Origin of the sequence: Siccirubricoccus phaeus, from assembly GCF_008360935.1 — a bacterium.
Classification (GTDB): domain Bacteria; phylum Pseudomonadota; class Alphaproteobacteria; order Acetobacterales; family Acetobacteraceae; genus Siccirubricoccus; species Siccirubricoccus phaeus.
Genome location: NZ_SRXO01000031.1, coordinates 1 through 57428 on the forward strand (window position 1 = coordinate 1; position 57428 = coordinate 57428).

The window sequence follows — 57428 nt, forward strand, 5'->3', positions numbered from 1 at the left end:
CGCCCGCCGCGCGGCCGCGGCGGCCGTGGGCGGGACGCCGCGCGCGGCCGCGGCGGGCGCGACGCGCCGCGCGAGCGCGGTGGGCGGGAGCGGGACCGGGACCGCGGCCGGCCGGAGCGGGGCGAGCGCGACCGCGCCCGCCCGGAGCGCGGCGACCGGCCGGAACGGCCCGAGCGCGCGGACCATGGCGACCGCCCCGAGCGGGGCGACACCCCCGCGCGCGCCGAGCGCCCGGAGCGCGGTGCCCGCGCCGACCGCCCGGACCGCGGCGACCGCCGCGAGCGCGACCGCGCCGCCGCCGCCCCGCGCGAGGATATGGAGCGCGATGCCCGCCCGCCGCGCGAGCGCGACCGCCGGGAGGACCGGCGCGACGACCGCCGCCGCGACCGGGACCGCGACGATCTGGGCCCCAGCGTCCGCGGCTTCGGCGATGCGGTGCCGGCCTTCATGCTGATCCCGATCCCCCGCCCGAAGCGCGACGCCGCGCCGGAGCCGGAGGCCGAAGCCGAGGCCGCCTGAGGCCGCCGCCCTTCCCCGCTTGCGGGGGAGGGTCGGGGTGGGGGCTGCGCCGCGGCGGGAGTCCGCCGGGCGCCGATCCCCTGCCTCATCTTCCTGGAACCTCACCCCCACCCAGCCCTCCCCCGCCAGCGGGGGAGGGTTCATATTCATACTCCTACCCGTCCGTCAGCCGAGGAGATCGCCATGTCCGCCGCCAGCGCCGCGAAGCCGAGCTTCGTCTGGGAAGACCCGCTGCTGCTGGAGGAACAACTGACGGAAGATGAGCGGCTGATCCGCGATTCCGCCCGCGAATTCTGCCAGGGCAAGCTCTTCCCCCGCGTTCAGGAGGCGTTCCGCAAGGAGCATTTCCACCGGGAGATCATGAACGAGTTCGGCGAGATGGGCTTCCTCGGCGCAACGCTGGAGGGCTATGGCTGCGCCGGCGTGTCCTATGTCGCCTACGGGCTGATGGCGCGGGAGGTGGAGCGGGTGGACAGCGGCTACCGCTCCGCCTTCTCCGTGCAGTCCAGCCTGGTCATGTACCCGATCTACGCCTTCGGCTCCGAGGCGCAGAAGGAGAAGTACCTGCCGAAGCTGCGCAGCGGCGAATGGGTCGGCTGCTTCGGCCTGACCGAGCCCGATGCCGGCTCCGACCCCAACTCCATGCGCACCCGCGCGAAGAAGGTGGCGGGCGGCTATCTCCTCTCCGGCTCCAAGACCTGGATCACCAACGCCCCCATCGCCGATGTCGCCGTGGTCTGGGCCAAGGATGATGAGGGCATCCTGCGCGGCTTCGTGCTGGAGCGCGGGATGAAGGGCCTCGCCTTCCCGAAGATCGAGGGCAAGTTCTCGCTGCGCGCCAGCGTCACCGGCATGATCATGATGGACGAGGTCTTCGTCCCGGAAGAGAACCGCCTGCCCGGGGTGAAATCGCTCGCCGGCCCCTTCTCCTGCCTCAACCGCGCCCGCTACGGCATCGCCTGGGGCTCGCTCGGCGCCGCCGAGGATTGCTGGCACCGCGCCCGCGACTACACGCTGAACCGGAAAATGTTCGGCCGGCCGCTCGCCAACACCCAGCTCATCCAGAAGAAGCTCGCCGACATGCAGACCGAGATCACCCTCGGCCTGCACGCCGTGCTGCGCGTCGGCCGGCTGTTCGACGAGCACAAGGCCGCGCCGGAGATGATCTCCCTGGTCAAGCGCAACAATTGCGGCAAGGCGCTGGATATCGCCCGCATGGCGCGGGACATGCACGGCGGCAACGGCATCGTGGACGAGTACCACGTGATCCGCCACGTCATGAACCTGGAGACGGTGAACACCTACGAAGGCACGCATGACGTCCATGCGCTGATCCTCGGCCGGGCCATCACCGGCCTGAACGCCTTCGGGGGCTGACCATCGGCGGCTTCGGCGCCGAGGATGTCGCGGAGATCGAGCGGGCGATCCAATTGGCCATCGCCCCCGCCTTCCTCCTCACCGGCATCTTCAGCCTGCTCAACGTGCTGGCCGGGCGGCTCGGCCGGCTGATCGACCGGGAGAGGGCGATCCGCCAGGGCACCGCCAGGCCCCTGCCGGGGGAGGCGCGGCGCCTGGCCCAGCGCGCCTGGCGCATCCATCGGGCGATCGGCGGCTCGGTGCTGGCGGCGATTCTGCTGTGCGGCCTGATCGTCACCGCCTTTGCCGGCATCTTCCTTGGCCTGCGGGTCGCCTGGCTGCTGGCGGCGCTGCTGGTCGGCGCCATGCTGGCGATGATGGCGGCGCTGGCCCTGTTCCTCGGCGAGGTCCGGCTTGCCGCGCAGCATCTGCCCCTCGATGGCGAGTGAGGTGCTGGAGATCGCGGCCATGGGCGCCGCCGGGGATGGCATCGCCCGCCACGCCGGCGGCACCGTCTTCGTGCCCGGCGCGCTGCCGGGGGAAATCGTGCGGGCGGAAATCGCCGGCCAGCGCGCGAAGCCGGAAGCCTGGCTGCGCGAAAGCCCGGACCGCATCGCCCCGCTTTGCCGACACTTCGGAAGCTGCGGCGGCTGCACGCTGCAGCATTGGGCCGCCGCGCCCTATGCCGCGTGGAAACGGGAGAAGCTGGTGGCGGCGCTGGCAGCCGCCGGCTTCCGCGACGCGCCGGTGGCGGAGCTGGTCCGCGTGCCTGCCGCCAGCCGCCGCCGCGCGGATCTGGCGCTGCGCCGTGCCGCCGGCAGCATCACGCTGGGGCTGCACGCCACCGGCCAGGGCGCGGTGGTGGACCTCGCCGAATGCCATGTGCTGGACCCCCGCCTGGTCGCGCTGTTCGAGCCGCTGCGCGCCCTGCTCCGCCGCCTGCCGGCGCTGAAGCGGGAGGGCTCGGCGGTGCTGAACCTGCTGGATACCGGCCCGGATCTGCTGCTGCGCACCGATGGCGTGCTGGACGCCGCCGGCCGCGCCCTGCTGGCCGGCTTCGCCCAGGCGCATGGCCTGCCCCGCATCGCCTGGGCCCAGGGGAGGGCCCAGGGGAGCGGCCAGGGGAACCGCCCGGCGGAGAATGCCGTGCAGCTCGGCCCCGTCGCACTGCGCTTCGGCAGCGCCAGCGTGGCGCCGCCGCCCGGCGCCTTCCTGCAGGCCAGCCCGGGGGGCGAGGCTGCCATCATCGCCGCCGTGCTGGCCGGGCTGCCGCCGAAGCTGCCGGCCAGGGCGCGCATCGTCGAGCTGCATGCCGGCCTCGGCACGCTGAGCTTCGCCCTCGCCACCCGCGCCCGGGTGGAGGCCTATGAGGGGGCGGCCGAAGCCGTCGCCGCCCTTGCCGCCGCCGCCGGGGCATCCGGCGCCCGCATCCGCGCCACGCGGCGGGATCTGGACCGCCAGCCCCTGGCCCCGGCCGAGCTGCACGGTGTCGCGAGCCTGGTGCTGGACCCGCCCTATGCCGGCGCCGCGGCGCAGATGCCGCTGCTGGCCCGGGCCCGGCCGCCGCGCATCCTCTACGTCTCCTGCAACCCGGCGGCGCTGGCGCGGGACGCCAAGCCCCTGGCCCAGGCCGGCTACCGGGTGGTGGCGGCGACGCCGATCGACCAATTCCCCTGGTCGGCGCATCTGGAAGCGGTGGTGGCCTTCAGCCTCGGAACGACTTGATCCGCGGCGCTTCCACCCCATCCTACAGCCCGACCCGCTCCGGGGAGAGAAAGCCATGTCGAGCATCGCCAGCCGCCGTCTGATCCTCGGGGGGGCCGCCGCGGCGCTGGCCGCCCCTGCCCTGCTGCCGGCCGCCCCCGCCGGCGCGCAAGCCGCCGCCGCCCCGGCCCAGGCGCCGGGCTTCTACCGCTTCAAGGTCGGCGGCTTCACCGTCACCATGGTGCATGACGGCTTCGCCACGCGGCCGGTGGAGAATTTCGTCCGCAACGCGTCCCTGGCGGAGGTGCAGGCCGTGCTGGCGGACAGCTTCCTGCCGACCGACAGCTACCGCATCCCCTTCACGATCACCTTCGTCGAGACGCCGAACGCCTTCGTCATCTTCGATACCGGCAATGGGGTGACGCCGGCCGGCGCGACGGCCGGGCGGATGATCGAGAACATGCGTGCCGCCGGCATCGACCCTGCGCGCATCACCCATGTGGTCCAGAGCCATTTCCATGGCGACCACATCAACGGGCTGCTGACCGGCAGCGGCGCCCCCGCCTTCCCCAATGCGGAAATCGTGGTGCCCGCCACCGAATGGGCCTGGTGGACGGACAGCGGCAACGAGACCCGCAGCCCGGAAGGCCAGCGCGGGAACTTCGCCAATGCCGCCCGGCGCTTCGCCCCCTACCAGGGCAAGATCCGGCAGATCGCGGACGGGGCGGAGGCGGTGCCGGGCATCCGCGCCATCGCCGCCTATGGCCATACGCCGGGACACACCATGTACCGGATTGCGGATGGCGCGGCGCAGGCGATCTTCGTGGCGGACATCACCAACCGGCCGGAGCTCGGCTTCCCGCGGCCGGATTTCCATATCGTCTTCGACTTCGACCCGGCGATGGCGGAGGCGAGCCGGCGGCGGGTGCTGGACATGGCGGCGACGGACCGTATCCGCATCACCGGCTACCATTTCCCGTTTCCGGCGAATGGCTATGTGGCGAAGCAGGGCAGCGGCTACCGCTTCGTGCCCGCCGATTGGTCGAGCGCCGTCTGACTTGCGGGAGGGCTCTGCCCTCCCGCGAACTCCCACCCGCAAAGGGCCGAAGGGTCCTTTGCATCCTTGAGTTTGGCGTCTCGACCGTCGCGCCTAAGACTCATGGTTTCCAAAGGCCCTTTCGGCCTTTGGCGGATCGGACGCACTGCGTCCGATGCCCGGGGGAGGCAGAGCCTCCCTCGGAGTCACAGCCCGAAGCCGATCCGCAAGCCGAGGCTGTTCAGCCCTTCATTCGCCCGCGCGCTGCCGGCATTGCTCTCATGGTCGAGGAAGAGCGAGACCGACCAGCGCGGGTCGATCTGGTAGCCGATCTCGCCGCCGACGCGGAACAGCAGGTTCCCGCCCAGGCTCTTCCGGTCCGGCTCATTCGTCACATGCTTGCCGTTATTCAGCGAGCCGCCGAAGAAGAAGTCGAAGCGGATGCCGTCGCCGCGCCGGAACACGTCCCGCGCCAGCATCGTGGTCCAGGTCAGGCCGGCATAGCCGTAGCTGGTATAGCCCTCGGTATTTGCCGCGAAGCCGAGATGCACCCGCGGCTGGAACACCCAGCGATAGAGCGGCGGCATGTCCGTGGTGAGCCGTGCCGGCACCGGGCTGGCGAAGAGCACCTCCCCCAGCACATTGGCGCCGCGCTCCTTGGCACCGATATCATGCCAGGCGCCGCCCAGCCGCACCTCGCTGAAGATCCCCGCCAGGCCCTCGCCCGCATGGATCCGCGGCAACCCTTCCTCCGCCCGGGCGGCCACCGGCGCCAGCGCCGCCGCCAGAACCACGCCCCAAACCCCACAGCGCACCGCGGCCCCTCCGAATTTCTCTCAGAGAGATTATTGGGGGCGGCGCGCGATTTCGCCAGGGGCTGGCGTGCGGCCCGGCCTCAGACGTGGAAGCTCTCGCCGCAGCCGCAGCGGCCCTTTTCGTTGGGGTTGGTGAAGGTGAAGCCGGCGGACATCGCCTTCACCTCATAATCCATCACCGTACCGATGAGGAACAGGCTGGCCTTGCGGTCCACCAGCACCGTCACCCCCTTGTCGGTCACCTTCTCATCCGTTGGCTCGGCGGCCGCCACCCAGGTGAGGTCGTAGGCCAGGCCGGAACAGCCCTTGGTCTTCACCCCGATGCGCAGCAGCTTGCCCGCTTCGCCCTGCGCGTAAAGGCCGCGCAGCCGCTCGGCGGCGGCCTCCGTCAGGGACATCAGCGGCGGCAGGGCGCGGCGGGCGCGGGGCGGGGCGGTGGTCGTGCTCATCTCCGGCACCTCAATACATGTTCAGGGCGAGGCGGGCATCCTCGCTCATCCGCGTCTGGTCCCAGGGCGGGTCCCAGACCACCTCGACCTCGACATCGGTGACGCCGGGGACCAGGCGGACGCTCTCCTCCACCTGCCCCGGCAGCTCCTGCGCCGAGGGGCAGGACGGTGTGGTGAGGGTCATCTCCACCTTCACCTTGCCGTCATCCGCGATCTCGACGGCGTAGATCAGGCCGAGCTCATAGATATCGACCGGGATCTCCGGGTCGAACACCGTCTTCAGGACGGCAATCACCGCCTCCTCGCTGACACGGGGCGTGGGCGGCGGGGTCTCGCCCTCCGGCGTCCAGGCGCCATGGGTCGGCGTGGCGGTGCTGGCCTCGTCACTCACTGCTCGCCTCCTTCGCGCCGTCCAGGGCGGCGTTCAGCGTGTGCCAGGCCAGGGTGGCGCATTTCACGCGGGAGGGGAATTCATGCACGCCGGAGAGGGGCTGCAACCGCTCCATCTCCTCCTCCAGCGCCGCCTGGCAGTGCGGGCAGGTGCCGGTCATCGCCAGTTCCCGGAAGCTGTCGGAGAGGGCATGCGCCTCCGCCGCCGTCTTGCCCTTCACCGTCTCCGTCAGCAGGGAGGCGCTGGCGGTGGAGATGGCGCAGCCACGGCCCTGGAAGGCGGCGTCGGCGATGCGGCCATCCGGCGCCAGCTTGAGGAACAGCTCCAGCCGGTCGCCGCACATCGGGTTGTCGCCGCGGGCGCTGCGGTCGGCATCCTCCAGCCGGCGGAAATTCCGCGGCTTGCGGCCATGGTCCAGGATCACTTCCTGATAAAGGTCGCGCAGATCGTCGAACATCACTAGGTCTCCGACGGCCGATGCACGGCGCCGGGCCATGCGGCCTTCTGCCGATCGGACGTCATGCGAAGAACTCCCGCGCCTTGGTCAGCGCCTCGGCCAGGTAATCCACCTCCGCCTCCGTGGTGTAGAGGCCGAAGCTGGCCCGGACCGTGCCGCCTTCCACCCCAAATCGGGTGTGCAGCGGCTCCGCGCAATGCCGGCCGGCGCGCACCGCGATGCCGGCGCGGTCCAGCAATGTCGCCAGGTCATGGGCATGGGCGTAGTCGGTGGCCATGGCGAAGACGCCGCCGCGATCCTGCGCCCGGCCGAGCAGGGTGACGCCCTCGATATCCGTCAGCCGGCGCATGGCGCGGTCCACCAGGTGCCGCTCATGCGCCTCGATCGCTTCCATGCCGATCGCCGTGACGTAGTCGATGGCGGCATGCAGCCCGACGGCTTCGACGATGGGCGGCGTCCCCGCCTCGAATTTCGCCGGCGGCGGGGCCCATTCGCTGCGCTCCAGCGTGACGGAGGAAATCATGTCGCCGCCGCCGAGGAAGGGCGGCATACGCTCCAGATGCTCCAGCTTCGCCGCCAGCACGCCGATGCCGGTGGGGCCGTAGAGCTTGTGGCCGGTGAAGACGTAGAAATCCGCATCCAGCGCCTGGAGGTCCACCCGCCGGTGCACCGCCGCCTGGCTGCCATCGAACAGCACCTTGGCGCCGGCCGCATGCGCCATGCGGGCGATGCGCTCCGCCGGCGCGACGGTGCCGAGCACGTTCGACATATGCGCGATGGCGACCAGCCCGACCTTGCCGTCTTCCAGCTTGGCGGCGAGGTCCTCGAGATCGATCTCGCCGCTGTCGGTCACCCGCACCACCCGCAGCTCGACGCCCTTGTCTTCCTTCAGCAGGTGCCAGGGGACGATGTTGGCGTGGTGCTCCAGCTCGCTGAACAGCACCGCCTGGCCCGGACGCAGCATATGGCGGCCCCAGCTATGGGCGACGAGGTTGATCGCTTCCGTGCTGTTCTTGGCGAAGACGATGCCGCGCGGGTCGGGCGCGTTCAGGAAGCGGGCGGTGGCGAGGCGTGCCGCCTCATAGGCCTCGGTCGCCGCCTCGGAGAGGAAATAGGCGCCGCGATGGACGTTTGCGTAGCGTTCCTCCATGCAGCGGACCATGGCGTCGATGACGGCGCGCGGCTTCTGGGCGCTGGCGCCGCTGTCCAGGAACACCAGGTCCTTGCCACGGATCTTCTGCGACAGGATGGGGAAGTCGCGCCTTACGCGCTCCACATCGAAGCTCACGCCGCCTTCTCCCACCAGCCGGCCACTGCCGCCTGCAGCGCGTCCCGCGCCACCGGATCCTGCACGCCCTCCACCGCCTCGGTCAGGAAGGCCTCCACCAGCATCGCGCGCGCCTTCGCTTCGGGAATGCCGCGGGCGCGCAGGTAGAAGAGCTGGTCGGCATCGATCTCGCCCACCGTCGCGCCATGGCTGCACTTCACGTCGTCGGCGTAGATTTCAAGCTGCGGCTTGCTGTCGATCTCGGCTTCCGGCGAGAGCAGCAGCGCCTGGTTCATCTGGTAGCCATCGGTGCGCTGCGCCACCTGGTGGACATGGATCTTGCCCTGGAAGACGCCGCGGGACCGGCCGGACAGCACGGTCTTGTAGGTCTGCCGGCTGGCGCAATCGGGCGCCGCATGGTCCAGCACCGTGGTGGTATCGGCATGCTGGCCGTCGCGGAGGAGCTGCGCGCCGTTCATGTGGCAGGCGGCCTTGGGGCCCTCCAGCACCACATGGATTTCGTTGCGCACCAGCTTGCCGCCGGCATTCAGGGTGAAATTGTCGTAGGTGGCGCCGGAAGCCACGCGGGCATAGGCGGTGCCGAGCTGGAAGGCAGCGAGGCCCTCCTGCTGCAGCCGCGCATGGGTCAGCGTCGCGCCCTCCGCCAGCTCGATCTCATAGACCGGGTTGTGCAGGTAGCGCGCCTTGGCCGGGCCGGTGGCGGTCTCGATCAAGGTCAGGCTGGCGCCCGCCTCCAGCCGGATCAGGTGGCGCGGGTGGAAGGCGGCCGGGCGCTCGCCGGCGGAGGCGAAGCTCAGCAGTTCCAGCACCCCGCCTGCCACGCCGGCCGGCACCGTCACCACGAGCCCATCCTCGAAGAGGGCGGTGTTCAGGGCGACCAGCGCCGCCTCCGCCGGCCGCGCCAGGGCGCCGAGGCGGGCTTCCAGCGCCGGCAGGGCGGCGGCGAGGCTGGCGGCGGCGAAGGGCGCTTCCTCCAGCGTCGAGAGATCCTCGCGGAAGCGGCCATCCTGGAAGACGGCGCGGTACGGGCCGCGCGGCGCCGGCAGCGCCGGGTCATCGTCGATCGCGCTCAGCGGCTCCTCGAAGCCGGCCTCCGCCACCAGCCGCAGATCGGTGTATTTCCAGGCCTCCGCCCGGCGAGTGGGGAAGCCCTGAATACGGAAGGCCTCGGCCGCCGCCTCGCGCAGGGCCCGCAGCCAGGGCAGGCGGGCGCCGGGCAGGCGCTGCCGCAACCCGTCGAAGCGGTGCAGGAAGCCTTCGACGCCGGCGGGAATCGCGCTCATGCCGCCTTCACCGACGCATAGCCGCTGGCCTCGAGCTGCTTCGCCAGCTCCGGCCCGCCGGATTGCACGATGCGGCCGCCCATCAGCACATGCACCCGGTCCGGCACGATATAGTCCAGCAGCCGCTGGTAATGGGTGATGACCAGGGCGGAGAAATCCGGCGCCCGCAGCGCATTCACGCCATCGGCGACGATCTTCAGCGCATCGATGTCGAGGCCGCTATCGGTCTCGTCGAGGATCGCCAGCCGCGGGCGCAGCAGCGCCATCTGCAGCACCTCGTTGCGCTTCTTCTCGCCGCCGGAGAAGCCGACATTGACGCCGCGCTTCAGCATGTCCTCCGGCATGGAGAGCGCCTTCATCCGCTCCCGCGCCAGCTTGAGGAATTGCATGGCGTCCAGCTCCGCCTCGCCGCGGTGGCGGCGCAGCGCGTTCAGCGCGGTGCGCAGGAACAGGGCGTTGCCTACCCCCGGCAGCTCCACCGGGTACTGGAAGGCGAGGAAAAGGCCGGCGGCGGCCCGTTCCTCCGGCTCCAGCGCCAGCAGGTCGATGCCGTCGAAGGTGACGGAGCCGCCGGTGATCTCATAGCCCTCCCGCCCCGAGAGGACGTAGGAGAGGGTGGATTTGCCGGAGCCGTTCGGGCCCATGATGGCGTGGATCTCGCCGGCGGGCAGTTCCAGGTCGATCCCCTGCAGGATCGGCTTGCCCTCGACCTCGGCGGTCAGTCCTTCGATCTTCAGCATCTATCTTTCCTTCGGAAGCGCGGCCGATTCAGACTTCCGCGCCATTCGGCGCTCCAGCCATCGGACGCGACCTAACCCACCGAGCCTTCGAGGCTGATCTGCAGCAGCTTCTGCGCTTCCACCGCGAATTCCATCGGCAGCTCCTTCAGCACCTCGCGGCAGAAGCCGTTGACGATGAGGCCGACCGCGTCCTCCTCGGAAAGGCCACGCTGGCGGCAGTAGAAGAGCTGGTCCTCGGCGATGCGGCTGGTGGTCGCCTCATGCTCCACCTTCGCCGTCATGCAGCGATTCTCGATATAGGGCACGGTGTGCGCGCCGCAGCGGTCGCCGATCAGCAGGCTGTCGCACTGGGTGAAGTTGCGCGCCGCGCTCGCCGTCGGCGCCACCCGCACCAGGCCGCGATAGGTGTTCTGCCCCTGCCCGGCGGAGATGCCCTTGGAGATGATGGTGGAGCTGGTCCGCTTGCCGACATGGATCATCTTGGTGCCGGTGTCGGCCTGCTGGTGGTTGTTGGTGATCGCCACCGAATAGAACTCGCCCACCGAGTCATCGCCGAGCAGCACGCAGGACGGGTATTTCCAGGTGATGGCGGAGCCGGTCTCCACCTGGGTCCAGCTCACCTTGCTCCGCCTGCCGCGGCACTGGGCGCGCTTGGTGACGAAGTTGTAGATGCCGCCGCGGCCTTCCGCGTCGCCCGGATACCAATTCTGCACCGTGCTGTACTTGATGGTCGCATCGTCCAGCGCCACCAGCTCCACCACCGCGGCGTGAAGCTGGTTCTCGTCCCGCATCGGCGCGGTGCAGCCCTCCAGATAGCTGACCGTGCTGCCCTCATCGGCGATGATCAGCGTCCGCTCGAACTGGCCGGTGCTCTTCGCATTGATGCGGAAATAGGTGGAGAGCTCCATCGGGCAGCGCACCCCCTTCGGGATGTAGACGAAGCTGCCATCGGTGAAGACCGCGCTGTTCAGCGCGGCGTAGAAATTGTCGCCCTGCGGCACCACCGTGCCGAGATACTGCCGCACCAGCTCCGGATGGGTCTGCACCGCCTCGGAGATCGAGCAGAAGACGATGCCCTCCTTCTCCAGCCTTGCCTTGAAGGTGGTGGCGACGGAGACGCTGTCGAACACCGCATCCACGGCGACCGGCAGGCGCCCGGCATCGGCCGGGGCCTCGCCGGCACCCTCGACGCCGGCCAGGATCGCCTGTTCCTTCAGCGGGATGCCGAGCTTCTCATAGGTGCGCAGCAGCTCCGGATCGACCTCCTCCAGGCTCTTCGGCTTCGCCTTCTGCACCGGCGCCGCATAGTAATAGGCATCCTGGTAGTCGATCGCCGGGTACTTCACCGCGGACCAGCGCGGCTCCGCCATCTTCTGCCAGAGCGCATAGGCCTTCAGCCGCCATTCCAGCAGCCATTCCGGCTCGTTCTTCTTTTTCGAGATGAAGCGGACGATCTCCTCGCTCAGCCCTTTGGGGGCGAATTCCATCTCGATATCCGTCTCGAAGCCCCACTTATAGGTGCCCTCAGTGACGGACTGGACAGTCTCGATGGTCTCGGTGACAGCGGGCATGCTGGTCCTATTCGGCAAGGAGAACGGCTTCGGGGGCGGCCGAGGGGCCGGCGGCAGGCAGGCGGCGGGGCAGCGGCCCCGCGAGATCGGCCAGGGTGATGCCGGAGAGCGCGTCGCGGATGGCCTGGTTCACCGGGTCCCAGCGGCCGCGGACGGGGCAGATGCCTTCCGCCTCGCAGCCGCCGCTGCCGCCATCGACGCAGGCGGTCAGCGCGATCGGGCCATCCACCGCGACGATGACCTCGGAGAGCGGCACCTCGCGCAGCGTCCGGGTCAGCCGGTAGCCGCCGCGGGCGCCGCGCAGCCCCTCCACCAGCCCGGCCTGGCCGAGCAGCTTCAGCACCTTGGCGACGGTCGGCTCGGCAACGCCGGTGGTGACGGCGAGGCCCGGGGCGGTCTGCACCTGGCCCTCCGGCCCGGCGCCGTCCCGCGCCAGCCCGGCCATGACGACCACGGCATAATCGGTGAGTTTCGACAGCCTCAGCACGGCCCTGCCCTTTTCATGCAGCCCAAATAGGACCAAACGGGTCCGCTTTGAAGGGGGGAGCCATGCGGTTGTTGCCTGCCAGGGTCGCGGCTAGCCTCCGGCGCGGCCAGTGCCCTGCCCCTGAAGGTCCCTGGGCCGTGTCCAGGACCGGGAAGGGATCGGCAGCACTGCAAGGCGAAATTCCATGTCCCGGCCGCGCCTGCGAGGCTGGGACAGCAGAGGGACCGACATGCCGAGCATCACCACCGAGGATGGCGTCGAGCTGGCCTATGAGGAGGCGGGGAGCGGCATTCCGTTGCTCTTCGTCCATGAATTCGCCGGCGACATGCGGAGCTGGGAGCCGCAGCTGCGGTTCTTCGCCCGGCGCTACCGCTGCATCGCCTTCAACGCCCGGGGCTATCCGCCGAGCGGGGTGCCGCATGACCAGGCCGCCTATTCCCAGGATCGGGCAACCGACGACATCGCCGCGGTCATCAAGGCGCTGGGCCTGGCGCCGGCGCATGTGGTGGGGCTTTCCATGGGCGCCTTCGCCACGCTGCATCTCGGCCTGCGCTACCCGCATCTGGCCCGCAGCCTGACCGCCGCCGGGGTCGGCTACGGCGCGCAGCCGGGCAAGCGGGACCAGTTCCGCGGGGAGGTGAATGCCACGGCGGACAAGATCGCCGAGGAGGGGATGTGGAAGATGTCCCGGGTCTATGGCAGCGGCCCGACAAGGCTGGTCTTCGAGGAGAAGGACCCCCGGGGCTACGCCGAATTCCTCTCCCAGCTTTCGGAGCACGATACCGACGGCGCCGTGCTGACGATGCGCGGGGTGCAGCGGGAACGGCCGAGCTTGTTCGAGCTGGAGGCCGAATTCCGCAAGCTGAAGCTGCCCACCTTCATCGTCTGTGGCGATGAGGACGACCCGACGCTGGAGCCGGGCCTCTTCCTCAAGCGCACCATCTCGACCTCCTCGCTCCTCGTCATGCCGCGCTGCGGCCATACGATGAATATCGAGGATCCGGACGCCTTCAACCGCGCCGTGCTGGACTTCATCACCTGGGTCGACGCCGGCCGCTGGTGGGAACGCAACCCGGCGACGCTCGCTGGCGGCATCATCGCCGGGACGGCGAAGGGCTGATGGCGGGGGCGGCTCGGGGCCGCCTTCCCCTGCCCCGGCGGGCAGCTCGCGCCGCCATCCAGCCCCCCGGGGCGGCTCGCGCCGCCCTCCCGCAGGGCCGAAATCGGTGGCGGCTTCACGCCGCCCCCGGCCGGGGCTAAGAATCGTTAGCCACCTATGAGAGAGAGGGGACGCGCCAAATGGGCATGCTGGATGGGAAGGTTGCCGTCGTCACGGGATCCGGCGGCGGCATCGGGCGGGAGATCGCCATCCACATGGCGCTCGCCGGCGCCAAGGTCATCATCAACGATATCGGCGCCTCCCTGAGCGGCGAGGGCCAGTCCGCCACCCCCGCCCAGCAGACCAAGGCCATCATCGAGCAGCGCGGCGGCCAGGCGGAGATCAACACGGACAGCGTCTCCTCCTGGGAGAGCGCGGGCAAGATCGTGCAGTCGGCGCTGGATCATTTCGGCCGCATCGACATCGTCGTGAACAATGCCGGCATTCTCCGGGATCAGATCTTCCACCGGATGACGCCGGAGGAGTGGGATGCCGTCATTGGCGTTCATCTCAACGGCTCCTTCTACGTCTCCCGCCATGCGGCGACGCATTTCCGCAAGCAGGAGAGCGGCGCCTACGTCCACATCACCTCGACCTCCGGCCTGATCGGCAATTTCGGCCAGGCGAATTACTCGGCAGCGAAGCTCGGCATCGCGGCGCTGTCGAAATCCATCGCGCTGGACATGAAGCGGTACAATGTCCGCTCCAACTGCCTGGCGCCCTTCGCCTGGAGCCGCATGACCAGCTCCATCCCGGCCGAGACGCCGGAGCAGAAGGCGCGGGTCGAGAAGATCATGCGCATGGGGCCGGAGAAGAACGCCCCGCTCGCCGTCTTCCTCGCCTCCGACGCGGCGAAGGAGGTGAACGGCCAGATCTTCGGCCCGCGGATGAATGAGCTGTTCCTGTTCAGCCAGAACCGCCCGATCCGTGGCATCCACAGCAGCGAGGGCTGGACGCCGGAGGCGATCGCCGAACACGCGCTGCCGGCGCTGAAGAGCTTCTTCATCCCGCTGGAGCGGTCGGGCGAGGTCTTCTCCTGGGATCCGCTGTAAACTCCCCACGAAGCCGCTACGCGGCTCCGCGGGGGCCCCGGAGTCCCTCCGGGATCAACGCTTCGGCACAGCCTGTCGCGGCCAAGCCGCGACAGGACACCGGGCGGCGTCAGGTGGCCGGCTGCTGGCCAATGGCCTGACCTCGCCCGCTTGAGGCAAGATTCATGAACCGACTCCACCAGGCCCTCTTCCAGCCCCGCCGCATCGCCCTTGTCGGCGCCTCCTCGGACCGCACAAGGCTGACGGCACGGGCGCAGCTCTACCTGCGCAAGCACGGCTTCGCCGGCGACATCCTGCCGGTGCATCCACGCGAGGCGGAGGTGCTGGGGGAGAAGGCCTACCCCTCCGTCACCGACATCCCGGGCGAGGTGGATTTCGCCTATATCCTGCTCGGCACCCAGCATGTCGAAGGCGTGGTGGATGCGGTCGCGGCCAAGGGCATCCCCGCCGCCTGCGTCCTGGCCGATGGCTTCGCGGAAGCCGGGCCGGAGGGCGCCGCGCTGCAATCCCGGCTGCTGGCCACCGCCCGCGCGGCGGGGCTGCGCATCCTCGGCCCCAATTCCATGGGCGTCATCAACCTGAACGACCGCATCGCCTGCTCGGTGAATGCGGCGCTGGAAGCGGAGTCGCTGCCGGCCGGGCGGATTGCGCTGGTCAGCCAGTCCGGCTCGATGATGGGCGCCATCATGTCGCGCGGCGCGGCGCGGGGCATCGGCTTCTCCCATCTGGTCGGCACCGGCAACGAGGCCGACCTGACCGCCGGCGAGGTGGCCAGGCTGCTGGTCGACGATCCGCAGGTGGATGCCATCCTGCTGTTCCTGGAAGCCATCCGCGCGCCGGAGCATTTCGCCGACCTCGCCCGCCGGGCGCATGCGGCGGGGAAGCCGGTCATCGCCTACAAGCTCGGCCGCTCCCCTTACGGGGCGGAGCTTGCCACCTCCCATACCGGCGCCCTCGCTGGCTCGGATGCCGCGGCGGAGGCGTTCTTCCGCGCCCATGGCATTGCCCGCGTCACCACGCTGGAGGGGCTGCTGGAGCTGCCGGCCCTGCTCATCGGCCGCACCCCGCCGGCGAAGCCGCACCGCGCCGTGGGCGTGATGACGACGACGGGCGGCGGCGGCGCCATGGCGGTGGATTGCCTCGGCGTCGCCGGCATCGAGGCCCGCGCGCCCGACGCGGCCGCTGGCGCCGCGCTGGATGCCGCCGGCTTCGCGCATCATGGCCGCCTGCTGGACGTGACCCTGGCCGGCACCAAGCCGGACCGGGTGGCGGCGGCGCTGAACGCCCTGCAACAGGCGGGCGATACCGACCTGGCGCTTTCCGTCATCGGCTCCTCGGCCCAGTTCCGGCCGCAGGATTCGGTGGCCGGCATCCTCCGCGCCCGCGAAGCCGGCCATGCCAAGCCGCTCGCCGCCTTCCTGGTGCCGCAGGCGGAACAGTCCCTGCGGCTGCTGGCGGAGGCCGGCATCCCCGCCTTCCGCACCCCGGAATCCGCCGCCGACTGCATCCGCGCCTGGTGCGACTGGCGCGCCCCCCGCGCCGAGGCGCCGCCCCCCGCCACGCCGCACCCCCTGCCCGCCCGGCCGGACGAGGCGGAGGCCCGTCGTCTCTTCGCCGCCCTCGGCCTGGACTCCCCCTTCGCCGTGATGCCCAGCGCGGAGGCCGTGCCGGCGGGGATCACCTACCCGGTCGCGCTGAAAATCCTCTCCCCCGACCTCGCCCATAAGACGGAGGTGGGCGGCGTGAAGCTCGGCATCCCGGATGCCGCCACGCTGCGCGCCGAAGCCGCCGCCATGCAGGCCCGCGTCGCCGAACGCGCGCCCCAAGCCACCCTCGCCGGCTTCCTCGTCCAGCCCATGGCCAAGGGTCTCGGCGAGGCCATCCTCGGCTTCCGCCGGGACCCGGAGGTGGGGCCGGTGGTGCTGCTCGGCACCGGCGGCGTGGCGGCGGAGCTGTTCCGCGACGTCACCCTTCGCCTTGCCCCCGTCACCGAGGACGAAGCCCGGGAGATGATCGCCGAGGTGAAGGGGCTGCAACTCCTGGCCGGCTGGCGCGGTTTGCCCCGTGGCGACCTCCCGGCCCTGGCGCGCGCCGTCGTTGCGGTGTCACGTCTGGCGGCGCGGGAGGATATCGCCGAGGCCGAGATCAACCCCTTGATGGTCCATGGCGAAGGCCAGGGTGTGACCGTGGCCGATGCCTGGATCGTCCCCCGGGTCGTACGGAGATGACGCCATGCCCTCCACCATCATTCCCTGCCTGCGCTACCGCGATGCATCGGCGGCGATCGACTGGCTGAAGCGCGCCTTCGGCTTCGCCGAGCATGTCGTCTACAAGGACGACCAAGGGGTCATCGTCCATGCCGAGCTGGTCTTCGGCGACGGCATGATGATGCTGGGGACGATGCGGGAGGACAGCTTCGCCGCGCTGCAGGGCGTGCCGGAAGGCCGGGTGACCCAGAGCCCCTACGTCACCGTGCCCGACCCCGATGCCCACCATGACCGCGCCGTGGCGGCCGGGGCGGAGGTGGTGATGCCGCTGAAGACCGAGCCCCATGGCCGCGGCTATTCCTGCCGCGATCCGGAGGGGCATGTCTGGAATTTCGGCGATTACGACCCCTGGGCGGCTCGGTAGCGCCCTGCCCGCTGCGTTCGCCGGATTTCCAACCGACGGGGCGGGCAGGCAGGCCGCTGAAGGCAAGGCCCCGTTCCGATACCGAAGCCCGGCGGAGTCGCCGGATGATCCGGAAGAGGCGGCCAGACAGAATGCCGGGGCGGCTTCGCTGCGCGCGGGCGGGGTAAAGCCGCTCCGGGCGGCCGTGCCGGCGCCGCGGCATGCGGCCGGACGAAAACCCGGCCGGGGCAGCATCCCCGCGCATACCCCGGGTGACGCCGTCCCGCTCCCCTGCCATCCTGCCCCGGCCATGCCCGATCCCGACGCCCTGATCCGCGGCCGCTACGGCATCAAGCCGGAGGCCCCCCTGCCCTTCCCGCCAGCGGCCGAGATGCCGCCGGGGCTCGCCGCCATCCTCGACCGGCGCGTGACCCGCCGCTACGCGCCGGAGCCGGTGCCGGAAGCGCTGCTGCGCACCGTGCTGGCCGGCGCCCAATCCGCGCCAAGCAAGTCCGATCTGCAGCAGTATTCGATCATCCTGATCCGCAACTCGGAAAAAATCGCGCAGATCGCCGACTGGATCACCGGCATGGACTGGATCAAGCAGGCCCCGGTCTTCCTGCTGTTCTGCGGCGATGTCCGGCGCGGCCGGCGCGTCGCGGCGCTGCATGGGCGGGAGCATGCCAACGACAATGTCGACACCTTCCTCAACGCCACGGCGGATGCGGCGCTCGCCCTCGGCTTCGCGGTGATGGCGGCGGAGGCGGCCGGCCTCGGCACCTGCCCCATCTCCTATGTGCGGAACCATGTGGAGAAGATCGGGCCGATGTGCGGCTTGCCGAAGGGGGTCTTCCCGGTGGCCGGGCTGACCCTCGGCTTCCCCGCCGGGCCGCGCAATTGGCTCTCGCCGCGGCTGCCCCAGGCGGTGGTGGTGCATGAGGAGCGGTATGACGAGAGCGGGCTGGAAGCCGCCCTGCCCGCCTATGACGTCGCCCGGCCGCCGGCCAGGCCGCGCTATCCGGAAATCCTCGGCCCGAAGCCGGAGGGCTGCGGGTGGAGCGAGAATGCGGCGCGGCAGCTTTCCGTGCCGGAACGCTTCGGGCTGCGCACCTGGCTGAAGCTGCAGGGCCTCTCGCTTGACTGACGACGCCCCGCCGAAGCCAGAGGCCCCGACCGACGACAATCCCGGCGGCGCGGCCGAGGCGCGGCCGGCCGCCAACCGCGCGGTGCATCCGCGGCATGCGGCCAGCCTGATCCTGTGGCGCCAGGGGGCGCGCGGGGTGGAGGTGCTGATGGGCATCCGCCATGCCCGGCACCGCTTCATGCCCAACGTCATGGTCTTTCCCGGCGGGCGGGTGGACCGGGCGGATTACCGGGCGAAGGCGCTGGACGAGCTGCCGGGCTTCACCCGCTTCTGCCTGGAACGGGCGGCGGCGCCCTCCCTGGCGCGGGCCGTGGGCATCGCGGCGGCGCGGGAGCTGCATGAGGAGACCGGGCTGGTGCTGGGGCGGATGGAGGGGCAGGCGCTGCTGCCCTCGCTCGGCGTGATCGAGTATCTCTGCCGCGCGGTGACGCCGCCGAACCGCTTCATGCGCTTCAACGCCCGCTTCCTCATCGCCCCGGCCGAGGCGGCGCATGGCGCCATCCGCGGCTCCGGCGAGCTGGAGGAGCTGCGCTTCTTCACCATCGAGGAAACGCGGCACCACAAGGTGGCGACGATCACGGCGAAGGTGTTGTCGGAATTCGCCGCCTGGCTGGCGATGTCGCCGGCGGAGCGGGAGGCGCGGGAGCTGATCTGCTTCCGGGGGATGGATGGGAGGCTGCCGGAGGGGCCGGCTAGGTTGAGGAAGGGCTCTGCCCTTCCTCAAACTCCATCCCGCCAAGGGCCGAAAGGCCCTTGGAACCCTTGAGTTTGGACCCGACGGTCGAGGCGCAAAACTCACGGTTTCCAAAGGCCCTTCGGCCTTTGGCGGGGAGAGCTTGAGAGGGGCAGAGCCCCTCTCAAACCGCGGCGAAGCTCTCCCCCTCCGTCCGCCTGACCGCCCCTTCCTGCTCCAGCTTGATCAGGTGGCTCAGCAGGCTGCGCCCCGCCGGCCGCACCAGCCGCGGGTCCAGCGGCCCGTACACCGGCCCCACCAGCGCCTCCGCCGTCGCCTCGCCAGCCTTTTGCAGCGCCGCCAGCACCCTCGCCTCCCGCTCCTCTCGATGCGCGTGCAGCGCCTTCAGGAAGGGCTTCGGCTCGGTGATCGCCGGCCCATGCCCCGGCAGCAGCAGCGCGTCGTCGCGCGCCATCACCCGTTCCAGGCTGCGCATGTAATCCGCCATGTCGCCATCCGGCGGGCTGACCACGCTGGTGGACCAGCTCATCACATGGTCCGCGCTGAACAGCACCCCGTTGCCATCCATGGCGAAGCAAAGATGGTTGGCGCAATGCCCCGGCGTGTGCAGCGCCTCCAGCCGCCACCCCTCCCCCTCGATCGTCCCGCCATCCGGCACTAGGTGGTCCGGGTGGAAGCCGTGGTCGCCGCCCTCGCCCCCCGCCTCCGGCGGCGTCGCATGCGGGCCGAAGCCCCAGGTGGCCGCGCCGGTCGCCGCCACCAGCGCCTTCGCCCCCGGCGAGTGGTCCCGATGCGTATGGCTGATGATGACATGGGTGACGGTCTCGCCCTTCACCGCCTCCAGCAGCGCCGCCAGATGCGCCGCATCCTCCGGCCCCGGATCCAGCACCGCCACCTTGCCGCGCCCGATGATGTAGCTGTTGGTGCCGCGGAAGGTGAAGGCGGAGGGGTTGTTGCACACCACCCGCCGCACGCCGGGCGCCGCCTCCTCCACCGCGCCATGCGCCAGGGGATCGTTCCGGTAGAAGGGTATGCTCATTCCACTGCCCCCAAATGCCGGGCACGCGCATCCGCGCCCCTGGCTTTCGCCGCGCCGGCGGCGATGCGCATCCGCGCACCCGGCCCGCGCCGGCGCGAGGGCCGCAGCACGGTCTCCCCATGGCTCATCCTCATCCGGCTTCCTCCCCCTGCTTCTCGCGCCGCCGCACCATTTCCCGGTGCAGGATGTAGAGCCCCGCCGCCACGATCAACAGGGAGCCGCCGAGCATCGCCAGATCCGGCACATCCGCGAACACCACCCAGCCGAGCAGGATCGACCAGATCAGCCCGGAATAGGAATAGGGCGCCACGGCGGAGACCTGGGCGCTGGCATAGGCCTCCGTCAGCAGCCATTGCGCACAGCCGCCGATGAGGCCGACCAGCACCAGCAGCCCCAGCTCCTCCCAACTCGGCGTCACCCAGAAGAAGGGCAGCCCGACCAGGGCGAAACCGCTCATCAGCAGCGACTGCCAGAGGGTGATGGTGGTGGAGGTTTCCGTGGAGGAAAGCTGCCGCACCAGCAGCGTCGTCAGCGCGGAGAACATGCCGCCCGCCACCGCCACCCCGATGCCAAGCGCCGCGCCGCCGGCGAAGCCATCCCCCCGCCCGGCCGCGATGACCAGCACGCCGAGGAAGCCCACCACCACCGCGGACCAGCGATGGATCCGCACCACCTCGCCGAGGAAGGGGATGGCGAGGATGGTGACGAACATGGGCTGGGTGTAGTTCAGCGCCGTCTGCTCGGCGATCGGCAGCAAGGCGAGGGAGAAGAAGCCGCAGGCCTGCGCCGCGGTGCCGCTCGCCGCCCGCAGCGCATGGCCGCCGACGCGCTTCGTGCGCAAGGTCGCCAGCCCGGCGCCGCGCATGGCGATCAGCATCACCACCGGCAGGGCGAAGGCGCTGCGGAAGAACATCAGCTCCACCAGCGGGATGACGTCCGAGAGATGCTTCACCACCGCGGACATGCAGGTGAAGAGCGCATGCGCGGCGAGCATGCAGAGCGCGCCGCGGCGGATATCGTGCCGGAAGGCCATCAGCGCCCCGGCGCGGCGCGGCCGGCCGCCTGCGGCCCGGGGGCACGATCCGCCCTTGCTCCGGCGTCCGCCGCCGCCGGTGTGCCGGCAGGTGTTTCCCCCGCCGGCTGCGGCGCGCACTGCTCCGCGGCCTGGTCCGGCATGGGCGCTGCCGCGGCCTGAGCCCGGGTGCCCGCAGGCGCAGCCTGACTCGGCACGCGCTCCGCCGCGCCCTGCCGCCCCGCCCGCTCCTTCGCGCCGCCCTGCCCCGCGCGTTCCTCCGTCTCTCGTCTCGCCGCGTGCTCCTCCGCACCCCGGCTCCCCGCGCGCTCCTCAGCCTCTTGTTTTTCGGCCCCTTGTTTCCCCGCGCGCTCTTCGGCGCGACGCACCCTCTCCCGGTGCACATTGTAGAGGCCGGCGCCGATCACCACCGCCGCGCCGCCCAGCGTGGTCCAGGCCGGCACCTCGCCCCACAGCAGGTAGCCCAGCCCGATGCCCCAGAGCAGCGGCGTGTATTCGAAGGGCGCGATGGCGGAGATCGGCGCCAGGGCGAAGCCGCGGGCGAACAGCATCTGCGCCACGGCATTGCAGAAGCCGAACAGCAGCAGCGCCGCCACCGCGGCGAGGCTCGGCAGCAAAGGCGGCGGGCCGGCGGCGGGCCAGAAGGCCTCGAAGGGCAGGAAGGCGAGCCCCGCCGGCACATGCGTCAGCAGCAGCCAGAAGGCGATGGTGTGCGGCCCGTCCGTCTGGGTCAGCACGCGGGTCCAGATGCGGGTCAGCGCCATGGCCACCGTCGCCACCAGCAGCATGGCGGATTCCCAGCGCCACAGCTCGCCCCCCGGCTGCAGCATGAAGAGCACGCCGCAGAAGCCGATGACGGTGCTGGTCCAGCGCCGCCACCCCACCTTCTCGCCGAGCAGCGGAATGGCCATCAGCGTCATGATCAGCGGCGAGGCGGCGGCGACCGCGTAGCTGTCCGCCAGCGAGACGCCGAGCACCCAGGCCGAGTACCAGGTGATGGAAATGGCGCAATGCAGCAGGCTGCGGATCGCCAGCAGCCGCCTGTTCACCGGCATCAGCCCGCGGCCGCGCGCCAGGGCGAAGACCAGCAGTGCGCCGATCGCCCCGCGCCAGGCCAGCGCGGCGGCCGGCCCCACCTCCGGCAGCACCCATTTCACCGCCGCATCGGCGGCGGAGATGACGCCATAGCCCAGCGCCACCTGCGCCAGGCCCCGGACCGCCTCCTCCCCCGTCGGCGCCGCGCTGTAGGCGGGCTGCGCCGTTCTTGCCTCGCCCGGCCTGATGCGCATCAGCGGCGCCCGCCGGGGAATTGGTCGTTCATCGGTCCTCGCGTCGGAACAGCAGATAGTTGTCCAGCTCCGCCACCGGACGGTAGCGCTGCCGGGTCGCGGCAAACAGCGGATGGCGGTCGAAATACGCCAGCAGGTCGAATTCCCGGCCGCCGCAGGGCGGGATGCCGCTCCGGCGGCTGACCAGCAGGGCGGCGGGCGGGGCGGCGGCGAATTCCTCGGCCACCTGGCGGAGGAAGGCGGCCTCGGCGGGCGGCATCGCCGCAGGGGCGGGGCAGCCGGCATGGGTGGCCTGCAGCAGCCAGGTGTTCATCATCGGCAGGGTGGAATGGGCGCCGGCATAGAGCAGCGCCGGATAGACCGGGAAGATATCCGGCGAGAGCACCAGCACGCGCTGGCCGGGGATTTCCCGCTGCAGCAGCGCGGCGAGGCGGCCGGCGCGGGACCAGCCCCAGGTGATCTCCCGCCAGGGGGCCTCGGCGCCGATGGCGTTGTGCAGCAGCAGGGCGAAGGCGGCGATGGCGGCCAGGCGCGGGGCGGCACGCTGCGGGGCGGGCAGGGCGCGGTCCAGCCAGCGCGCCGCCAGCAGCACGGCGAGCAGCCCGGCGAGGAGGCGGACCGGCAAGGCGTGGTAGGTCCAGCCGCGGCCCTGCACCAGGGCGGCGAGGGCGGCGGCAAGGCCGGCCAGGGCGAGAATCTTGGGCAGACCAGGGGCTCTGCCCTTGGACCCCGCCGGGGCCAGGACCTGGCCCCGGACCCCGGTCCGGGTTTCAGACCCGACGGTGGAACCTGCAAACTCACACCGGGGTCCGGGGGGGGGGTGGACCACCCCCGGCGGGGGTTCGGGGGCAGCGCCCCCGACCTGCGGCCACAGCGCCACCACGGCCAGGGGCAGCAGCAGGATCAGCGCCGTCCCCAGCCTTTCCGTCAGCAGCACCTGCCACCAGGCGAGGTCGCCACCCGCCAGGTACCAGTCCTGCACCAGCGGCAGCACCACCCGCCCGTAATCCGGGAAGGCCAGCAGGATCAGCAGCAGGTAGAGCACCCAGAACGCCGCCATCGCCCAGGGCAGCGGATCCCGCAGCGGGTCGCGCAGCGTCCGGCGGCGCAGCAGCACCGCCGCCTCCACCAGCGCCGGCACCACCAGGAAATGCGGCTTCAGCGCGAAGCCCGCCGCCGCCAGCAGCGTCGCGCCCCAGGCCAGGCCCTGCTCGCTCGGCACCCCCTGCATCCGCCGCGCCGCCAGCAGCAGATAGGGCAGCGCTGCCACCAGCATCAGGTGCTCGCGCTGGGCGAAATCATAGCCGGCGGCCAGGCAGAGCAGCGGCAGCGCCGCCCCCAGCACCGCCCGCTCCACCGGCGCCGCGGCCGCCTCGGGCGCCAGGCGCAGCGCCAGCCGGCAGGACAGGGCGCAAAGCCCCAGCACCAGCGCCTGCAGCGCCAGCGCCGGCGGCAGCCCCGTCCAGCCCGCCAGCGCCAGCGGCAGCCTGGCCAGCAGGAAGATCAGCGGCGGGTTGACGTCGACGAGCTGCCGGTAGAGCGCCTCCCCCGCCTGCCAGCGCTGGGCGAATTCCAGGATGGCCCCGACGTCATGGTTCAGCGGCGGCGCCAGCAGCGTCGCCAGGCAGAGCAGCACCGGCAGCCGCGCCAGCCAGCGCCAGGGCCCGGCCCCCGCCGGGGGCGGGACCGCCGCCGAGACGGCATGGCTCGGCGGCGGAAGGGTTTCGCTGGGCGGCATGGCGGCGGCTCCTTCCCCCGCCCGGGCCCTGCTTGCAACCCGATTGCGGCCGATAAGCGGCCCGCTTCGCCTTGTTTCCGCCGGCCGCGGCAGGCATGAACCGCGGCGTGGAACCCGCGGAATATCAATTGATGGACGCGGCCGAGGACGGGATGTGGTGGTACCGCAGCCTGCACGGCCAGGTCCTCGATGCGCTGGCAGCGCTCGGCCCGCCGGAGGGGGTGCTGCTGGATGCCGGCTGCGGCACCGGCGGCTTCCTCGCCCGGCTGGCCGCCGCGCGGCCGGGGCAGCGCGCCATGGGGCTGGAATATTTCCCCGCCGCCGCCGCCCGCGCCGCGGCCAAATCCGGCGCGGCGGTCGCCGCCGGCTCGGTCAACGCCCTGCCCTTTGCCGCCGGCAGCTTCCGCACCCTGGTGAGCCTCGACGTGCTCTGCCATGCCGCGGTGGACCCCGCCGCCGCCCTGGCGGAATTCCGCCGCGTCCTGGCCCCGGGCGGCCGCCTGGTGCTGAACCTGCCGGCCTTCGAATGGCTGCATTCGGCGCATGATTTGCGGGTGCACAATGCCCGCCGCTATACCGCTGCCGGCGCCCGGACGATGCTGGCAGCTTCCGGCTTCACCGGCATTCGCCAGCATTACTGGAACACGCTGCTGCTGCCGCTGATGGTGCTGCAGCGGAAGGTGCTGGCCCGGGCGCCCGACCATGGCTCCGATGTCGCCCCCTTTCCGCCATGGCTGGACCGTAGCCTGCTGGCCGTGGCAGGGCTGGAACGCCGGCTGCAACGGCTAGACCTGCGCTTTCCGGCCGGCGGCTCCGTCCTGCTGACCGCCATGGCCGGGCCGGCCCCGGCCGCCCACCCTGCCCTGCCTGCCCGCGAAGCTGCCGCAACCGCACCCGCACCCTGAGGACCCCGTGAGGACCGAGATGCCCCCCCTGACTGCCGACCACCCCGTCGGGCTTTCCATCGTCGTGCCGGTCTATCGCGGCGCCGCCACGGTGGGGAAGCTGGTCGCCGCCCTCTCCGCCCTCCGCCCCGCCGGCGGCCTCGAGATCGTGCTGGTGAACGATGGCAGCCCGGACAATTCCGGCGATGTCTGCCGGGAACTGGCGGCGGCGGCGACCGTCCCGCTGACCTATCTGGAGCACGCCCGCAATTTCGGCGAGCACAACGCGGTCATGACCGGGCTGCGGCACGCGCGCGGCGCCTATGTCATCACCATGGATGACGACCTCCAGAACCCGCCGGAGGAGGTCGTCAAGCTGTACGACCATGCGCGGCTGGGCGGCTGGGACGTGGTCTATACCCGCTATGCCGAGAAGAAGCATGAGGGCTGGCGCAATATCGGCAGCCGCTTCGCCAACCGGGTGGCGGACCAGTTGCTGGACAAGCCGAAGGGGCTCTACCTCTCCTCCTTCCGCTGCATGAGCGCGCTGGTGGTGCAGAACATCACCAAGTATCGCGGCCCCTACCCCTATGTGGACGGGCTGATCATGCAGGTGACGCAGCGCATCGACAGCATCGAGGTGCTGCACCTGGCGCGCATGGAGGGCCGCAGCAATTACACGCTGAAGCGGCTGGTGCTGCTGTGGCTGAACCTGGCGACGAATTTCTCCGTCCTGCCGCTGCGGCTGGCGATCATCGCCGGAATCGCCATGGGCATCCTCGGCGTGATCGGCGCGCTGATCGTGGTGATGGAGGCGCTGACCAGCGGCACGCCTTCCGGCTGGGCCTCGCTGATGACCACGACGCTGCTGCTCACCGGGGTACAATTCCTCATCCTCGGCGTGCTGGGCGAGTATGTGGGGCGGGCCTTCCTTTCGGCGAACGGCAAGCCGCAGGGGGTGGTGCGCGAGGTGATCCTGGCGCGCGACACGGCGGCGGCGGAGCCGGCGCGGCAGCGGGAGGATGCGCTGCGGTGACGCTCTACTGGCTGTCGCTGGCCGCGGCGATCTGCACCTCGCTGGGCGGACAGGTGCTGCTGAAGGCGGGGGCGATCGGGGATGGCGGGTTCCTCGCCCAGCTCTTCCGGCCGACGACCATCATCGGCCTGGCGGCCTATGGGGGGGCGGCGCTGCTCTACATTATTGCGCTGCGGAAGATCCCGATGAGCATCGCCCTGCCCTGCACCGCGGCCAGCTATGTGGCGGTGGCGCTGATCGGGCATTTCATGTTCGGGGAGGCGCTGGGGGCGCAGAAGCTGGCGGCGATCGGGCTGATCTGTGGCGGGGTGTTGTTGCTGGCGACGGCGTAGGTGCGAGTTTCAGACCCGACATTTGAACCTGCCGACTCACACCGGGGTCCGGGGGGTGGTCCACCCCCCGGCGGGAGTGCAGAGGGCAGCGCCCTCTGCCGGGGGTTTGGGGGCGGCGCCCCCATCATCACCCCCCGAACCGCGGCGCCCGCCGCCCCAGGAACGCCGCCACCCCTTCCGCGAAATCCGCCGTCCGCGCACAGGCGAGGAACGCCTCCCGCTCCGCCGCCAGCTGCCCGTGCAGATCCCGCCCCGGCGCCGAGCGCAGCAGCGCCTTCACCTGGCCCTGCGCCTCCGCCGGCCCGGCGGCGAGCTGGCGGGCCAGCGTCGCCGTCTCCGCCGCCAGCTCCGCCCCCGGCACCACCCGGTTCACCAGCCCGAGCGCCAGCGCCTCCGCCGCCGTCAGGCTCTCCCCCAGCAGGGCGATGCCCATGGCCCGCCGCCGGCCGAGCAGCCGGGAGAGCGCATAGGTCCCGCCGCAATCCGGCACCGTGCCAAGCCGCCCATAGGCCAGGGTGAAGCGCGCCTCCTCCGCCGCGATGCAGAGATCGGCGCCGAGGGCGAGGCTCATCCCCGCCCCCGCCGCCGCGCCCTGCACGCTGGCCAGCACCGGCACGGGCAGGGCGGTCAGCGCCTCCACCGCCTCATGCATCGGGTCGAGGATGGCGGTGATGCGGGCCTCCTTCCCCGCCCCCTGGAAGGCGGTGACATCGCCGCCGGCCATGAAGGCGCGGCCTTCCCCGGCCAGCACCACGCAGCGCAGGGCGGGGTCCGCGGCGAGGCCGGCGACGGCGTCGCGCAGCGCCTCGGCCAGGGCCTGGTCGATGGCGTTCAGCCGCTCCGGCCGGTTGAAGCGCAGCCAGGTGATGCCGCCGGCGGCGGTGACGAGGAGGGGGGCGGTCATGCGCGTCTCCCGAGAGAAGTGGGCGCTCCCTCCCCCGCCTTGCGGGGGAGGGTTGGGGTGGGGGTGTGGGTGGGCTCCCGATGCCTCGCAGGCACCCCCACCCCTGCCCTCCCCGCAAAGCGGGAGGGAAAAAGGCTATTCCGCCGCCACCTGATCGGGCGGCGAGAAGGCGCGGATGGGCGGCAGATTGCCGGTGAAGCGGCTGACCTGCACGGTGGTGATCTGCCCGGTGCAGCCCTGCGCCAGGCGGGAGGTCCCGGCATCCCGCGTCAGCACATTCGGGTTGCCGTGGACGCAGAGCGCCTTGTCGTCCGCCGGGTCCTCCGGGTCGTACCAGGCGCCGGTCGGCAATTGCACCACGCCCTGGCGGACCGCCTCCGTCACCTCGGCGGTGGCGAGGCAGGCGCCGCGGCCATTCTCCAGCCGCACCACGTCGCCCTCCGCGATGCCGCGCGGGGCGGCATCCAGCGGGTGGATGCGCATCACCTCCCGCCCCCGGCGCTTCTTCTCCGCGCTGTGGCCGCCGAAATCGAATTGGCTGTGCAGGCGGGTGGCGGGCTGGTTGGCGATGAGGTGCAGCGGCGCCTCGCCGCCCGGCACCTCCTGCGGCGGCAGCCAGGCGGGGTGGCCGGGGCAGTCCGCGTAGCCGAAGCCGGCGATGGTCTCGCAGAAAATCTCGATCTTCCCCGAGCGGGTGGGCAGGGCGGCGCCCTCCGGCTCCTCGCGGAAGGCCCGCAGGATGCCGCCATCATCCTCCGCCTGGGGCAGGGTGATCTCGCCCGCCTCCCAGAAGCTCTCGAAATCCGGCGCCGGCAGGCCCTTGGCTGCCAGATCCGCCTGGGTCTTGCCGTAGAGATGGCGCAGCCAGTCCCGGGCGCTGCGGCCCTCGGTGAACTCCGCCTCCTTGCCCAGCCGCGCCGCCAGGGCGGTGAAGATGGTGTAGTCGTCCCGCGCCTCGCCATAGGGTTCGGCCAGCTTGTGCATGGCGACCATCAGCGGGTCGGTCTGGCTGCTGCCGATATCCTCCCGCTCCAGCGTCATGGTCACCGGCAGGACGATATCGGCGTGGCGCGCCGTGGCGGTCCAGCCGATCTCATGCACCACCAGCGTCTCCACCTGGCGGAAGGCGCGGCGCAGCCGGTTGAGATCCTGGTGGTGATGGAAGGGGTTGCCGCCGGCCCAATAGACCAGCTTCGGCGCGGGGTAGCGGCGGCGCTCGCCATTGTACTCGTATTCGCCGCCCGGGTTCAGCAGCATGTCGGCGATGCGGGCGACCGGGATGAACTCGCCGCAGCGATTCCGCCCCTGCGGCAGCGCCGCCGGGGAGACGGCGTTCTGCCGCCGGCCGGTATGCGCCAGGGCGCCGAGCGCATAGGCATAGCCGCCGCCCGGCAGGCCGATCTGTCCCAGCATCGCCGCCAGGACGAGGCCCATCCACACCGGCTGCTCGCCATGCTCGGCGCGCTGCAGGGAATGGGCGACGGTGACGAGGCTGCGCTTGCCGGCCAGCCGCCGCGCCAGGGCGGCGATGGTCCCGGCCGGGATGCCGGTGATCGGCGCGGCCCAGGCAGCATCCTTCACGACGCCGTCCGTGCGGCCCAGCAGATAGGCTTCGAATCTCTCCCACCCCACCGTGTAGCGGTCGAGGAAGGCGCGATCATGCAGCCCCTCACTCGCCAGGGTATGGGCCAGGGCCAGCATCAGCGCCGTATCGGTGTTGGGGATGATGGAGAGCCATTCGGCCCTCGCCTCCTCCGGCAGATCGTCCCGCAGCGGGCCGACCAGGATGAATTCGCAGCCGCGCCCCGCCGCCGCCTGCATCGCGCCGCGCTCGACATGGCGGGAGATGCCGCCGCCCGCCACCATGCTGTTCTTCAGCGCCATGCCGCCGAAGGCCAGCACGATCTCGGAATGCGCCGCCACCGCCTCCCAGCTCACATTGCGGCGGCTGACATCCTCCGTCGGGCCGACGATATGCGGCAGCACCACGTTGGAGGCGCCGGCGGAATAGGAATTCACGCTGCGCACATAGCCACCCAGGGTGAAATTCAGGAAGCGGTGCACCTGGCTCTGCGCATGGTGGAACCGCCCGGCCGAGGACCAGCCGTAAGAGCCGCCGAAGATCCCGGCCGGGCCATGGGCGTCGCTCACCCGCTTCAGCTCGGCGGCCAGCAGGTCCAGGGCACGGTCCCAGGAGACCGGCACGTATTCGTCGCGGCCGCGGCGGTCATCGGCACCCGGGCCGTTTTCCAGCCAGCCCCGGCGGATCATCGGCCGGGCGATCCGCGCCTCATGCCGCAGTGCCTTGGGGAAATTCTGCAGGATGCGGTTGGGGTCCGGGTCGCCCGGATGCGGCCGCACCACCAGCTCCCCCTCCTGCCAGGCGGCGGAAAAGACGCCCCAATGGGCGCTGTGGGGGCGAAAGCCGGTTTCGGCCATGCTGGGCTCCTCGGGCTGGTGCCCTGCCCCGCCCGGCGCAGGCAGGGAGGGTCGGCGGGCCACTGACGATACGGGCTGCTGTCACGGTTCCGGAGACCGCCGGGCTTCGGCACCATGGCAGCATCCCGCAGCCTGCCCAAGCCGGGGTGGTCCTGGCAAGCTGCCCCGGTCATCTCTGGTGCCCTGCCCGCGGCATTCGCTGATGGCCTGCGGCGGCGGCGGCGCGGGCTGTTCCGGCGGGACTATCCGGGCGCCACGCTACGGGAGGGGCCGGGGAACCTTCTTCCCGGCGTGGATGGGGGCTCCGCCCCCATGCCCCGGCCAGGGGCTCTGCCCCTGGACCCCGCCGGGGCCAGGACCTGGCCCCGGACCCCGGTCCGAATCTGCAGGTTCAACCGTCGGGTCTGAAACTCGGACCGGGGGGGCAGCGCCCGGTGCCGGGGGGTCATGCGGGCGAAGCTCCCATCGCCGCCGCCGGGCTCCCTTCCCGCGCCGCCGCCGCCAGCAGCGCCAGGGCGCAGGAGGCCAGATGCGTCGCCAGGCTGTCCGCCCGGCTGGTCAGGATCACCGGCACCCTTGCCCCCAGCACGATCCCCGCCGCCTCCGCCCCCGCCAGGAAGGAGAGGCTCTTCGCCAGCATGTTCCCCGCCTCGAGGTCCGGTACGATCAGCACATTCGCCCGCCCCGCCACCGGCGAGACGATGCGCTTCGTCGCCGCCGCCTCCGGGCTGATGGCATTGTCCAGCGCCAGGGGCCCGTCGATCAGCGCCCCGGCGATCTGGCCGCGATCGGCCATCTTGCACAGCGCCGCGGCTTCCAGCGTGCCGGGGATTTTCGGGTTCACGCTTTCGGTGCAGGAGAGGATGGCCACCCGCACCTCCGGGAAGCGCAGCGCCCGGGCCAGGTCGATGGCGTTCTGCACGATGTCCACCTTCTCCGCCAGGTCGGGCAGGATGTTGATGGCGCCGTCGCTGATGATGAGCGGCTCCGCCCGGCCCGGCACCTCCATGACATAGCAATGGCTGATGCGGCGGCCGGTGCGCAGCCCGCCCTCCTTCGCCACCACCGGCGCCATCACCTCATCGGTATGCAGGCTGCCCTTCATCAGCGCCGCCGCCTCCCCCCGCCGCACCGCGGCGACGGCGGCCTCGGCGGCGGCGTGGCTGTGCGGCACATCGACGCAGGGGATGGCGCCGAGCTCCAGCCCCGCCCCGGCGGCGATGGCGCGCAGCTTCGCCAGGGGGGCGAAGATGGTGGGGCGGATCAGGCCGCGCCGCGCCGCCTCGACGGTGCTTTCCAGCGAGACGGGGTCGCAGGGATGCGCCACGGCGGTCGGCACGGGCGGAAGCCCGCGGCAGGCCTCCAGCAGGTCGGGATGGGGCGTGGGGGCGGCGCACATGCGGCGCTGCTTGCCCGAGGGCGCCGCGGCCGGTCAAGCGAGGAGTCCGGGCGGGGCGGCATCTCCACGGCGCCATGGCAGGCGATGCCGGGCTCCCGCCCGGTCCGGCGCTGGCGCGGCGGTGGTGCGGCCCTCCTTATGCGGAAGCGCATGCGGCGCAGGTTGAGGAAAGGCGAAGGCGCGATCCGGCTGGCCCGTCCCGCGCCCCCGATGCGCCGCCATGCAGCCGGCGGGGTTCACGAAGCGAGGGCAAAGCCGCCGCGCATTAACCGGAAAACAAACAAGGCAGGGTAAGCCGGTCTGGCGACGGGCCGGCAAAATCGCCAAGCCTTCCAGGCTGCCCCGCCCGGCAAGACAGCTCCGGGTCCGTGAAATCGGTAAACCCCGAACCGTGGAACAGGCGATGCCGGCCATTTCGCTGCTGACGACGACCCAGATCGCCGCGCTGACGACGACCTCGATCGCGGCCCTGACGACGTCGCAGATCGCCGCCATGGCGACGACCCAGATCGCGGCCCTGACGACGACGCAGGTGGGGGCGCTGGCCTCGACGCAATTGGCGGCGATGACCGCCGCCGAGGTCGCGGCGATCGAGACGACGGACCTCGTGGTGCTCGGCACCTCGCAGCTTCGCGGCCTCACCTCGGCGCAGGTGGCGGCGCTGAGCACGACGCAGGTGGAGAGCCTCACCACCACCCAGCTCGCGGGGCTGACGACCTCGCAGCTCCGGGGGCTGGAGACGGCGGATCTGGCGGCGCTGACCACCACCCAGATCGGGGCGCTGAGCACCGCCCAGCTCGGGGCGCTGAGCTCGGCCCAGACGGCGGCGCTGGAGACCACCGATCTGGCGGCGCTGACCACCACCCAGCTCGCCGGCCTCGGCTCGGTGCAGGTGAGGGCGCTGGGCACGGCGCAGATCCAGGCGCTGACGACGACGCAGGTGGCGGCGCTGACGACGACGCAGTTGCGGGCCCTGACCTCCACCCAGGCAGCGGCGCTCACCACCACGCAGGTCGGGGCACTCGGCACCGCCCAGATCGCCGGGCTTGGCACCACCCAGATCCGCGGGCTGGAAACCACCGATCTGGCGGCGCTCACCACCACCCAGATCGGCGCGCTGACCTCCACTCAATTGAATGCGCTCACCTCCACCCAGGCGGGGGCGATCGAGACCACCGACCTGGCGGTGCTGACCACCAGCCAATTGGCAGGCATCGGCTCCACCCAGCTCGTCGGGCTTTCCACCACCCAGATCGGCGCGCTGACCACCACCCAGCTCGCGGGCCTCGCCTCGACCCAGATGGCGGGGCTCACCACCACCCAGGTGGCGGTGCTGACCACCACCCAGATCGAGGCGCTGGGCAGCACCCAGCTCCGGGGGATGACCTCCTCCCAGACCGCGGCGCTGACCACGACGCAGATCGGGGCGCTTTCCACCACCCAGATCGCCGGCCTGACCACCACCCAGATCAAGGGGCTGGAGAGCACCGACCTGGTGGCGCTGACCACCACCCAGATCGGGGCGCTGACCACCACGCAATTGGCGGCGCTGTCCTCCACCCAGGCGGCGGCGATGGAGACCACCGATCTGGCGGTGCTGACCACCACCCAGCTTGCCGGCTTCGGCTCGTCGCAGATGCGGGCGCTGGGCACGGCGCAGCTTCAGGCGCTGACGACGACACAGGTGGAGGCGCTGACCTCGACGCAATTGCGCGCCCTGACCTCCACCCAGGCGGCGGCGCTCACCACCACGCAGGTCGGGGCGCTGGGGACGGCGCAGATCGCCGGGCTTGGCACCACCCAGATCCGGGGGCTGGAAACCACCGATCTGGCGGCGCTCACCACCACCCAGATCGGCGCGCTGACCTCCACTCAATTGAATGCGCTCACCTCCACCCAGGCGGGGGCGATCGAGACCACCGACCTGGCGGTGCTGACCACCAGCCAATTGGCGGGCATCGGCTCCACCCAGCTCGTCGGGCTTTCCACCACCCAGATCGGCGCGCTGACCACCACCCAGCTTGCCGGGCTGGCCTCCACCCAGATGGCGGGGCTGACCACCACCCAGGTGGCGGTGCTGACCACCACCCAGATCGAGGCGCTGGGCAGCACCCAGCTCCGGGGGATGACCTCCTCCCAGACCGCTTCGCTGACCACCACGCAGATCGGGGCGCTCAGCACCACCCAGATCGCGGGGCTCGGCACCACCCAGATCAAGGGGCTGGAGACCACCGACCTGGTGGCGCTGACCACCACCCAGTTCGGCGCGTTGACCACCACGCAATTGGCGGCGCTGTCCTCCTCCCAGACGGCGGCGATGGAGACCACCGATCTGGCGGTGCTCACCACCACCCAGCTCGCCGGCTTCGGCTCGTCGCAGATGCGGGCGCTGGGCACGACGCAGCTTCAGGCGCTGACCACGACGCAGGTGGAGGCGCTGACCTCGACACAATTGCGCGCCTTGACCTCCACCCAGGCGGCGGCGCTGACCACCACCCAGATCGGCGCGCTCGGCACCGCCCAGATCGTGGGCCTTGCCACCACCCAGATCCGCGGGCTGGAGAGCACCGACCTGGCGGCGCTGACGACCACGCAGTTCGGCGCCCTCACCTCCACCCAGCTCAACGCCCTCACCTCCACCCAGGCCGGGGCGATCGAGACCACCGATCTGGCGGTGCTGGCCACCTCCCAGCTCGCCGGCTTCAGCAGTGCGCAGCTCGTGGGACTTTCCACCACGCAGATCGGGGCGCTGACCACCACCCAGCTCGCGGGGCTCGCCTCGACCCAGTTGGCGGGGCTCACCACCACCCAGGTGGCGGCGCTGACCACCACCCAGATCGAGGCGCTGGGCACGGCGCAGCTTCGCGGTCTCACCTCCGCTCAGACGGCAGCGCTGACGACGACGCAGATCGGGGCGCTGAGCACCACCCAGATCGCCGGGCTGGGCACCACCCAGATCAAGGGGCTGGAAACCACCGACCTGGTGGCGCTGACCACCACGCAGATCGGCGCGCTGACCACCACCCAGCTCGGCGCCCTCACCTCCATCCAGGCAGCGGCGCTGGAGACCACCGATCTGGCGGCGCTGACCACCACCCAGCTTGCCGGCCTCGGCTCGGTGCAGGTGAGGGCGCTGGGCACGACGCAGCTTCAGGCGCTGACGACGACCCAGATGGAGGCTTTGACCTCCACCCAGCTTCGGGCGCTGACCTCCACGCAGACGGCCGCGCTGAGCACCACGCAGATCGGGGCGCTGGGGACGGCGCAGATCGCCGGTCTCGGCACCACCCAGATCCGCGGGCTGGAGAGCACCGACCTGGCGGCGCTGACGACCACGCAGATCGGGGCGCTGACCTCCAGCCAGCTCGGGGCGCTGACCTCCACCCAGGCGGGGGCGATCGAGACCACCGATCTGGCGGTACTCACCACCTCCCAGCTCGCGGGTATCGGCTCCACCCAGCTCGTCGGGCTTTCCACCACCCAGATCGGCGCGCTGACCACCACCCAGCTCGCGGGGCTCGCCTCCACCCAGATGGCAGGGCTCACCACCACCCAAATGGCGGTGCTGACCACCACCCAGATCGAGGCGCTGGGCACGGCGCAGCTTCGGGGGATGACCTCCTCTCAGACCGCGGCGCTGACCACCACCCAGATCGGGGCGCTGAGCACCACCCAGATCGCCGGCCTGGGTACCACCCAGATCCGCGGGCTGGAGACCACCGACCTGGTGGCGCTCACCACCACCCAGATCGGCGCGCTGACCACCACCCAGCTCGGCGCCCTCACCTCCACCCAGGCGGCGGCGGTGGAAACCACAGACCTGGCGGCGCTCACCACGACCCAGCTCGCCGGCCTCGGCTCCACCCAGATGGCGGCGCTGACCACCACCCAGCTTCAGGCCCTGACCACGACACAGGTGGCGGCGCTGACCACCACCCAGATGCGCGCGCTGACCACCACCCAGATGGCCGGGCTGACCACCACCCAGCTCGGGGCGCTGGGGACGGCGCAGATCGCCGGCCTCGGCACCACGCAGATCCGGGGGCTGGAAACCACTGATCTGGCCGCGCTGACGACCACGCAGGTCGGCGCACTCACCTCCAGCCAACTTGGCGCGCTGACTTCCACCCAGGCGGGGGCGATCGAGACCACCGATCTGGCGGTGCTCACCACCTCCCAACTCGCGGGTATCGGCTCCACCCAGATCATCGGGCTTTCCACCACCCAGATCGGGGCGCTGACCACCACCCAGCTTGCCGGGCTGGCCTCCACCCAGATGGCGGGGCTGACCACCACCCAGGTGGCGGTGCTGACCACCACCCAGATCGAGGCGCTGGGCAGCACCCAGCTCCGGGGGATGACCTCCTCTCAGACCGCTTCGCTGACCACCACCCAGATCGGGGCGCTCAGCACCACCCAGATCGCGGGGCTCGGCACCACCCAGATCAAGGGGCTGGAGACCACCGACCTGGTGGCGCTGACCACCACCCAGTTCGGCGCGTTGACCACCACCCAGCTCGGCGCCCTCACCTCCACCCAGGCGGCGGCGGTGGAGACCACCGATCTGGCGGCGCTCAGCACCACCCAGCTTGCTGGCTTCGGCTCCACCCAGATGGCGGCGCTGAGCACCACCCAGCTTCAGGCCCTGACCACCACCCAGATCGGCGGGCTGGGAACGGCGCAGCTCCGGGCCTTGACCTCCACCCAGGCGGCGGCGCTGACCACCACCCAGATCGGGACCCTCTCCACCAGCCAGATCGCCGGCCTTGCCACCACCCAGATCCGCGGGCTGGAGAGCACCGACCTGGCGGCGCTGACGACCACGCAGATCGGCGCGCTGACCTCCACCCAGCTGGCGGGGCTGACCTCCACCCAGGCCGGCGCCATCGAGACCACCGATCTCGCAGTGCTCAGCACCAGCCAGCTCGCCGGCTTCGGCACCACCCAGCTCATCGGGCTTTCCACCACCCAGATCGGCGCGCTGACCACCACCCAGCTCGCCGGCATCGGCTCGGCGCAGGTGGCGGGGCTCACCACCACCCAGGTGGCCGCGCTGACCACCACCCAGATCGAGGCGCTGGGCACGGCGCAGCTTCGCGGCCTCACCTCCTCCCAGACGGCAGCGCTGACCACCACCCAGATCGGCGCTCTCTCCACCACCCAGATCGCCGGCCTTGGCACCACCCAGATCCGCGGGCTGGAAACCACCGACCTGGTGGCGCTCACCACCACCCAGATCGGCGCCCTGACCACCACCCAGCTCGGCGCCCTCACCTCCACCCAGGCGGCGGCGCTGGAAACCACCGATCTGGCGGCGCTGACCACCACCCAGCTCGCCGGCTTCGGCACCACCCAGATGGCGGCGCTGACCACCACCCAGCTTCAGGCCCTGACCACCACCCAGATCGGCGGGCTGGGAACGGCGCAGCTCCGGGCCTTGACCTCCACCCAGGCGGCGGCGCTGACCACCACCCAGATCGGGACGCTCTCCACCAGCCAGATTGCGGGGCTCGGCACCACTCAGATCCGCGGCCTGGAAACCACCGACCTTGCCGCGCTGACGACGACGCAGATCGGCGCGCTGACCTCCACCCAGCTCGCGGCGCTGACCTCGACCCAGGCGGGGGCGATCGAGACCACCGATCTCGCAGTGCTCAGCACCAGCCAGCTCGCCGGCCTCGGCACCACCCAGCTCATCGGGCTTTCCACCACCCAGATCGGGGCGCTGACCACCACCCAGCTCGCCGGCATCAGCTCGGCGCAGGTGGCGGAGCTGACCACCACCCAGGTGGCGGTGCTGACCACCACCCAGGTCGAGGCGCTGGGCACCGCCCAGCTTCGCGGCCTCACCTCCTCGCAGACCGCGGCGCTGACCACCACCCAGATCGGGGCGCTGAGCACCACCCAGATCGCCGGGCTGGGCACCACTCAGATCCGCGGGCTGGAAACGACGGATCTGGCGGCGCTGACCACCACCCAGATCGGGGCCCTCACCTCCACCCAGCTCGGCGCCCTCACCTCCACCCAGGCGGGGGCGATCGAGACCACCGATCTGGCGGTGCTCACCACCACCCAGCTTGCCGGCCTCGGCTCCAACCAGGTGGCGGCGCTGACCACCACCCAGCTCCAGGCGCTGACGACGACGCAGGTGGGAGCCCTCTCCACCACCCAGCTCCGGGCGCTCACCTCCACCCAGGCGGCGGCGCTCACCACCACCCAGGTGGGGGCGCTGACCACCAGCCAGATCGCCGGCCTCGCCACCACCCAGATCCGCGGGCTGGAAACGACGGACCTTGCCGCGCTGACCACCACCCAGATCGGCGCACTCACCTCCAGCCAGCTCGCGGGGCTGACCTCCACCCAGGCCGGCGCCATCGAGACCACCGATCTCGCAGTGCTCAGCACCAGCCAGCTCGCCGGCTTCGGCACCACCCAGCTCATCGGGCTTTCCACCACCCAGATCGGCGCGCTGACCACCACCCAGCTCGCCGGCATCGGCTCGGCGCAGGTGGCGGGGCTCACCACCACCCAGGTGGCCGCGCTGACCACCACCCAGGTCGAGGCGCTGGGCACGGCGCAGCTTCGCGGCCTCACCTCCTCCCAGACGGCAGCGCTGACCACCACGCAAATCGGGGCACTCTCCACCACCCAGATCGCCGGCCTCGGCACCACCCAGATCATCGGCCTCGAGACCACCGACCTGGTGGCGCTGACCACCACCCAGATCGGTGCCCTGACCTCCACCCAGCTCGGCGCACTGCTCGACGCCCAGGTGGCGGCGCTGGAGACCACCGATCTCGCGGCACTCACCACCACCCAACTCGCCGGCCTCGGCTCCAACCAGGTGGATGCCCTCACCACCGCCCAGCTCCAGGCGCTGACCACCACCCAGGTGGCGGCGCTAGGCACCACGCAGCTCCGGGCGCTGACGTCCACTCAGGCGGCGGCGCTGACCACGACCCAGATCGGGGCGCTCTCCACCAGCCAGGTTGCGGGGCTCGGCACCACCCAGATCCGTGGGCTGGAGACCACCGACCTCGCCGCGCTCACCACCACCCAGATCGGCGCGCTGACCTCCACCCAACTCGGCGCGCTGACCTCCACCCAGGCCGGCGCCATCGAGACCACCGATCTCGCGGTGCTTTCCACCACCCAGCTCGCCGGCTTCGGCTCCACCCAGCTCGCCGGGCTCTCCACCACCCAGATCAATGCGCTGACCACCACACAGCTCGCCGGCCTCGGCACCGCCCAGATGGCCGGCCTCACCACCGCCCAGGTGGCCGCACTGACCACCACCCAGGTCGAGGCGCTGGGCACGGCGCAGCTTCGCGGCCTCACCTCCTCCCAGACCGCGGCGCTGACCACGACGCAGATCGGGGCACTCTCCACCACCCAGATCGCCGGGCTCGGCACCACCCAGATCATCGGCCTCGAGACCACCGATCTGGCGGCGCTCACCACCACCCAGATCGGCGCTCTGACCACCACCCAGCTCGGTGCGCTGCTCGATGCCCAGGTAGCGGCGATGGAGACCACCGATCTCGCGGCACTCACCACCACCCAGCTTGCCGGCCTCGGCACCGGCCAGATGGATGCGCTCACCACCGCCCAGCTCCAGGCGCTGACCACCACTCAGGTCGGGGCGCTCTCCACCACCCAGCTCCGGGCGCTGACCTCCGCCCAGGCGGCGGCGCTCACCACCACCCAGATCGGGACGCTCGGCACCAGCCAGATCGCCGGCCTCGCTACCACCCAGATCCGCGGGTTCGAGACCACGGACCTGGTGGCGCTGAGCACCACCCAGATCGGCGCCCTGACCTCCACCCAGCTCAACGCCCTCACCTCCACCCAGGCGGGCTCGCTGGAGACGACCGATCTCGCGGTGCTCAGCACCACCCAGCTCGCGGGCTTCGGCTCCACCCAGCTCGGCGGGCTTTCCACCACCCAGATCAACGCGCTGACCACCACCCAGCTCGCCGGGCTCAGCACCGCGCAGGTCTCGGGCCTCGCCACCACCCAGGTGGCGGTGCTCACCACCACCCAGCTCGACGCCCTGACCACCACCCAGCTCCGCGGCCTCACCGCCGCCCAGGTGGCGGCGCTGACCACCACCCAGATCGGGGCGCTCTCCACCACCCAGGTCGCCGGCCTCGGCACCACCCAGATCGTCGGCCTCGAAACCACCGACCTGGCGGCGCTTTCCACCACCCAGATCGGCGCCTTGACCTCTACCCAGCTCGGCGTGCTGCTGGACACCCAGGTGGCGGCGCTGGAGACGACCGACCTCGCCACCCTCGCCACCACCCAGATCGCGGGCTTCGGCACCGGCCAGGTGGCGGCGCTCACCACGGCGCAGCTCCAGGCGCTGACCACCACCCAGGTGCAGGGCCTCAGCACCACCCAGCTCCAGGGCCTCACCGCCGCCCAGGTGGCGGCGATGGAGACCGCGGATCTGACAGCGCTGGCCACCACCCAGTTCGCCTCGCTCACCACGGCGCAGATCGCGGCGCTGACGACCACCCAGGTGGTGGCGCTGACCACGACGGAGATCGTCGCCCTCACCACCACCCAGATGGCGGGGCTGACCACCACCCAGATCGCCGCCTTCACCACCACGCAAATCGGGGCGCTGGAGACCACCGATATCGCCGCCCTGAGCGACACCCAGGTCGGCGGCTTCACCTCTACCCAGACCGGCGTCATGTCGGATCCGCAGATCAACGCCATGTTCGCCGTCTGAGGAGCCCGTCCTGGGGGCTTGCCGGCGGGCTGGCCGGCCGGTTGAGCCGGCGGACGCGCCGGGGACCGGGGGCGAAGTCCCGCAGGCGCCAATACCCCCGGCAGGGGCTCTCCCCTGCGCCCTCGCCGGGAGAAGAGTTTCCCCCCCGATCCCGCCTCCAATCGCCGGCTCCGGAACGCAGGCCGGGGTCCGGGAAGGGCCCCTCCCCGGCGAGGGTGGCGGCGCTGCCGCCAATGGGCGGCGCGCCCTACCGGGGTTTGGGGCACCGCCCGATTCTTCCCCTCCCGCCCCGGCCCGGCTTCCGGCATGGTCGGCGCCGCATGTCCGTCCCCGGCGCTTCCGATGACTGGTCCGTCCTGCTGGCGCGGCGCGATGCGCCAGGGCCGTTGCCGCCCGGGCCGCTCGCCGCGCTGTTCGGCCCGGTGCTGGCGCCGCCGGAGGCGCCCGATGGCTGCCGGGTCGTCGGCCGCCTGGCCCAGACGCTGGATGGCCGCATCGCCACCGTCTCCGGTTCCTCGCAATGGATCGGCGGGCGCGGCGACCTGCTGCACACCCACCGGCTGCGGGCCCTGTGCCATGCGGTGCTGGTCGGGGCCGGGACGGTGCGGCAGGATGATCCGCGGCTGACCACCAGGCTTTGCCCCGGGCCGCACCCGCTGCGCGTCATCCTGGACACCAATCGCCGCCTCTCGCCCGATTACGGCGTGTTCCGGGAGGGGCCGCCGACCCTGCTGCTGGCCGCCGAGGACGCCCCCGGCCCCGATCGTTGCGGCCGGGCGGAGGTGCTGCGCCTGCCGCGCGGGAAGCAGGGCGGGCTTGCCATCCCCGCCATCCTGGCGGCGCTGGCGGCGCGCGGGCTGACGCGGCTCTTCGTCGAGGGCGGGGGCGTCACCGTCTCCCGCTTCCTCGCCGCGGGCTGCCTGGACCGACTGCATGTGACGGTGGCGCCGGTGCTGCTCGGCTCCGGCATTCCCGCCTTCACCCTGCCGGAGGCAGCGCGCATCGCCGATGGGCTGCGCTTCGCCTGGGAGGTGCATAAGCTGGAGGAGGATGTGCTGTTCGACATTCCGCTGCACCGCGCCCGGCCCGAAATCTGCCGGTGAGCGGCACCGCCACCGCCCTGTGGTACACCGCCCCCGGCCGGGCCGAATTGCGCGAGGAGGCGCTGCCGCCCTGCGCGCCGGGCCAGGCGCTGGTGCGGAGCCTGACCAGCGGGATTTCCCGCGGGACGGAAAGGCTGGTCGGTGCCGGCCGCGTGCCACGCAGCCAATGGGCGGCGATGCGCGCCCCGCTGATGGCGGGCGATTTCCCCTTTCCGGTGAAGTACGGCTATGCGGTGGTCGGGCGGGTGGAGGCCGGGCCGCCCGAATTGCTCGGCCGCCGCATCTTCTGCCTGCATCCGCACCAGGACCTGTTCCTGGCGCCGGCCGCGATGTGCATCAAGGTGCCCGATGCGGTGCCGGACCATCGCGCCGTGCTGGCGGCCAATATGGAAACCGCGCTGAACCTGATCTGGGATGCCCGGCCGCTGCCGGGGGAGCGGACCCTCGTCATCGGCGCCGGCGTGGTGGGGCTGCTGGCCGCCGCGCTGCTGGCCCGCATCCCGGGCCTCGCGCTCATCGTCACCGATATCGACCCCGGCCGCACGGCGCTGGCCGAGGCGCTCGGGGCCCGCTTCCTGCCGCCGGAGGAGGTGCCGGGCGAGCAGGAACTCATCCTCCACGCCAGCGCCAGCGAGGCGGGGCTCCGCCTCGCCCTCGACCGCGCCGGCTTCGAGGCGCGCATCCTGGAAGCGAGCTGGCATGGCGACCGCGCCGTGACGCTGCCGCTGGGCGAGGCCTTCCATGCGAAGCGGCTTGCGCTGCTCTCCTCGCAGGTCGGCGCCGTCTCCCCTGCCCTGCGCGGCCGGCGGAGCCATGCGGAGCGGCTGGCGCTGGCCCTTGCCCTGCTCGACGATGCCCGCCTCGATGCGCTACTCGCCCCGCCCACGCGCTTCGCCGCGCTGCCGGCGGCGCTGCCGGCGCTGCTGGATGGGGGCGGCGCCCCCTGCCCGCTTGTCACCTACATATAATACAGAGTGCGTCCGCATGTTCAGCCTGACCGTCTGCGACCACATCATGATCGCCCACAGCTTCCGCGGCGCCGAATTCGGCCCGGCGCAAAGGCTGCACGGCGCCACCTTCGCGGTGGAGGCGGAATTCCGCGCGCCGCAACTCGATGCGCTGCATCTGCTGGTGGATATCGGCCTGGCGAAGCAGGAGCTGCGCCGGGCGCTGGACACGCTGGACTACCGCAATCTGGACGGCGAGCCGCAATTCGCCGGCCTCAACACCACGACGGAATATCTCTGCCAGCATATCCACGGGCTGCTGGCCGCGGCGCTGAAGGCAGGGCGGCTGGGGGCGCAGAGCGGCAACGTCACCGCGCTGAAAGTGCTGCTGCGGGAGAGCCCGAATGCCTGGGCGGCCTATGAGGGGCCGATCGCATGAGCCTCGCCCTGCTGGTGCCGGGGCCCTTCGACATGGTTTCCGGCGGCTACATCTATGACCGCCGCATGGTGCAGGGGCTGACGGCGCTGGGGCAGGAGGTGCGGGTGGTGGAACTCGCCGGCCGCCACCCGCTGCCGGACGAAGCCGCCACCGCGGCGGCCAGGGCGGCGCTGGACAACCTGCCGGAGGGGACGCGCCTGCTCATCGACGGGCTCGGCCTGCCCGGTTTCGCGCCCTTCGCCGCAGAGCTGGAAGCCCGCCGCGCCATGGCGCTGATCCACCACCCGACGGCGCTGGAGCATGGCGCGCCAGAGACCGATCGCGCGGCGCTGCGGGAGATGGAGGCGGCGCTCTTCCCCCGCCTCGCCCGGCTGATCGCCACCTCCCCCCTCACCGCCCAGCGCCTGGCCGCGGATTTCGGCGTGGACAAGGCACGGATCGGGGTGGTGGAGCCGGGGACCGATCCGGCGCCGCGCGCCAGGGGCTCGGGCGGGCCGGGGGTGGCGATCCTCTCGGTCGGGGCGCTGACGCCGCGCAAAGGGCATGACCTGCTGCTGCAGGCGCTCGCCCGGCTGCCGGATCTGGAGTGGCGCCTCACCGTCGTCGGCGCGGTGCGGGACAAGGTGCATGCGCACGGCTTGCGTGCCCTGGCGGAGGAGCTGGGCATCGCCCAGCGCGTGACCTTCGCCGGGGAGGTGGATGGGGTGGCGCTGGAGGCGCTCTATGCCGGCGCCGATCTCTTCGCCCTGGCGACGTACTGGGAAGGCTACGGCATGGCGGCGGCCGAGGCCCTGGCGCGCGGCCTGCCCGTCGCCGTCACCGCCGGCGGCGCCATTGCCGAGATCGTGCCGGTGGAGGCCGGGGTGGTCTGCCCGCCGGGAGATCTGGTCTCGCTCACCAAGGCGCTGCGGCGCTGCCTGTTCGACCATGCGCTGCGCGCCGAGATGGCGGAGGCCGCCTGGCAGGCGGGCCAGCGCCTGCCGCGCTGGACCGACCGCGCCGAGGCCCTGCTGGTGGAACTGCGCCAGGCGGCCCAGGCATGAGCGAGGGCTTCGAGCCGGGCTGGCTGGAGCTGCGGGAGCCGCATGACGCGCTGGCACGGTCCGAGGCGGTGGCGGCGCATCTGCTGGCCCTGCTGCCGGCGCGGCCGCGGCTGCTGGATCTCGGCGCCGGCACCGGCAGCCTGTTCCGCTGGCTGGCGCCGCGCATCGGCCGCGCCCAGGCCTGGACGCTGGTGGACCGGGACAAGGCGATGCTGGAGGCGGCCTTCGAGACCATCGCCGACCGGGCGGAGCAGGTGGGGCTGAAGATCACCTTCCCCAACCGCAAGACGCTGCTGGTGCATGCCCCGGGGGGCGCCTGGCGGGTGGAGGCGCTGGCCGCCGACCTGGCGGAGGCGCCGCTTGTGCTGCCCCTGGCCAGCCATGACGCGGTGGTGAGCTCGGCGCTGTGCGACCTGGTCTCCGCCGCCTGGGTGGAGCGGATGGCGGCGGCGTTGCGCCTGCCCTTCTATGCCTCGCTCTGCGTCGATGGGCGGGAGGTGTTCTCGCCGCCGCACCCGGCCGATGCGCTGGTGCTTTCCGCCTTCCGCCGCGACCAGGGGCGGGAGAAGGGGTTCGGCGGGCCGGCGCTCGGCGCCCGGGCGCCGGCGGCGATCGCGGCGGCGTTCGGGGCGCGTGGCTTCACCCTGCATCGCGGCGCCAGCGACTGGCAGGTGCGGGCGCGCGGGCCACAGCCGATGGACATCCCGCCGCATCCCTTCCTGACGGAGCTGGTACTGGGCCATGCCCTGGCGGCGCGGCGGCAGGAGAGGCGCGGCGCGGCGGCGATCGGCGACTGGACGGATGTGCGGCTGAACCAGATTGCCATGCGGCTTCTGTCGCTGCGGATCGGCCACCGGGACCTGCTGGCGGTGCCGCCGGGGCGCTGAGGTGGGGCGCCGAGGTGGGGCGGGCGGGCTGGTTACGTCCGCGCCCGGCCGCGAGGGCGGCCTTTTTCGCTCCCATCCGGCATGGCAGGCCCGCAGCACCCACCCTGGCGCCGCCCCCGCAGCCGTGTAGGCTCGCCCCCATGCCAGATGGCGAGGAGACAGCAGCCCCACCCCTCCGCCGCCCGCAGCGCCTGGCGCTGCTCGGGCTGGGCTATCTGTGCCTGGTGCTGGCCGCCATCGGCGCGGTGCTGCCGGTGATGCCCACCACCATCTTCCTCATCATCGCCGCCTGGGCCTTCGGCCGCGCCTCCCCCACCCTGCAGGCCAGGCTGCTGAACCACCCCCGCTTCGGCCCGCCGCTGCGCGCCTGGCGAGCCCATGGCGTCATCAGCCGCCGCGGCAAGCGCGCCGCGCTCTCCGTCATGACGGTGAGCTGGGTGGCGATGACGCTCATCTTCCGCCACTGGACCGCCTCCGCCATCGCCGGCGCCTGCCTGCTGGCGGTGGGCGGCTTCCTCGTCACCCGGCCCTCCGAGCCGCCGCCCTGAAGGAGAGTCCGCAATGGCCGAATACCCCATCGCCCTGACCGCGCTGGAGGTGCCGCCCCGTGCCCAGGCCAGTTCCTACCCGCCGGACCTCGCCGCGAAGATCGGCGGGCGGGAGAAGCGGGTGCTGGGCGACCGCTTCGGCCTGCGGAATTTCGGCGTGAACCTCACCCGCCTGCCGCCCGGCGCCGCCTCCGCGCTGCGCCACGCGCATGGCGCGCAGGATGAGTTCGTCTACGTCCTGCAGGGCCATCCCGTGCTGCTGACCGATGCGGGGGAGACGCCGCTGGCGCCCGGCATGTGCGCCGGCTTCCGCGCCGGCACCGGCGATGCGCACCGGCTGGAGAACCGCAACGCCGAGGATGTGCTCTATCTCGAAATCGGCGACCGCTCTCCCGGCGACAGCGTGGTCTATCCGGATGACGACCTGGCGGCGATGCTCGGTCCCGACGGCAAGTGGCGCTACAGCCGGAAGGACGGCACGCCGCTCTGAAAGCGCGGCCCGCTTTGCCTCCGGCCTTCCCCGCGCGCCGGCGAAGGCCATAGCATCGCCCGAAACGCCGGGGCATATCCGTGCCGTCCGGCCCCAATTTGCGGAAGAACCTCCCATGCCCCTGCTCGGCTGCATCGCCGATGACTTCACCGGCGCCACCGACCTGGCGAACACCCTGGTCAAGGGCGGCATGTCCGCCGTGCAGGTCATCGGCGTCCCCGGCGGCGAGCTGCCGGAGGCGGATGCCGTCATCATCGCCCTCAAATCCCGCACCGCCCCGGTGCGGGAGGCGGTGGCGGAAAGCCTCGCCGCCTGCGAGGCGCTGCTGACGGCCGGCGCGCAGCAGATCTTCTTCAAATACTGCTCCACCTTCGACAGCACGGAGACCGGCAATATCGGCCCGGTGGCGGATGCGCTGGTGAAGCGCCTCGGCTGCGGCTTCGCCCTGGCCAACCCCGCCTTCCCGACCAATGGCCGCACCGTCTATCAGGGCCATCTCTTCGTCGGCCAGGTGCTGCTGAACGAGAGCGGCATGGAGAACCACCCGCTGACGCCGATGCGCGACGCCAATTTGGTCCGCGTGCTGGGGCGGCAGACGGATGGCGCCGTCGGCCTCATCCCCTTCGCCACGGTGGCGCAGGGCGCCGCCGCCATCCGGAAGGCGATGACGGTGCTGAAGGAAAGCGGCCGCCGCTACGCCATCATCGATGCCGTCACGGATGCGCATCTGCTGGCGATCGGCGAGGCGGCGGCGGAGCATGCGCTGATCACCGGCGGTTCCGGCGTCGCCATGGGGCTGCCGGCGAATTTCCGCGCCAAGGGGTTGCTGCCGGCGCGCGGCGCGGCGGCCAGCGCCCTGCCGCCCATGCGCGGCGCCGCGGCGGTGCTCGCCGGCTCCTGCTCCCGTGCCACCCTCGGGCAGATCGGCTTCGCGCGCGACCATGCGCCGACGCTGGAGCTCGACGTGCTGGCGACGCCGGATGCCTCGGCGCTGGCGGCGCAGGCCTTCGCCTGGGCCGAGGGCAAGCTCGGCGACCGGCCGGTGGTGATTGCCGCCAGCGCGGTGCCGGAACGCGTGGCGGCGCTGCAGGCGCGGCTGGGGCGGGACGCCGCCGGCGCGCTGGTGGAACATGCCCTCTCCACCATCGCCGAAGGGCTGGTGGCGCGCGGCGTGACGCGGCTGGTGGTGGCGGGCGGCGAGACCTCGGGCGCCGTGGTCTCCCGCCTCGGCGTCACCGCGCTGCGCATCGGCCCGGAGATCGACCCCGGCGTGCCCTGGACCTATGCCGAGCCGGTCGGGCTGCACCTGGCGCTGAAGAGCGGCAATTTCGGCGCCCGCGATTTCTTCCTGAAGGCCTTCGCCCCGTCCGATGACCGGAGCGCCGGAGGGCGCGAAGGTCTGAATCGGCCGGGAGAAGGTTCCGATGACCGGAGCGCCGGCGGGCGCGGAGGTCTGAATCGGCCGGGAGGAGTGCCGGCATGAGCGCGGAGGCAAGGCTGCGCGAGGCGATTGCCGCGCATGGGCGCTCGCTCTTCGAGCGCGGCTATTCCGTCGGCTCGGCCGGCAACATCAGCGCGCGGCTGGAGGACGGGTTCCTCATCACCCCGACCAATTCCTGCCTCGGAAGGCTGGACCCGGCGCGGATCAGCAAGCTGGATGCCGAGTACCGGCATGTCGCCGGCGACAAGCCCTCCAAGGAGGTGTTCATGCACCGCGCCATGCTGGCGACGCGGCCGGAGGCGGGCGCGGTGGTGCATCTGCACTCCACCCATGCCACCGCCATCGCCTGCCTGGCCGCGCCGGGGGAAGCAGCGCCGATCCCGCCGCTGACGCCCTATTTCGTCATGCGCATCGGCCGCGCCCTGCCGGTGGTGCCCTATTACCGCCCCGGCGACGCGGCGATGGAGCCTGCCATCGCCGTGGCTTCGCGCGCGGCGCGCGCGGTGCTGCTGGCCAATCACGGACCCGTGGTCAGCGGGAAGAGCCTGGACGACGCGGTCTATGCGGCGGAGGAGCTGGAGGAGGCGGCGCGGCTGGCGCTGCTGCTGCACGGCCGGCCCGCGCGCGAACTCAGCCCCGCGCAGGTGGAGGATCTGCTGACCACCTTCGGCTGACCACACGAAAAGGGGAGGAGACATGGACCAGGCGTTGCTGGACCGGATCGCGATCCGGACGCTGGTGGAGAATTGGGCGGTGTGGCGGGATGCCGGCGACTGGGACCGCTTCGCCACCTGCTGGCATGAGGATGGCGTGATGATGGCCACCTGGTGCCAGGCGCCCTGGCGGGAATTCATCGCCGCCAGCCGCGCCGAGTGGGAGAAGGGCGTCTCCATCCTGCATTTCCTCGGCGGCCACAGCGCCGACCTCGCCGGCCACCGTGCCATCGCCCAGACCAAGATGACGATCAGCCAGCGCGCTTTGGTGGAGGGGGTGGAGGTGGACGCCGTCTGCACCGGCCGCTTCTACGACTTCCTGGAGAAGCGAGAGGGCCGGTGGGGCGTGGTGCTGCGCCAGCCGATCTACGAGAAGGACCGGATGGACCCGGTGGACCCTTCGGCGCGGCTGGCGCTGGACGCGGCGCTGCTGGCGCGCTTCCCCGCCGGCTACCGCCACCTGGCCTATCTGCAGACCCGGATCGGCTACGCGGTGAAGACCGACATGCCTGGGCTGCAGGGGCCCGAGGTGGAAGCGCTGTATGCGCGCGGCGCGCGCTGGCTGGCAGGCGGCGTGCCGAACTGAACCCCGGGTCGCGAAAAGGGCGCCACCCCTTGCGGAATGGCGCCCTCTCGCCGGGATCAGCAGCGAGGTCAGGTGGTCGGGGTCTCGCTCTCGGCCGGCGCGGATGCCGGGGCCTCAGCGGCAGCGGCCGCGGCGGCCTTCTTCGCGGCGCGGGTGGCGGCGGCCTTCTTCGCCGCTTCCGAGCGCGAGGGGTTGGTCGCCTTCGCCGCGGCGGCCTTCTTCGGCGCCGCTGACTTCGCCGTCAGCTTCTTCGGCGCGGCCTTCTTCGGCGCGGCCACCTTGCGGGCGGCCGGCTTCCTGGCGGTGGTGGCCTTCTTCGCCGCCGGCTTGCGGGCGGTGGCGGCCTTCTTCGGCGCGGCCTTCCGCGCCGCCGGCTTGCGGGCCGTGGTCGCCTTCTTCGGGGCGGCCTTCCGCGCCGCCGGCTTGCGGGCCGTGGTGGCCTTCTTCGCCGCCGGCTTGCGCGCCGCCGGCTTCTTCGCGGCGGCGGCCTTCTTCGGCGCCGCCTTCTTCGCGGCGGGCTTGCGCGTCGCCGGCTTCTTCGCGGCGACGCGGCTGCGCGCGGTCGCCGGCTTCTTCGCGGTGCGGCGGGTGGTGGACACGGCCATCGCCTGGGCGCGGGCCGCCGGCGTCTCGGGGGTATCGGTCACAGTCAGGATCTCCTTCAGCGTTCCGGTGTTGGTCGGGCCGCGCCAGGCGCCGGCTTCCGCGGGAAGCCGGCCGGCCAGGCCCGGGTGACAGCGGGGGCGGTCGTGCGGAGCGGGCAGCGTGCGGATCCCGTGGCGCGCCTTGCCGTCTCGGTCGCCGTCCTGAAGCCGCGTGCAGGCCGCGCCCCCGGAGCGATGCGCGCGGCCTGCGGCGGCGCCATCCCTGCGGTCTCGCCCGTACCGCGATGCGCGAAAGGCGCGCCCCGCAGCCTTGCGGGATGTGCGGCGCCAGAGCCTGCCGTCATCCCATCCTGTCCGCGGTCCATGGACCGTCCTTCCCTGCTGCGGCACGCCGTTGACGTAGAGCGATGCGACAGGCAGTGAGTTCCTCATGTCGAATCGCGTGCATCGTCGTGCGCGCGAATCACGCTATCTGCACACGCCTCCTTCGTGTCAACAGAAACTGCGTGCGTACGCGCGCATTTTTCGCGTGCGCCGTCGCAGGTGATCGCGCAGCGCGCCTCGCCTTGCGCCGCATGCCGGAGGAAGCGCATCGCCGCGCACCGCATCCGCCGCCGCAGCGGAGATGCGCAGGGCGGAGACGATAACGGCCGCCGGGATCGCCGGCGGCCGTGTCTGCACTCTGCGGGAGGGCCCTGCGTTGCCGCAGGAGGCGCGGCGTGGCCGCCCCGCCGCCCGTTGCCCTGAAGTGGCTTTGCCGCTTCAGGCTGTGCGGAGCCCCGGCAGCATGGCTTCCCGGGGGCCCCGCGAAGCCAGACCAGCGGCTTCGCGGGGAGCTAGAGCAGATCGCCGGAGGGCGGCATCGCCCGGAGGCGTGAAGCTGCTCTACAATCCATAAGCTAGAGCGGTTTCGCGCTGCACAGTCAGCGTGAAACCGCTCTAGCGCGCCGCCATCGGCGGCACCGGGCGCTGCTCCACCCCGGTGTACCAGGAGAGCGGGCGGATCAGCCGGTTGTCCGCGCCCTGCTCCAGCACATGCGCCGACCAGCCGGTGATGCGGGAGGCGACGAAGAGCGGGGTGAAGAGCGGGATCTCGAACCCCATCAGGTGGTAGGCGGGGCCCGCCGGGAAATCGAGGTTGGGGTGGATCTTCTTTTTCTCCAGCATCTCGGCGGCGAGGATCCGGCTGATCTCCATCCAGGTCCGGTCCTGCACCACCTCCGCCATCTTCTCGGCGTATTTGGTCATCGTCGGGACGCGGCTGTCGCCGGATTTGTACACCCGGTGGCCGAAGCCCATGACCAGCGCCTTGTGGTCGAACCTGCCGTGCAGCCAGTCCTTCGCCTTCTGGGGATCGCCGATCTCCTTCAGCATGTGCATCACCGCCTCATTGGCGCCGCCATGCAGCGGGCCCTTCAGGGCGGCGATGCCGGCGGTGATGGCACCATGCATGTCCGCCTGGGTGGAGGTGACCAGCCGGGCGGTATAGGTGGAGGCGTTGAAGGTGTGCTCCGCGTACAGAATCATGGAGACGTCGAAGGCCTTCAGCACCTCCTTCTCCGGCACCCGCCCCTGGACCAGGTGGAAGACGTTCTCGGCGAAGCTGTGCTTCGGGTCCGGCGCCACGGGCGCCAGCCCCTTGGAGGCGCGGTAGGCGGCGCCGATCGCGGTCGGGATCTTGGCGAACAGGCGCTTCGCCTTCCGCCGCTGCGCCGCGTCGGAGATGTCGCCGGTCTCCGGGTCCTCCAGCCCCATGAAGGAGACGGCGGTGCGGATGGTGTCCATCGGGTGGGCGTCGGCGGGGAATTCCTTGATCACCCGGTGCAGGGCCGGGCTGATCTCCCGCTCCGCCGCCGTCTCCGCCTTGAAGGCCTCGAGCTGCTGCGCATTGGGCAGCTCGCCCTCCCAGAGCAGGTAGGCGACCTCCTCGAAGGAACAGTTCTCCGCCAGGTCCTGCACGGCATAGCCGCGATAGGTGAGGCTGTTGGTCTCCGGCATCACCTTGGAGATGCTGGAGACATCGGCATAGACGCCGACCAGGCCCTTGTAGATGGTCGGCTGTTCGGTGGATTCGCTCATGCGTTCGCTCCTCTGGGTCGTTGGGCGATGCGGCGCCGCCATCCCGCCTGGCCCCGATCAGGTACTTTACGGGGCGCCCTCGGGGATGTGGTCGTTCCCCGGGTTTCGCACAGCCTCCCGCGGCGGGGCCGCGAGGGGCGAAGGCGGCGTCAGTTGGGACTGGATTGCTCTTCTTGGGCCGGGGATGCCGGGCTCCCGCGGCCGGTGGGCGCCCCGCCGCGGGTGGCGGGGCGCCAGGGCGGTAGCGCTCAGAAGATGCCGGGCTTGCCTTCCAGCAGCTCGCCCCGCGGCAGGGCGACGGTCAGCTCGGTCAGCTCCCCGGCCTTCAGCCGCGGCAGGTCCTGCACCACCTCGAGGAAGCGATTCGCCTCCCGCGTCGAGACGATGCCCTCCGTCAGGATCCGGAACTTGTTGATGTAGTCGTCGCGGCCGAAGGGCTTCGCCCCATTCGGGTGGGCATTCGCCACGCCCAGCTCATCGACCAGCCGGGTGCCGTCCTTGAACAGGATTTCGACGCGGCCGCCGAAGGAAAGCTCGTTCGGGTCGCGCGAGTGGTATTTGCGCGTCCATTCCGGATCCTCGGTGGTCTCGATCTTGTGCCAGAGGGCGACCGTGTCCGGCCGCGCCGCCCGCTTCGGCGCGTAGCTGTCCACATGGTGCCAGCGCCCGTCCTGCAGGGCGACGGCGAAGATGTACATGATGGAATGGTCGAGCGTCTCGCGGCTCGCCTTCGGGTCCATCTTCTGCGGGTCGTTGGCGCCGGTGCCGATCACGTAATGCGTGTGGTGGCTGGTATGGATGGTGATCTTCTCGATCGCCTCGAAATCGGTGATCCGCTCCCGCATCCGGAAGGCCAGGTCGATCAGCGCCTGGGACTGGTACTCGGCGGAGTGCTCCTTGGTGTAGCTGTCGAGGATGGCGCGCTTCGCCTCGCCCGGCGCCGGCAGCGGCACCTCGTAATAGACCGGCTCGTAGGCGGCGGCGCGGCCCTTCTGGTCGGCGATGGTGCGGCCGGAGAGCACCCAGCCGATGACGCTGTCCTCGCCTTCGTAGATCGGGCTCGGCGCCCCCTCGCCGCGCATGGCGCGGTCGGCGGCCTCGACCGCCAGCTTGCCGGCATGCGCCGGGGCATAAGCCTTCCAGGAGGAGATCTCGCCCTTCCGGCTCTGGCGGAAGCTGATGGAGACGTGCAGCGCCTGCTGCACCGCCTGGTAGATCACCTCCTGCTTCAGCCCGAGCAGGGTGCCGATGCCGGCCGCCGCCGAGGGGCAGAGATGGGCGATGTGATCCACCTTGTGCTCATGCAGGCAGATGGCGCGGACCAGGTCGATCTGGATCTCGTAGCCGGTGGCGAGGCCGCGGATCAGGTCCCGCCCGCTCTTCTCCATGGTCTGCGCCACGGCGAGGATGGGGGGGATGTTGTCGCCGGGATGGGAATAGTCGGCGGCGAGGAAGGTGTCGTGCATGTCCAGCTCGCGCACCGCGGTGCCGTTCGCCCAGGCCGCCCATTCCGGGGAGAAGGTCTTGCCGCCCGGCAGGCCGAAGATGGTGGCGCCGCCCTTCCGGGGATGGCCGAGCGCCATGGCGCGGGCGGAGACGACGGGGCGGCGGTTGATGGCGGCGATGGCGACGGAGGCGTTGTCGATGATCCGGTTGATGATCATCTCCTGCACGTCCTTTTCCACCGCCACCTTGTCGGCGGCGACGCCGGCGATCTTCCAGGCGAGCTGGTCCTCCCGCTTCAGCAGGGCCTTGGACGGGTAAAGCTTGACGGGATGGAGCTGCATGAACCGGCGTTCTCCCCTGTTGGAAACCGTGGGCTGCACTTCTCCCCCGCCTTGGCGCATTCGTCCATTCCGATTGAGCGCCGGCTTTGATCGTTTTTTCGGATCGCCGTCATCGCCGGAGCGGAATGCCGCGCCCGGGGGAGGATGACGGGACGGGCGGGCAGGTTCGGCGCTAGGCTGCGGCCGGACTCGGCCGGGCAGGGAGGCGCCGCACATGGATTTCCGCATCCTCCGCCGCATGGGGCATTTCCTCGCGGTGGCGGAGGAAGGGCATTTCGGCCGCGCCGCCGCCCGGCTCGGCCTCTCCCAGCCGCCGCTGACGGCGCAGATCCAGGCGCTGGAGGCCGAGCTCGGCGTCCGCCTGCTGGAACGCACCCGCAAGGGCGCCCGGCCGACGCGGGAGGGCGAGGCGCTGCTGCCCATCCTCCGCCGCCTGGCCGAGGATGCGAAGCAGGTGGAGGCGCTGGCCCGGGAGCTGCGCGCCGGGCGGCACGCGCCGATGGTGCTGGCCTGCGTCACCTCCGCGCTGTTCGACTATCTGCCGCCCCTGGTCCGCGCGCTGCGCGCGGCGCAGCCGGATTCGGCGATCACGGTGCAGGAGATGGACACGGCGGATGCGGTGGAGGCGCTGCGCCGCGGCGAGGTGGATTTCGCCCTGGCGCGGCTGGACCGCGACCGGCCGCCGCTCAGCGTGCTGCCGCTGGGCCAGGATGCGCTGGTGGCGGCGCTGCCGGAGGACCATGCGCTGGCGGCCGGCGAGGCGCCGCTGCCGCTGGCCGCGCTGGCGCAGGAGGCGCTGGTGCTGCTGCCGCGCTCCATCAGCCCGGCCTATTTCGACCGCCAGGTGAGCGCCTGCCGCGAGGCGGGGTTCGAGCCGGTGGCGATGCGCGAGGTGGGCTCCGCCATGGCGCAGCTTGCCTTCGTCGCGGCGGGGCTGGGCGTGGCGCTGGTGAGCTCCGGCATGGCGCGGCTGCGGCCGCAGGGCGTGGCGTTCCGGACGCTGGCGGGGCCGGTGGGTTCGGTCGGCGTGGCGCTGGTGTGGCATGCGGAGCGGGCGAGCGATGCGGCGCAGGCGGCGCTCGGCGTGGCGCGGCGGGTGTTCAGCGTCACCTAGAGCAGATCGCCGGAGGGCGGCATCGCCCGGAGGCGTGAATCTGCTCTACAAGCCATAAGCTAGAGCGGTTTCGCGCTGCACAGTCAGCGTGAAACCGCTCTAGCGTCCCGATTCCGCAGTCCTGCGGACTTCGTTGTCGGGCCACCAGCTTTTGTTTTCAGTGGCCTGCTTGCCCGCTGCGTTCGCTGGAAATCCAGCGAACGCAGCGGGCAGGACACCAGAGCGCGATCGCTTTCGGTGGAATCGTCGGAGCGCTACCCTGTGGGTGAGATGGCGGGCATCACGGTCTCCGGTGCCGGACCGGGTGTTAAGGCCCGGTCATGCCAGAGGCCCGATTAAGGAAGGGCTGCAGGAATGCCGCTTTCCTGGGACGCCCTGATTGGCAGCCCGGCGCGTCCTGCTACTCTCCGCCGGACCTGGCCCGCCGCGCGGCGCGGCCCTCGCCGGAGTCCCGCCCTGCCCGCCCGCCTTCCGCCGCGCGGTCCCCGGCGCCGGGGAGGGTGCCGCGCCGGGGCCGGGTGGCGCCGGCCGGCCACCCCCGGCACCTCCATTCCTGCTTCGGAGTTCGACCCATGACCCGCCTCCTCCGCCTCGCCGGCGCCCAGCTCGGCCCCATCCAGCGCGCGGACAGCCGCGCCCATACGATGGAGCGGCTGATCGCCCTGCTGGAAGGCGCGGCGAAGCAGGGGGCGGAGCTGGTGGTCTTCCCCGAGCTGGCCTTCACCACCTTCTTCCCGCGCTGGTGGATCGCCGAGGATGACCCCGAGCTGCTCGGCTATTTCGAGCGGGAGCTGCCGGGGCCGCAGACCAGGCCGCTCTTCGACAAGGCCAAGGCCCTCGGGGTCGGCTTCTATATCGGCTATGCCGAGCTGACGCCGGAAGGCAAACGCTTCAACAGCGCCGTCACGGTGGGGCCGGATGGCCGCATCCTCGGCAAGTATCGCAAGATCCACCTGCCGGGCTCCCGGGAATTCCGGCCGCAGCAGCAATACCAGCAGCTCGAGAAGCGCTACTTCGAATATGGCGATCTCGGCTTCCCCGCCTTCTACGGGCCGAAGAGCTGGAATTCGCCGATCCTCGGCATGCTGGTCTGCAATGACCGGCGCTGGCCGGAAGGCTGGCGGGTGCTGGGGCTGCAGGGGGCGGAGCTGGTGATGGTGGGCTACAATTCCGCCGCCTACGACCCCAATGGCGGCGACAGCGAGAACCTGGAGATCCGCACCTTCCACTCCACGCTGGTGGCGCAGGCCAATGCCTATATGAATGCCTGCTGGGCGGTGGCGGTGGCCAAGGCCGGCGTCGAGGACGGGGCGGGGCTCATCGGCGGCTCCTGCATCGTCGATCCCAACGGCAAGCTGGTGACGCAGGCGAAGACGCTGGGGGATGAGCTGATCCTCGCCGATGTGGATTTCGACGCCTGCCGCCAGGGGAAGGAGAAGATCTTCAACTTCGCCGCCCATCGCCGGCCGCAATGGTACAAGCCGATCGTGGAGCGGGTGGGGGCGGTGGAACCGCCGGTCTGAGGGTGTGGCCGGGGCTTCGCCCCCCTGCACCATGGGCTCTGGCCCTCGCCGGTGGTTGCCGGCAGGGCGTGAGTTTGCGGATCAACCTGCCGACTCTGACCGGGGTCCGGGGCCAGGTCCTGGCCCCGGCGGGCGTGCAGAGGGCAGCGCCCTCTGTCGGGGGCCGGGGGGGCGGAGCCCCCCTCAGCGACCCGCGACCGAGTTCCGGGTAACCCCGTTGGCCCAGGCGAAGCCGATCACCGCCCCCTTCATGAAGGGCAGCAGCCCCACCGTCATTGCCGCGACCAGCGGCAGCCAGATGGCGAATTGCACCCACATCTCCGGCTCGAACGCCCGGTCCGCCCAGAACATGAAGGGCAGGATGACGTGCCCGACCAGCACCAGGGTCAGGTAGGGCGGCGCGTCGTCCGAGGGGTAGATGGAATTGTCCTGGCCGCAGACCTCGCAGCGGCTGCGCGGGGTAAGGAAGGCGCTGAACAGCTTGCCCTCCCCACAATTCGGGCAATGCCGGGAGAGGCCCCGCTTCACGCCCAGCCAGACCTTGGATTCTCCGCTCATGGCCCGTCTCCGCTTGCCATACAATCCCAGGCGCTCTACATACAATCGCCTATCCTGCTTAGGATTATATGGATTGTAGGTTTCGAGCGCAAGATGCCTGTATGGATTCCTCGCCTCGCCGCCGGTGCCGGCCCCATCTACCTCGGCATCGCCGAGGCCATCGCCGCCGCCATCGCCGCCGGCGAGCTGCGGCCCGGCGACCGCCTGCCCACCCACCGCGCCCTCGCCGGGGCGCTCGGCGTCGACCTCACCACCATCACCCGCGCCTATGCGGAGGCACGGCGGCGCGGGCTGGTGGAGGCCGTGGTCGGCCGCGGCACCTTCATCCGCGCCGGGGCGCCGGCGCCTGCCCTCTCGGCGGGGGGGAAGGTCGATCTCGGCATGAACCTGCCGCCCTTGCCGCCGACGCTGCCCGGGCTGCTGCAGCAGGGGCTTGCCCGGCTGCTGGCGGCGGGCGATCCGGCTGCCCTGCTCACCTACCGCCGCGGCGCCGGCGCCGCGGCGGAGCGGGCGGCCGGCGCCGCCTGGCTCGCCCCCTGCCTGCCGGGGCTGGCGGCGGAGCGCGTGCTGCTCTCGCCCGGCGCCCAGCCGGCCCTGCTGGCGGTGCTGGGGCTGCTGGCCGGGCCGGGGGAGCTGGTGCTGACGGAGCAGCTCACCTATCCCGGGCTGCGCGCCGCCGCCGCCCAGCTTCGCCTCCGCCTGCACGGCCTGCCGGGCGATGCGGCGGGGCTGCTGCCGGAAGCGCTGGAGGAGGCCTGCCGGACGCTGCGGCCCCGGGCGCTCTATTGCATCCCGACCATGCAGAACCCCATGGCGGTCACCATGCCGCTGGAGCGGCGCCAGGCCATTGCGGCGATCGCCCGCCGGCACGGGCTGCCGATCCTGGAGGATGACGCCTACGGCCTGCTGCCCGCCCACCCCCTGCCCGCCCTGGCCAGCCTGGCGCCGGAGCTGACCTGGCACGTGGCGACCCTGGCAAAACTGCTCTCCCCGGCGCTGCGCCTGGCCTATGTGGCGGTACCGGACCAGGCGGCAGCCGGGCGGCTGGCCGCGGCGCTGCGGGCCAATGTGCTGATGCCCTCCCCGCTGCTCACCGGCGTGGTGACCGGCTGGGTGGAGGACGGCACCGCCGCCGCGCTGCGCGACGCCATCCGCGCCGAGGCGGCCGCCCGCCAGGCCCTGGCGCGGGGGATCCTGCCCGCCCCGCTGGTGACGGCGCCACCGGAGGGGCTGCATCTCTGGCTACGCCTGCCGGCGCCCTGGGGGCGGCGGGATTTCATGGCAAGGCTGCGGGAGGAACGCGGCCTCGCCGTGGTGCCGAGCGATGCCTTCGCGCCCGATCCGGCGGTGCCGCCGCCCGATGCGGTGCGGCTTTCCCTCGGCGCCGCACCCTCGCAGGAGGCGCTGGGGGAGGCGCTGCGGGCGGTGGCGGAAATGCTGGCGGCGGCCGTGCCGGCGGCGGAGCTCGACGTGGTGTGAGCGTCGCGGCCGGCGCTACTCCACCTTGATGTCGGCCTTGCGGATCACCGGCTCCCACCGTGCCTCATCCTCCAGGATGATGCGGGAGACGGTGGGGCCGTCGGCCCAGGCGGCCTCGATGCCGCGGGCGGCGAGCGCCGCCTTGCCCTCCGGCGTATCCACCGCCTGGCGCAGCGCGGCGGCGAGCTTCGCCATGATCGGCGCCGGGACGCCGGCGGGCAGCAGCACCGCGCCCCAATTGTCCACCGCATAGCCGGGCAGGCCGGCGGCCTCCGCCACGGTTGGCAGGCCGGGCATCAGCGGGCTGTCCCGGCCGGCGAGGTTGCCCAGCGCCCGCAGCCGCCCGCCCTTGATCAGCTCATCCACCGCCGAGAGCGGCGCCGAGACCAGCTCCACCTCGCCGCTGACGGCCGCCGTCACCGCCGGGCCGGTGCCGCGGTAATGCACATGGGTCAGGCGGCCGCCGGACATGCTGTCCATCAGCTCGGCGCTGACATG

General features: G+C 71.7%; 48 protein-coding genes and 1 pseudogene (1 of these 49 running past the window's edge). 29 read left to right on the top strand and 20 right to left on the bottom strand.

Translation table 11 applies throughout. The features are described 5' to 3' along the window. From E5N76_RS29900 to E5N76_RS27145, 5 genes and pseudogenes are all read left to right on the top strand, one after another. A pseudogene (locus E5N76_RS29900) lies at window positions 1-519 on the top strand (hypothetical protein); the annotation flags it as partial. Window positions 520-702: 183 nt separating this feature from the next. Continuing rightward, window positions 703-1896 (top strand): acyl-CoA dehydrogenase, encoded by a 1194-nt coding sequence (locus tag E5N76_RS27130; protein ID WP_149541110.1) that lies wholly within the window; start codon window positions 703-705, stop codon window positions 1894-1896. Window positions 1897-1949: 53 nt separating this feature from the next. Next, window positions 1950-2324, top strand: coding sequence for a DUF2721 domain-containing protein (locus E5N76_RS27135; protein WP_187830441.1), 375 nt, complete (start codon window positions 1950-1952; stop codon window positions 2322-2324). Then, the gene (locus E5N76_RS27140; protein ID WP_149541112.1) at window positions 2314-3600 is read left to right on the top strand and encodes a class I SAM-dependent RNA methyltransferase; all 1287 of its coding nucleotides are present in this window, start codon (window positions 2314-2316) and stop codon (window positions 3598-3600) included. The genes E5N76_RS27135 and E5N76_RS27140 overlap by 11 nt, the downstream gene beginning before the upstream one ends. A gap of 55 nt (window positions 3601-3655) precedes the next feature. Next, window positions 3656-4636, top strand: coding sequence for an MBL fold metallo-hydrolase (locus E5N76_RS27145; RefSeq protein WP_149541113.1), 981 nt, complete (start codon window positions 3656-3658; stop codon window positions 4634-4636). A gap of 185 nt (window positions 4637-4821) precedes the next feature. Here E5N76_RS27145 and E5N76_RS27150 read toward each other — a convergent pair whose 3' ends face one another. From E5N76_RS27150 to E5N76_RS27190, 9 genes are all read right to left on the bottom strand, one after another. Then, entirely contained in the window at window positions 4822-5430 is a 609-nt protein-coding gene (locus E5N76_RS27150; RefSeq protein ID WP_149541114.1) for an acyloxyacyl hydrolase, read from the bottom strand. Window positions 5431-5510: 80 nt separating this feature from the next. Continuing rightward, entirely contained in the window at window positions 5511-5879 is a 369-nt protein-coding gene (locus E5N76_RS27155; RefSeq protein WP_187830442.1) for a HesB/IscA family protein, read from the bottom strand. A 10-nt stretch (window positions 5880-5889) separates the two neighbouring features. Then, window positions 5890-6270, bottom strand: a complete 381-nt coding sequence (locus tag E5N76_RS27160) for an SUF system Fe-S cluster assembly protein (RefSeq protein ID WP_149541116.1) — start codon at window positions 6268-6270, stop codon at window positions 5890-5892. Then, a complete protein-coding gene (gene sufU, locus E5N76_RS27165) occupies window positions 6263-6727 on the bottom strand; it encodes a Fe-S cluster assembly sulfur transfer protein SufU (RefSeq protein ID WP_149541117.1) in 465 nt (154 codons plus the stop codon). Before sufU ends, E5N76_RS27160 begins: the two co-directional genes overlap by 8 nt. Before the next feature lie 61 nt (window positions 6728-6788). Then, a complete protein-coding gene (locus E5N76_RS27170; RefSeq protein ID WP_235907921.1) occupies window positions 6789-8015 on the bottom strand; it encodes an aminotransferase class V-fold PLP-dependent enzyme in 1227 nt (408 codons plus the stop codon). Continuing rightward, window positions 8012-9298 (bottom strand): Fe-S cluster assembly protein SufD, encoded by a 1287-nt coding sequence (gene sufD / locus E5N76_RS30835; protein WP_149541119.1) that lies wholly within the window; start codon window positions 9296-9298, stop codon window positions 8012-8014. Before sufD ends, E5N76_RS27170 begins: the two co-directional genes overlap by 4 nt. Beyond that, complete coding sequence (gene sufC, locus E5N76_RS27180) at window positions 9295-10038, bottom strand: Fe-S cluster assembly ATPase SufC (RefSeq protein WP_149541120.1); 744 nt, start codon at window positions 10036-10038, stop codon at window positions 9295-9297. The genes sufD and sufC overlap by 4 nt, the downstream gene beginning before the upstream one ends. Window positions 10039-10109: 71 nt before the next feature. Beyond that, window positions 10110-11609, bottom strand: a complete 1500-nt coding sequence (gene sufB / locus E5N76_RS27185) for a Fe-S cluster assembly protein SufB (RefSeq protein ID WP_149541121.1) — start codon at window positions 11607-11609, stop codon at window positions 10110-10112. Window positions 11610-11616: 7 nt separating this feature from the next. Continuing rightward, entirely contained in the window at window positions 11617-12096 is a 480-nt protein-coding gene (locus E5N76_RS27190) for an SUF system Fe-S cluster assembly regulator (protein WP_149541122.1), read from the bottom strand. Window positions 12097-12325: 229 nt separating this feature from the next. Between E5N76_RS27190 and E5N76_RS27195 the strand changes: the two genes are divergently transcribed. The 6 genes from E5N76_RS27195 to E5N76_RS27220 all read left to right on the top strand — a co-directional run bounded on the left by E5N76_RS27195 (window position 12326) and on the right by E5N76_RS27220 (window position 18827). After that, on the top strand, window positions 12326-13216 hold the full coding sequence (locus E5N76_RS27195) for an alpha/beta fold hydrolase (RefSeq protein WP_149541123.1): 891 nt from the start codon (window positions 12326-12328) through the stop codon (window positions 13214-13216). 179 nt (window positions 13217-13395) lie between these two features. After that, a complete protein-coding gene (locus E5N76_RS27200; RefSeq protein ID WP_149541124.1) occupies window positions 13396-14307 on the top strand; it encodes an SDR family NAD(P)-dependent oxidoreductase in 912 nt (303 codons plus the stop codon). A gap of 164 nt (window positions 14308-14471) precedes the next feature. Beyond that, window positions 14472-16535: an acetate--CoA ligase family protein gene (locus E5N76_RS27205; protein ID WP_149541125.1), complete on the top strand. Its 2064-nt coding sequence runs from the start codon at window positions 14472-14474 to the stop codon at window positions 16533-16535. Between the two features lie 4 nt (window positions 16536-16539). After that, complete coding sequence (locus tag E5N76_RS27210; protein WP_149541126.1) at window positions 16540-16938, top strand: VOC family protein; 399 nt, start codon at window positions 16540-16542, stop codon at window positions 16936-16938. Between the two features lie 289 nt (window positions 16939-17227). Further along, on the top strand, window positions 17228-18061 hold the full coding sequence (locus E5N76_RS27215; protein WP_187830443.1) for a nitroreductase family protein: 834 nt from the start codon (window positions 17228-17230) through the stop codon (window positions 18059-18061). Further along, window positions 18054-18827 carry an NUDIX hydrolase gene (locus E5N76_RS27220; protein WP_187830444.1) on the top strand — a complete coding sequence of 258 codons (774 nt, stop codon included), beginning with the start codon at window positions 18054-18056 and terminating at the stop codon, window positions 18825-18827. The genes E5N76_RS27215 and E5N76_RS27220 overlap by 8 nt, the downstream gene beginning before the upstream one ends. A 91-nt stretch (window positions 18828-18918) precedes the next feature. Here E5N76_RS27220 and E5N76_RS27225 read toward each other — a convergent pair whose 3' ends face one another. From E5N76_RS27225 to E5N76_RS27240, 4 genes are all read right to left on the bottom strand, one after another. Beyond that, window positions 18919-19794 (bottom strand): MBL fold metallo-hydrolase, encoded by an 876-nt coding sequence (locus E5N76_RS27225; RefSeq protein WP_149541128.1) that lies wholly within the window; start codon window positions 19792-19794, stop codon window positions 18919-18921. Window positions 19795-19924: 130 nt separating this feature from the next. Beyond that, a complete protein-coding gene (locus tag E5N76_RS27230) occupies window positions 19925-20827 on the bottom strand; it encodes a DMT family transporter (RefSeq protein ID WP_149541129.1) in 903 nt (300 codons plus the stop codon). Next, complete coding sequence (locus E5N76_RS27235) at window positions 20827-22116, bottom strand: DMT family transporter (RefSeq protein ID WP_149541130.1); 1290 nt, start codon at window positions 22114-22116, stop codon at window positions 20827-20829. Before E5N76_RS27235 ends, E5N76_RS27230 begins: the two co-directional genes overlap by 1 nt. Before the next feature lie 28 nt (window positions 22117-22144). Beyond that, window positions 22145-23854 (bottom strand): hypothetical protein, encoded by a 1710-nt coding sequence (locus tag E5N76_RS27240; RefSeq protein ID WP_149541131.1) that lies wholly within the window; start codon window positions 23852-23854, stop codon window positions 22145-22147. 131 nt (window positions 23855-23985) lie between these two features. Between E5N76_RS27240 and E5N76_RS27245 the strand changes: the two genes are divergently transcribed. From E5N76_RS27245 to E5N76_RS27255, 3 genes are read left to right on the top strand one after another with little or no spacing between them, the layout of a single operon-like run. Then, on the top strand, window positions 23986-24759 hold the full coding sequence (locus E5N76_RS27245) for a class I SAM-dependent methyltransferase (protein WP_235907923.1): 774 nt from the start codon (window positions 23986-23988) through the stop codon (window positions 24757-24759). A 19-nt stretch (window positions 24760-24778) separates the two neighbouring features. Further along, entirely contained in the window at window positions 24779-25774 is a 996-nt protein-coding gene (locus E5N76_RS27250; protein WP_149541133.1) for a glycosyltransferase family 2 protein, read from the top strand. Further along, complete coding sequence (locus E5N76_RS27255; protein WP_149541134.1) at window positions 25771-26106, top strand: DMT family transporter; 336 nt, start codon at window positions 25771-25773, stop codon at window positions 26104-26106. The genes E5N76_RS27250 and E5N76_RS27255 overlap by 4 nt, the downstream gene beginning before the upstream one ends. A 127-nt stretch (window positions 26107-26233) precedes the next feature. Here the strand turns inward: E5N76_RS27255 and E5N76_RS27260 are convergent, their stop codons facing one another. The 3 genes from E5N76_RS27260 to E5N76_RS27270 all read right to left on the bottom strand — a co-directional run bounded on the left by E5N76_RS27260 (window position 26234) and on the right by E5N76_RS27270 (window position 30848). Beyond that, window positions 26234-27010, bottom strand: coding sequence for an enoyl-CoA hydratase/isomerase family protein (locus tag E5N76_RS27260; RefSeq protein ID WP_149541135.1), 777 nt, complete (start codon window positions 27008-27010; stop codon window positions 26234-26236). 135 nt (window positions 27011-27145) lie between these two features. Further along, window positions 27146-29449 (bottom strand): molybdopterin guanine dinucleotide-containing S/N-oxide reductase, encoded by a 2304-nt coding sequence (locus tag E5N76_RS27265; RefSeq protein ID WP_149541136.1) that lies wholly within the window; start codon window positions 29447-29449, stop codon window positions 27146-27148. 445 nt (window positions 29450-29894) lie between these two features. Beyond that, the gene (locus E5N76_RS27270) at window positions 29895-30848 is read right to left on the bottom strand and encodes a phosphate acetyltransferase (RefSeq protein ID WP_149541137.1); all 954 of its coding nucleotides are present in this window, start codon (window positions 30846-30848) and stop codon (window positions 29895-29897) included. Between the two features lie 403 nt (window positions 30849-31251). On the opposite strand from E5N76_RS27270, the gene E5N76_RS27275 reads away from it, so the two are divergent. From E5N76_RS27275 to E5N76_RS29905, 12 genes are all read left to right on the top strand, one after another. Further along, on the top strand, window positions 31252-39588 hold the full coding sequence (locus tag E5N76_RS27275) for a hypothetical protein (protein WP_149541138.1): 8337 nt from the start codon (window positions 31252-31254) through the stop codon (window positions 39586-39588). 320 nt (window positions 39589-39908) lie between these two features. Next, complete coding sequence (locus E5N76_RS27280) at window positions 39909-40691, top strand: RibD family protein (protein WP_149541139.1); 783 nt, start codon at window positions 39909-39911, stop codon at window positions 40689-40691. Continuing rightward, window positions 40688-41659, top strand: coding sequence for a zinc-dependent alcohol dehydrogenase (locus tag E5N76_RS27285; protein ID WP_149541140.1), 972 nt, complete (start codon window positions 40688-40690; stop codon window positions 41657-41659). The genes E5N76_RS27280 and E5N76_RS27285 overlap by 4 nt, the downstream gene beginning before the upstream one ends. Before the next feature lie 16 nt (window positions 41660-41675). Further along, entirely contained in the window at window positions 41676-42077 is a 402-nt protein-coding gene (locus tag E5N76_RS27290) for a 6-pyruvoyl trahydropterin synthase family protein (protein WP_149541141.1), read from the top strand. After that, a complete protein-coding gene (locus E5N76_RS27295; protein ID WP_149541142.1) occupies window positions 42074-43120 on the top strand; it encodes a glycosyltransferase family 4 protein in 1047 nt (348 codons plus the stop codon). Before E5N76_RS27290 ends, E5N76_RS27295 begins: the two co-directional genes overlap by 4 nt. Beyond that, window positions 43117-44007, top strand: coding sequence for a class I SAM-dependent methyltransferase (locus E5N76_RS27300; protein ID WP_149541143.1), 891 nt, complete (start codon window positions 43117-43119; stop codon window positions 44005-44007). Before E5N76_RS27295 ends, E5N76_RS27300 begins: the two co-directional genes overlap by 4 nt. A gap of 140 nt (window positions 44008-44147) precedes the next feature. Then, entirely contained in the window at window positions 44148-44555 is a 408-nt protein-coding gene (locus E5N76_RS27305; RefSeq protein ID WP_149541144.1) for a YbaN family protein, read from the top strand. Window positions 44556-44568: 13 nt separating this feature from the next. Next, window positions 44569-45045 (top strand): cupin domain-containing protein, encoded by a 477-nt coding sequence (locus E5N76_RS27310; RefSeq protein WP_149541145.1) that lies wholly within the window; start codon window positions 44569-44571, stop codon window positions 45043-45045. A 115-nt stretch (window positions 45046-45160) separates the two neighbouring features. Next, window positions 45161-46528, top strand: coding sequence for a 3-oxo-tetronate kinase (otnK, locus tag E5N76_RS27315; protein WP_149541146.1), 1368 nt, complete (start codon window positions 45161-45163; stop codon window positions 46526-46528). Then, window positions 46525-47160 carry a 3-oxo-tetronate 4-phosphate decarboxylase gene (otnC, locus tag E5N76_RS27320; protein WP_149541147.1) on the top strand — a complete coding sequence of 212 codons (636 nt, stop codon included), beginning with the start codon at window positions 46525-46527 and terminating at the stop codon, window positions 47158-47160. Before otnK ends, otnC begins: the two co-directional genes overlap by 4 nt. A gap of 22 nt (window positions 47161-47182) precedes the next feature. Continuing rightward, the gene (locus E5N76_RS27325) at window positions 47183-47785 is read left to right on the top strand and encodes a nuclear transport factor 2 family protein (protein WP_149541148.1); all 603 of its coding nucleotides are present in this window, start codon (window positions 47183-47185) and stop codon (window positions 47783-47785) included. Window positions 47786-47857: 72 nt separating this feature from the next. Next, window positions 47858-48520, top strand: coding sequence for a hypothetical protein (locus E5N76_RS29905; protein ID WP_187830445.1), 663 nt, complete (start codon window positions 47858-47860; stop codon window positions 48518-48520). 809 nt (window positions 48521-49329) lie between these two features. On the opposite strand, the gene E5N76_RS27335 is transcribed toward E5N76_RS29905, so the two are convergent. Both E5N76_RS27335 and E5N76_RS27340 read right to left on the bottom strand, forming a co-directional pair. Further along, complete coding sequence (locus E5N76_RS27335; protein ID WP_149541149.1) at window positions 49330-50469, bottom strand: bifunctional 2-methylcitrate synthase/citrate synthase; 1140 nt, start codon at window positions 50467-50469, stop codon at window positions 49330-49332. 248 nt (window positions 50470-50717) lie between these two features. Continuing rightward, window positions 50718-52256 (bottom strand): MmgE/PrpD family protein, encoded by a 1539-nt coding sequence (locus E5N76_RS27340; RefSeq protein WP_149541150.1) that lies wholly within the window; start codon window positions 52254-52256, stop codon window positions 50718-50720. 214 nt (window positions 52257-52470) lie between these two features. Between E5N76_RS27340 and E5N76_RS27345 the strand changes: the two genes are divergently transcribed. Together E5N76_RS27345 and E5N76_RS27350 are read left to right on the top strand one after the other, a co-directional pair. Continuing rightward, window positions 52471-53370, top strand: coding sequence for a LysR family transcriptional regulator (locus E5N76_RS27345; RefSeq protein ID WP_149541151.1), 900 nt, complete (start codon window positions 52471-52473; stop codon window positions 53368-53370). Window positions 53371-53942: 572 nt separating this feature from the next. Next, the gene (locus E5N76_RS27350) at window positions 53943-54893 is read left to right on the top strand and encodes an N-carbamoyl-D-amino-acid hydrolase (protein ID WP_149541152.1); all 951 of its coding nucleotides are present in this window, start codon (window positions 53943-53945) and stop codon (window positions 54891-54893) included. A 183-nt stretch (window positions 54894-55076) separates the two neighbouring features. Here E5N76_RS27350 and E5N76_RS27355 read toward each other — a convergent pair whose 3' ends face one another. After that, window positions 55077-55451, bottom strand: coding sequence for a DUF983 domain-containing protein (locus E5N76_RS27355; RefSeq protein WP_149541153.1), 375 nt, complete (start codon window positions 55449-55451; stop codon window positions 55077-55079). Window positions 55452-55544: 93 nt separating this feature from the next. On the opposite strand from E5N76_RS27355, the gene E5N76_RS27360 reads away from it, so the two are divergent. Then, window positions 55545-56930, top strand: a complete 1386-nt coding sequence (locus E5N76_RS27360) for an aminotransferase-like domain-containing protein (protein WP_149541154.1) — start codon at window positions 55545-55547, stop codon at window positions 56928-56930. 15 nt (window positions 56931-56945) lie between these two features. Here the strand turns inward: E5N76_RS27360 and E5N76_RS27365 are convergent, their stop codons facing one another. Continuing rightward, window positions 56946-57428, bottom strand: the final stretch of a protein-coding gene (locus E5N76_RS27365) for a Bug family tripartite tricarboxylate transporter substrate binding protein (RefSeq protein ID WP_149541155.1). The gene runs 510 nt beyond the window's last position; the window shows 483 of its 993 coding nt (coding positions 511-993); its start codon lies off the right edge, out of view; it ends in the stop codon at window positions 56946-56948.

Bases quoted from the DNA above. Each gene is read 5' to 3' on its own strand.
- E5N76_RS27130 (WP_149541110.1), top strand. From the start codon at position 703: ATGTCCGCCGCCAGCGCCGCGAAGCCGAGCTTCGTCTGGGAAGACCCG.
- E5N76_RS27140 (WP_149541112.1), top strand. From the start codon at position 2,314: ATGGCGAGTGAGGTGCTGGAGATCGCGGCCATGGGCGCCGCCGGGGAT.
- E5N76_RS27145 (WP_149541113.1), top strand. From the start codon at position 3,656: ATGTCGAGCATCGCCAGCCGCCGTCTGATCCTCGGGGGGGCCGCCGCG.
- E5N76_RS27155 (WP_187830442.1), bottom strand. From the start codon at position 5,879: ATGAGCACGACCACCGCCCCGCCCCGCGCCCGCCGCGCCCTGCCGCCG.
- sufU (WP_149541117.1), bottom strand. From the start codon at position 6,727: ATGTTCGACGATCTGCGCGACCTTTATCAGGAAGTGATCCTGGACCAT.
- sufD (WP_149541119.1), bottom strand. From the start codon at position 9,298: ATGAGCGCGATTCCCGCCGGCGTCGAAGGCTTCCTGCACCGCTTCGAC.
- sufC (WP_149541120.1), bottom strand. From the start codon at position 10,038: ATGCTGAAGATCGAAGGACTGACCGCCGAGGTCGAGGGCAAGCCGATC.
- sufB (WP_149541121.1), bottom strand. From the start codon at position 11,609: ATGCCCGCTGTCACCGAGACCATCGAGACTGTCCAGTCCGTCACTGAG.
- E5N76_RS27195 (WP_149541123.1), top strand. From the start codon at position 12,326: ATGCCGAGCATCACCACCGAGGATGGCGTCGAGCTGGCCTATGAGGAG.
- E5N76_RS27200 (WP_149541124.1), top strand. From the start codon at position 13,396: ATGGGCATGCTGGATGGGAAGGTTGCCGTCGTCACGGGATCCGGCGGC.
- E5N76_RS27205 (WP_149541125.1), top strand. From the start codon at position 14,472: ATGAACCGACTCCACCAGGCCCTCTTCCAGCCCCGCCGCATCGCCCTT.
- E5N76_RS27210 (WP_149541126.1), top strand. From the start codon at position 16,540: ATGCCCTCCACCATCATTCCCTGCCTGCGCTACCGCGATGCATCGGCG.
- E5N76_RS27215 (WP_187830443.1), top strand. From the start codon at position 17,228: ATGCCCGATCCCGACGCCCTGATCCGCGGCCGCTACGGCATCAAGCCG.
- E5N76_RS27225 (WP_149541128.1), bottom strand. From the start codon at position 19,794: ATGAGCATACCCTTCTACCGGAACGATCCCCTGGCGCATGGCGCGGTG.
- E5N76_RS27230 (WP_149541129.1), bottom strand. From the start codon at position 20,827: ATGGCCTTCCGGCACGATATCCGCCGCGGCGCGCTCTGCATGCTCGCC.
- E5N76_RS27235 (WP_149541130.1), bottom strand. From the start codon at position 22,116: ATGCGCATCAGGCCGGGCGAGGCAAGAACGGCGCAGCCCGCCTACAGC.
- E5N76_RS27240 (WP_149541131.1), bottom strand. From the start codon at position 23,854: ATGCCGCCCAGCGAAACCCTTCCGCCGCCGAGCCATGCCGTCTCGGCG.
- E5N76_RS27245 (WP_235907923.1), top strand. From the start codon at position 23,986: ATGGACGCGGCCGAGGACGGGATGTGGTGGTACCGCAGCCTGCACGGC.
- E5N76_RS27250 (WP_149541133.1), top strand. From the start codon at position 24,779: ATGCCCCCCCTGACTGCCGACCACCCCGTCGGGCTTTCCATCGTCGTG.
- E5N76_RS27260 (WP_149541135.1), bottom strand. From the start codon at position 27,010: ATGACCGCCCCCCTCCTCGTCACCGCCGCCGGCGGCATCACCTGGCTG.
- E5N76_RS27265 (WP_149541136.1), bottom strand. From the start codon at position 29,449: ATGGCCGAAACCGGCTTTCGCCCCCACAGCGCCCATTGGGGCGTCTTT.
- E5N76_RS27270 (WP_149541137.1), bottom strand. From the start codon at position 30,848: ATGTGCGCCGCCCCCACGCCCCATCCCGACCTGCTGGAGGCCTGCCGC.
- E5N76_RS27275 (WP_149541138.1), top strand. From the start codon at position 31,252: ATGCCGGCCATTTCGCTGCTGACGACGACCCAGATCGCCGCGCTGACG.
- E5N76_RS27280 (WP_149541139.1), top strand. From the start codon at position 39,909: ATGTCCGTCCCCGGCGCTTCCGATGACTGGTCCGTCCTGCTGGCGCGG.
- E5N76_RS27290 (WP_149541141.1), top strand. From the start codon at position 41,676: ATGTTCAGCCTGACCGTCTGCGACCACATCATGATCGCCCACAGCTTC.
- E5N76_RS27295 (WP_149541142.1), top strand. From the start codon at position 42,074: ATGAGCCTCGCCCTGCTGGTGCCGGGGCCCTTCGACATGGTTTCCGGC.
- E5N76_RS27300 (WP_149541143.1), top strand. From the start codon at position 43,117: ATGAGCGAGGGCTTCGAGCCGGGCTGGCTGGAGCTGCGGGAGCCGCAT.
- E5N76_RS27305 (WP_149541144.1), top strand. From the start codon at position 44,148: ATGCCAGATGGCGAGGAGACAGCAGCCCCACCCCTCCGCCGCCCGCAG.
- E5N76_RS27310 (WP_149541145.1), top strand. From the start codon at position 44,569: ATGGCCGAATACCCCATCGCCCTGACCGCGCTGGAGGTGCCGCCCCGT.
- otnK (WP_149541146.1), top strand. From the start codon at position 45,161: ATGCCCCTGCTCGGCTGCATCGCCGATGACTTCACCGGCGCCACCGAC.
- otnC (WP_149541147.1), top strand. From the start codon at position 46,525: ATGAGCGCGGAGGCAAGGCTGCGCGAGGCGATTGCCGCGCATGGGCGC.
- E5N76_RS27325 (WP_149541148.1), top strand. From the start codon at position 47,183: ATGGACCAGGCGTTGCTGGACCGGATCGCGATCCGGACGCTGGTGGAG.
- E5N76_RS27335 (WP_149541149.1), bottom strand. From the start codon at position 50,469: ATGAGCGAATCCACCGAACAGCCGACCATCTACAAGGGCCTGGTCGGC.
- E5N76_RS27340 (WP_149541150.1), bottom strand. From the start codon at position 52,256: ATGCAGCTCCATCCCGTCAAGCTTTACCCGTCCAAGGCCCTGCTGAAG.
- E5N76_RS27345 (WP_149541151.1), top strand. From the start codon at position 52,471: ATGGATTTCCGCATCCTCCGCCGCATGGGGCATTTCCTCGCGGTGGCG.
- E5N76_RS27350 (WP_149541152.1), top strand. From the start codon at position 53,943: ATGACCCGCCTCCTCCGCCTCGCCGGCGCCCAGCTCGGCCCCATCCAG.
- E5N76_RS27355 (WP_149541153.1), bottom strand. From the start codon at position 55,451: ATGAGCGGAGAATCCAAGGTCTGGCTGGGCGTGAAGCGGGGCCTCTCC.
- E5N76_RS27360 (WP_149541154.1), top strand. From the start codon at position 55,545: ATGCCTGTATGGATTCCTCGCCTCGCCGCCGGTGCCGGCCCCATCTAC.